Origin of the sequence: Egbenema bharatensis FJBBOT/2019 (assembly GCF_048077055.1) — a bacterium.
In the GTDB taxonomy this organism is placed as follows: domain Bacteria; phylum Cyanobacteriota; class Cyanobacteriia; order Elainellales; family Elainellaceae; genus Egbenema; species Egbenema bharatensis.
On the sequence record NZ_CP182236.1, the window covers coordinates 6012899 to 6070569 of the forward strand.

The 57671-nt window shown below is 50.1% G+C and carries 45 protein-coding genes and 3 pseudogenes (2 of these 48 running past the window's edge); 27 read left to right on the forward strand and 21 right to left on the reverse strand.

All coding sequences use genetic code 11. The features are described from left to right. The 5 genes from ACM1PF_RS28065 to ACM1PF_RS28085 all read left to right on the forward strand — a co-directional run. Positions 1-234, forward strand: the 3' portion of a protein-coding gene (locus tag ACM1PF_RS28065; protein WP_416669423.1) for a hybrid sensor histidine kinase/response regulator. It extends 2151 nt beyond the left edge of the window; the window shows 234 of its 2385 coding nt (coding positions 2152-2385); its start codon lies beyond the left edge, outside the window; its stop codon occupies positions 232-234. Positions 235-421: 187 nt separating this feature from the next. After that, complete coding sequence (locus ACM1PF_RS28070; protein WP_416669425.1) at positions 422-1483, forward strand: linear amide C-N hydrolase; 1062 nt, start codon at positions 422-424, stop codon at positions 1481-1483. Between the two features lie 364 nt (positions 1484-1847). Then, positions 1848-3113, forward strand: coding sequence for a type I restriction endonuclease subunit R, EcoR124 family (locus ACM1PF_RS28075; protein ID WP_416669427.1), 1266 nt, complete (start codon positions 1848-1850; stop codon positions 3111-3113). A gap of 80 nt (positions 3114-3193) precedes the next feature. Next, positions 3194-3466, forward strand: coding sequence for a hypothetical protein (locus ACM1PF_RS28080; RefSeq protein ID WP_416669428.1), 273 nt, complete (start codon positions 3194-3196; stop codon positions 3464-3466). After that, on the forward strand, positions 3456-3638 hold the full coding sequence (locus ACM1PF_RS28085; RefSeq protein ID WP_416669429.1) for a hypothetical protein: 183 nt from the start codon (positions 3456-3458) through the stop codon (positions 3636-3638). Before ACM1PF_RS28080 ends, ACM1PF_RS28085 begins: the two co-directional genes overlap by 11 nt. Positions 3639-3886: 248 nt before the next feature. On the opposite strand, the pseudogene ACM1PF_RS28090 reads toward ACM1PF_RS28085, so the two are convergent. From ACM1PF_RS28090 to ACM1PF_RS28160, 15 genes and pseudogenes are all read right to left on the reverse strand, one after another. Continuing rightward, a pseudogene (locus ACM1PF_RS28090) lies at positions 3887-6216 on the reverse strand (acyl-CoA dehydrogenase). 138 nt (positions 6217-6354) lie between these two features. Further along, positions 6355-7536 carry a thiolase family protein gene (locus ACM1PF_RS28095; protein ID WP_416669430.1) on the reverse strand — a complete coding sequence of 394 codons (1182 nt, stop codon included), beginning with the start codon at positions 7534-7536 and terminating at the stop codon, positions 6355-6357. Positions 7537-7573: 37 nt separating this feature from the next. Beyond that, positions 7574-9937, reverse strand: a complete 2364-nt coding sequence (locus ACM1PF_RS28100) for a 3-hydroxyacyl-CoA dehydrogenase/enoyl-CoA hydratase family protein (protein ID WP_416676829.1) — start codon at positions 9935-9937, stop codon at positions 7574-7576. Positions 9938-9950: 13 nt separating this feature from the next. Then, on the reverse strand, positions 9951-12053 hold the full coding sequence (locus ACM1PF_RS28105) for an AMP-dependent synthetase/ligase (RefSeq protein WP_416669431.1): 2103 nt from the start codon (positions 12051-12053) through the stop codon (positions 9951-9953). Positions 12054-13134: 1081 nt separating this feature from the next. Further along, positions 13135-14016, reverse strand: coding sequence for an alpha/beta hydrolase (locus ACM1PF_RS28110; protein ID WP_416669433.1), 882 nt, complete (start codon positions 14014-14016; stop codon positions 13135-13137). 227 nt (positions 14017-14243) lie between these two features. Then, entirely contained in the window at positions 14244-15608 is a 1365-nt protein-coding gene (locus ACM1PF_RS28115) for an FMN-binding glutamate synthase family protein (protein ID WP_416669435.1), read from the reverse strand. A gap of 147 nt (positions 15609-15755) precedes the next feature. Continuing rightward, positions 15756-16445 carry a GltB/FmdC/FwdC-like GXGXG domain-containing protein gene (locus tag ACM1PF_RS28120; protein ID WP_416669437.1) on the reverse strand — a complete coding sequence of 230 codons (690 nt, stop codon included), beginning with the start codon at positions 16443-16445 and terminating at the stop codon, positions 15756-15758. Next, complete coding sequence (locus ACM1PF_RS28125) at positions 16433-17329, reverse strand: class II glutamine amidotransferase (RefSeq protein WP_416669439.1); 897 nt, start codon at positions 17327-17329, stop codon at positions 16433-16435. The genes ACM1PF_RS28120 and ACM1PF_RS28125 overlap by 13 nt, the downstream gene beginning before the upstream one ends. A 29-nt stretch (positions 17330-17358) precedes the next feature. Continuing rightward, entirely contained in the window at positions 17359-18687 is a 1329-nt protein-coding gene (gene glnT / locus ACM1PF_RS28130; RefSeq protein WP_416669441.1) for a type III glutamate--ammonia ligase, read from the reverse strand. A 13-nt stretch (positions 18688-18700) separates the two neighbouring features. Next, complete coding sequence (locus ACM1PF_RS28135) at positions 18701-19378, reverse strand: methylglutamate dehydrogenase (protein ID WP_416669443.1); 678 nt, start codon at positions 19376-19378, stop codon at positions 18701-18703. Further along, positions 19375-22356, reverse strand: a complete 2982-nt coding sequence (locus ACM1PF_RS28140) for a 2Fe-2S iron-sulfur cluster-binding protein (protein WP_416669444.1) — start codon at positions 22354-22356, stop codon at positions 19375-19377. The genes ACM1PF_RS28135 and ACM1PF_RS28140 overlap by 4 nt, the downstream gene beginning before the upstream one ends. After that, positions 22353-22613, reverse strand: a complete 261-nt coding sequence (locus ACM1PF_RS28145; RefSeq protein WP_416669446.1) for a sarcosine oxidase subunit delta — start codon at positions 22611-22613, stop codon at positions 22353-22355. Before ACM1PF_RS28145 ends, ACM1PF_RS28140 begins: the two co-directional genes overlap by 4 nt. Continuing rightward, positions 22610-22921: an antibiotic biosynthesis monooxygenase family protein gene (locus ACM1PF_RS28150; protein ID WP_416669448.1), complete on the reverse strand. Its 312-nt coding sequence runs from the start codon at positions 22919-22921 to the stop codon at positions 22610-22612. The genes ACM1PF_RS28145 and ACM1PF_RS28150 overlap by 4 nt, the downstream gene beginning before the upstream one ends. Positions 22922-22948: 27 nt before the next feature. Further along, positions 22949-24187 (reverse strand): FAD-dependent oxidoreductase, encoded by a 1239-nt coding sequence (locus tag ACM1PF_RS28155; RefSeq protein WP_416669450.1) that lies wholly within the window; start codon positions 24185-24187, stop codon positions 22949-22951. Between the two features lie 146 nt (positions 24188-24333). Further along, a complete protein-coding gene (locus ACM1PF_RS28160) occupies positions 24334-27900 on the reverse strand; it encodes a WD40 domain-containing protein (protein ID WP_416669452.1) in 3567 nt (1188 codons plus the stop codon). 725 nt (positions 27901-28625) lie between these two features. Between ACM1PF_RS28160 and ACM1PF_RS28165 the strand changes: the two genes are divergently transcribed. From ACM1PF_RS28165 to ACM1PF_RS28265, 21 genes are all read left to right on the forward strand, one after another. Then, positions 28626-30014 (forward strand): calcium-binding protein, encoded by a 1389-nt coding sequence (locus tag ACM1PF_RS28165; RefSeq protein WP_416669454.1) that lies wholly within the window; start codon positions 28626-28628, stop codon positions 30012-30014. Positions 30015-30284: 270 nt separating this feature from the next. Further along, positions 30285-31433, forward strand: a complete 1149-nt coding sequence (locus ACM1PF_RS28170; protein ID WP_416669456.1) for an acyl-CoA dehydrogenase family protein — start codon at positions 30285-30287, stop codon at positions 31431-31433. A 307-nt stretch (positions 31434-31740) separates the two neighbouring features. Beyond that, positions 31741-32358, forward strand: a complete 618-nt coding sequence (locus ACM1PF_RS28175) for a helix-turn-helix domain-containing protein (protein ID WP_416669458.1) — start codon at positions 31741-31743, stop codon at positions 32356-32358. 280 nt (positions 32359-32638) lie between these two features. Continuing rightward, positions 32639-33625, forward strand: a complete 987-nt coding sequence (gene phnD, locus ACM1PF_RS28180; RefSeq protein ID WP_416669460.1) for a phosphate/phosphite/phosphonate ABC transporter substrate-binding protein — start codon at positions 32639-32641, stop codon at positions 33623-33625. Positions 33626-33802: 177 nt separating this feature from the next. Continuing rightward, positions 33803-34627 (forward strand): phosphonate ABC transporter ATP-binding protein, encoded by an 825-nt coding sequence (phnC, locus tag ACM1PF_RS28185; protein ID WP_416669462.1) that lies wholly within the window; start codon positions 33803-33805, stop codon positions 34625-34627. Beyond that, complete coding sequence (gene phnE, locus ACM1PF_RS28190; RefSeq protein WP_416669464.1) at positions 34624-35442, forward strand: phosphonate ABC transporter, permease protein PhnE; 819 nt, start codon at positions 34624-34626, stop codon at positions 35440-35442. The genes phnC and phnE (ACM1PF_RS28190) overlap by 4 nt, the downstream gene beginning before the upstream one ends. Beyond that, positions 35442-36254, forward strand: a complete 813-nt coding sequence (gene phnE, locus ACM1PF_RS28195; protein WP_416669466.1) for a phosphonate ABC transporter, permease protein PhnE — start codon at positions 35442-35444, stop codon at positions 36252-36254. The genes phnE (ACM1PF_RS28190) and phnE (ACM1PF_RS28195) overlap by 1 nt, the downstream gene beginning before the upstream one ends. 52 nt (positions 36255-36306) lie before the next feature. Beyond that, positions 36307-36783: a CRR6 family NdhI maturation factor gene (locus ACM1PF_RS28200; RefSeq protein WP_416669468.1), complete on the forward strand. Its 477-nt coding sequence runs from the start codon at positions 36307-36309 to the stop codon at positions 36781-36783. Between the two features lie 224 nt (positions 36784-37007). Further along, a complete protein-coding gene (locus ACM1PF_RS28205) occupies positions 37008-37142 on the forward strand; it encodes a photosystem I reaction center subunit IX (RefSeq protein WP_416676831.1) in 135 nt (44 codons plus the stop codon). A gap of 336 nt (positions 37143-37478) precedes the next feature. After that, positions 37479-39695, forward strand: a complete 2217-nt coding sequence (locus ACM1PF_RS28210; RefSeq protein WP_416669470.1) for a response regulator — start codon at positions 37479-37481, stop codon at positions 39693-39695. A 70-nt stretch (positions 39696-39765) separates the two neighbouring features. Then, positions 39766-42699 (forward strand): PAS domain S-box protein, encoded by a 2934-nt coding sequence (locus ACM1PF_RS28215; RefSeq protein WP_416669471.1) that lies wholly within the window; start codon positions 39766-39768, stop codon positions 42697-42699. Beyond that, positions 42681-43058 (forward strand): response regulator, encoded by a 378-nt coding sequence (locus ACM1PF_RS28220; protein WP_416669473.1) that lies wholly within the window; start codon positions 42681-42683, stop codon positions 43056-43058. The genes ACM1PF_RS28215 and ACM1PF_RS28220 overlap by 19 nt, the downstream gene beginning before the upstream one ends. Before the next feature lie 145 nt (positions 43059-43203). Continuing rightward, on the forward strand, positions 43204-43617 hold the full coding sequence (locus ACM1PF_RS28225) for a response regulator (protein ID WP_416669474.1): 414 nt from the start codon (positions 43204-43206) through the stop codon (positions 43615-43617). A 209-nt stretch (positions 43618-43826) separates the two neighbouring features. Further along, on the forward strand, positions 43827-45692 hold the full coding sequence (locus ACM1PF_RS28230) for an iron uptake porin (protein WP_416669476.1): 1866 nt from the start codon (positions 43827-43829) through the stop codon (positions 45690-45692). Between the two features lie 15 nt (positions 45693-45707). Next, positions 45708-46709: a hypothetical protein gene (locus ACM1PF_RS28235; RefSeq protein ID WP_416669478.1), complete on the forward strand. Its 1002-nt coding sequence runs from the start codon at positions 45708-45710 to the stop codon at positions 46707-46709. A 192-nt stretch (positions 46710-46901) separates the two neighbouring features. Then, positions 46902-47150 carry a hypothetical protein gene (locus tag ACM1PF_RS28240; protein ID WP_416669480.1) on the forward strand — a complete coding sequence of 83 codons (249 nt, stop codon included), beginning with the start codon at positions 46902-46904 and terminating at the stop codon, positions 47148-47150. Between the two features lie 32 nt (positions 47151-47182). Further along, positions 47183-47839 carry a hypothetical protein gene (locus ACM1PF_RS28245; protein ID WP_416669482.1) on the forward strand — a complete coding sequence of 219 codons (657 nt, stop codon included), beginning with the start codon at positions 47183-47185 and terminating at the stop codon, positions 47837-47839. Next, a complete protein-coding gene (locus ACM1PF_RS28250) occupies positions 47836-48747 on the forward strand; it encodes a hypothetical protein (protein WP_416669483.1) in 912 nt (303 codons plus the stop codon). Before ACM1PF_RS28245 ends, ACM1PF_RS28250 begins: the two co-directional genes overlap by 4 nt. A 21-nt stretch (positions 48748-48768) precedes the next feature. Next, entirely contained in the window at positions 48769-48897 is a 129-nt protein-coding gene (locus tag ACM1PF_RS28255) for a hypothetical protein (RefSeq protein ID WP_416669485.1), read from the forward strand. A gap of 577 nt (positions 48898-49474) precedes the next feature. Then, complete coding sequence (locus tag ACM1PF_RS28260; protein WP_416669487.1) at positions 49475-50977, forward strand: arylsulfatase; 1503 nt, start codon at positions 49475-49477, stop codon at positions 50975-50977. Between the two features lie 69 nt (positions 50978-51046). After that, on the forward strand, positions 51047-51628 hold the full coding sequence (locus ACM1PF_RS28265; RefSeq protein WP_416669489.1) for a hypothetical protein: 582 nt from the start codon (positions 51047-51049) through the stop codon (positions 51626-51628). 462 nt (positions 51629-52090) lie between these two features. On the opposite strand, the gene ACM1PF_RS28270 is transcribed toward ACM1PF_RS28265, so the two are convergent. The 6 genes and pseudogenes from ACM1PF_RS28270 to ACM1PF_RS28295 all read right to left on the reverse strand — a co-directional run bounded on the left by ACM1PF_RS28270 (position 52091) and on the right by ACM1PF_RS28295 (position 56669). After that, positions 52091-52219, reverse strand: coding sequence for a hypothetical protein (locus ACM1PF_RS28270; RefSeq protein WP_416669491.1), 129 nt, complete (start codon positions 52217-52219; stop codon positions 52091-52093). Positions 52220-52222: 3 nt separating this feature from the next. Further along, positions 52223-52360 (reverse strand): annotated as a pseudogene (locus ACM1PF_RS28275) (choloylglycine hydrolase); the annotation flags it as partial. 21 nt (positions 52361-52381) lie between these two features. Beyond that, positions 52382-53085 (reverse strand): IS1 family transposase gene (locus tag ACM1PF_RS28280; RefSeq protein WP_416665731.1). Its coding sequence is split into 2 segments (ribosomal slippage): positions 52382-52747 and positions 52750-53085, totalling 702 coding nucleotides; the frame shifts between segments, so codons are not numbered across the junction. A 32-nt stretch (positions 53086-53117) separates the two neighbouring features. Next, positions 53118-53852 (reverse strand): annotated as a pseudogene (locus tag ACM1PF_RS28285) (linear amide C-N hydrolase); the annotation flags it as partial. Between the two features lie 190 nt (positions 53853-54042). Then, positions 54043-54798 (reverse strand): hypothetical protein, encoded by a 756-nt coding sequence (locus ACM1PF_RS28290; protein ID WP_416669493.1) that lies wholly within the window; start codon positions 54796-54798, stop codon positions 54043-54045. A gap of 179 nt (positions 54799-54977) precedes the next feature. Continuing rightward, a complete protein-coding gene (locus tag ACM1PF_RS28295) occupies positions 54978-56669 on the reverse strand; it encodes an amidohydrolase (RefSeq protein WP_416669495.1) in 1692 nt (563 codons plus the stop codon). A gap of 575 nt (positions 56670-57244) precedes the next feature. On the opposite strand from ACM1PF_RS28295, the gene ACM1PF_RS28300 reads away from it, so the two are divergent. Beyond that, on the forward strand, positions 57245-57671 hold the 5' portion of the coding sequence (locus ACM1PF_RS28300; RefSeq protein WP_416669497.1) for a YqhA family protein. The gene runs 95 nt beyond the window's last position; the window shows 427 of its 522 coding nt (coding positions 1-427); it begins with the start codon at positions 57245-57247; its stop codon lies beyond the right edge, outside the window.

Here is a 57671-nt window from a genome sequence, read left to right on the forward strand (position 1 = left end):
GTCGATATGATGATGCCGTCAATGGATGGGCCAACGACGATTCAAGCCCTGCAAAAAATCAAGCCGCAGATCAAGACGATCGCCATCAGTGGATTTGTCTCCAACGACAAGTTGCGGGAGGCAAGCGGCATGGAACACTTTCTCGCTAAACCCTACACCATTCAAGAATTACTGCAAACCCTGCGGGTCGTGCTGGGAAAGCCCGTTGAGCAACCGATCGGATCTCATTTTTAAGTGAGGGCTGCATTTAAGGAATAACACCAGCCGAGGCATGAATGCATCCGCGGATCTGCGTTTTTGCTTGCCCTCACTGCTCCTGTTATATATACTGTGAGGCAAAACATATGCAGAAAATCAGGTGACGGGGTAAGAACAGACTTACCTCAAGCCTTCCGGCTCAGGCATTCCAGGGAATTATTCTATGCGTACCATACTAAAGAGAATTTTAGCGATTTCTGTTCTCGTTTCCTTGAAGCTTTCTGCTTTCACACAGATCGCGGAAGCTTGCACCAGAGTGGTCTACAAAGGGCCCAATGATACTGTTTTAACTGGGCGAACGATGGATTTTTCGCTGGATATCCCTGCCAATCTCTGGATTTTTCCTAGAGGCATGCAACGCAATGGCGAAGTGGGGCCAAACTCCATTGAGTGGACTTCCAGGTATGGCAGTGTCATTGCAAGTTCCTGGGATATTGCCACACCGGACGGGATGAATGAAAAGGGTCTGGTCGCAAACATGCTTTGGCTCGTGCAGTCAGAATATCCGGCTTTTGACAGCGATGGCGATCGTCCAGGGCTAACAATTTCTGCTTGGGCGCAGTACGTACTCGACAATTTTGCAACTGTTGCCGAAGCAGTTGAAGCCCTGGCGCGAGAAGAATTTGTGGTTGTAACCGATTTCATTCCTGGAACTGACAAATTAGCGACGGTACACCTTTCGCTCTCGGATGCCACGGGCGATAATGCCATATTTGAGTACGTTGGTGGACAGTTGGTTATCCATCATGACCCTTCGTATACCGTGATGACTAACGACCCCCTGTTTGAGGAACAACTCGCCATCAATGATTACTGGCGAAATATTCCGGGGAATGTGTTTCTGCCGGGCACCAATCGCGCTGCAGACCGTTTTGTGCGAGCGAGCTATTACATCAATGCGATTCCGCAAACCGATGATCCACAAATTGCGGCTGCCAGTGTGTTTAGCGTCATTAGAAATACCTCTGTGCCCTACGGTATATCTACGGAAGGTTTTCCAAACCTGTCTACGACACAGTGGAGAGTTGTTGCGGATCAAAAAAACCTGATTTACTATTTTGAGACTGCACTGACCCCCAACACCTTTTGGGTTGACCTGAACCGGGTTGACTTTAGCGAAAACAGTGGGGCCAGAGTGCTCAGGCTCAGCAATGGCGAAGTCTATGCAGGTGAGGTGTCTGACGAGTTTGTCAGCTCAGAGCCATTTAGATTTCAGGGTCTATGATCTGTAGCCCCTGGCAAGGATGTGATAAAAACAACGCCGTAGTACAGTGTAATACTGGGGCAAAACGGAAGACATACAGAATTTTGCTGCATCACTCTCTTCAGCAGGACTATTATGCAAAGAAGCTATTGTTCATTCACCCGAATCAGGTGGTTATACAGTAGGTAATTTGTATCACTGCTTATACAGGGTGGTTAGACGAAGTGGCTCGTACAATAAATTGTCATGCGACGATCTCATTCCAGCAGTCACTGTTCCTAAGTGAGTATTCACGAGTAAAAACAGCAGAAGTTAGTAATATAGAGGTATTTAACCAAGACCCTACAGTCAGAAGGCTAACTGTCTGTAACCGTTGAGCGTGACGATGACCGAACAAGTAATCGAACAAGCCTTGATCGAAAAGCTGGATGACCTCAAGTACAGCTATCGCCCGGATATTCGAGATCGCGCCGCGCTGGAGCAAAACTTCCGCGAAAAGTTCGAGGCACTCAACCGCGTCCACTTGACTGACAGCGAGTTTCCTCGACTGCTGGAATCGATCGTCACCCCAGATATTTTCGCTAATGCCCGCCATTTGCGGGAGCGCAATAGCTTTGAGCGCGACGACGGTACGCCCCTCTACTACACCCTGGTCAACATCAAGCACTGGTGCAAGAACAGCTTCGAGGTGGTCAACCAGCTACGCATGAATACCGATAGCAGCCACCACCGCTACGATGTGATTCTGCTGATCAACGGTGTGCCCGTGGTGCAGATCGAGCTAAAAACGCTGGCCATCAGTCCGCGTCGTGCCATGCAGCAGATCGTCGATTATAAAAATGACCCCGGTAATGGGTATGGCAAGACTCTGCTGTGTTTCATCCAGCTTTTTATCGTCAGTAATCGCAGCGACACCTGGTATTTTGCTAACAACAACATCCGCCACTTCAGTTTTAATGCTGATGAGCGTTTTCTGCCCCTCTACCAGTTCGCGGATGTTGATAACCAGAAGATCACTCACCTGGATAACTTCGCTGAGAAGTTCCTTGCCAAGTGCGCCCTAGGCGAGATGATTAGCCGCTACATGGTGCTGGTGGCTAGCGAGCAAAGGCTGATGATGATGCGTCCCTACCAGATCTATGCAGTTAAGGCGATCGTCGATTGCATTCACCGTAGCAGCGGCAATGGCTACATCTGGCATACAACTGGTAGCGGTAAGACTTTGACCTCCTTCAAAGCGTCTACCCTGCTAAAGGACAACCCCGACATCGACAAATGCCTGTTTGTGATGGATCGCAAGGATCTCGATCGCCAGACGCGGGAGGAATTCAATAAATTCCAGAAAGGTTGTGTTGAGGAAAACACCAACACTGAAACCCTATATATCAACACGCTGGAAGTGGGCAAAGGGCTGGACGAGCAGGCGATCCGTGCGGGCTATGAACGCTTTAAGGCGGAAAAACAGGACCGCGAACTGGTCGCCATTGCCACCAGGCACGGGTTGGAAACCACTGCCCTGCAAGCCTTCGTGGATGCGATTCTGCGCCGCATGGTGTTCGATGGCGATGCCCTTAGCAATCTGTTTGCGCCGCTGGAGTTGGGCTGGAAGGCTCGTACCAGGGCGGAACTGGCGCTGATGGAGGAGATTTGATTCCGCTGTTGAAGAAGCTGGCGCAGGGGCGGGAGATTTCGGGGTTAGAGGTCTATGAGCAATAAGCAGGAAACCAAACCATGAACAGCATCTTGCAACAACTTCAACACCATGCCGCTGCCTTGCCGCCCGCCTTGCAGGCGGAATTGCTGAACTATGCCATCTACCTGGAGCAAAAAGCGCAGGCTAACCCCGTCCCGGCTATGGACAGCAACCAGAAACGGGAACGCCTTGCGGCGGCATTGGCACAGGCGGCTGCCCTAAATCCCTATGGCGACGTTGCCGATCCCGTTGCTTGGCAGCGTGAACAACGCCAGGATCGACCTTTGCCGGGAAGAAACTATGCTGATTGATAGCAATTTGATTATTTATGCCACACAGCCGCCCTATGCTTTGATTGCTGCAACCTGTCTGGAACATCAACTGCCTTTGGCAACCGCCAATGAGAAGGATTTTGAGTGGGTCGATGGCTTGACGATTCACAATCCTATGCGGCAAGACGGAAAAGACGCATCAGGTCTATGAGCAATAAGCAAGACACTAAGGGGATGAAGCCAACGGCACAACGTAAACTCGTGCCTCAACTGCGCTTTCCTGAGTTTCGGGATGCGGGAGCGTGGGAGGTGAAAAGAATTGAACCATTGAGATGCTTCTTCTGATCTATGAGGTGGTACTTGAATTGCTTCTGGTGGGTGTCAAAAACGATCGCCAATTGTTAACTGGGAATGCTCGCCTGCTCAATCAGTGTTGAGGATGTAGGAGATTTTAGAAGACTATACCGAACCTACCAGTTTCGGATCATCGATCGGCTGCATTCGTTCCTGCTGATAGTCCTCAAAGGTGAAGGCATCAACCTGAATCGCATCAATCCGATCGCGTTCGGCTTGCTGAACCAGGAGTTTTTCAGCTGCGGTGATGATGCCTGTCTGGTAGGCAAATTCGATGAGTTGATCGGGTGAACCAGAGGGGAGTTGTCCCGCTTGTTTGGCGGTTTTGATTTTGCGGGCGATCGGTTCAGCTTGATGCACCAATTCCAGGGCGTGTTCGATCCGTCCTAGAGCCTGTTCCGGATCGGTGGGAATGAAGATGCCTGCGGTGAGACGATCGCGCTGTTGTCCTGGGGTTTGCAGGATTTGGGCAACCTGATGACCGAGGCGATCGGACGGGGGAGTGCCAATGGAATTGAGCCGCCACCAGGACAGGATCGGATACCGGAACAGGATGCCGAGCAGGGGCACATCCAGATTGCTGAAAATCCCTTCAAAAGCTTGCTGAATCTGGGCAAAGGCGTATTGCATTGACCAGTGTACCAGGGGGAGATCTTCCGTTTGGCGACCTTCGGCTTCAAAACGGCGTAGGGTCGCTGTTCCCAGGTAGAGCCAGGAGAGGACATCGGCAAACCGTCCAGTCAGCTTTTCTTTGCGCTTGAGGGAACCGCCGAAGGAAAGGAGGGCAATATCCGTCAGGAGGGCAAAGGTGGCGGAAGCCCAGGCTAGCTTGCGGTAATAGCGAGCCGTTTCTCCCCGCACAGGCGATCGCGCCAACCGTCCTCGCGTCAGGCTCAACAGCACTGTCCGAACGCTATTGCTGACCAGCGATCCCATATGTCCCCAGAAAGCGCGATCGAAGGCCGCCACATCCTTCTGGCTCAGGGACTGAATCTCCTGATACACATAGGGATGGCAGCGAATCGCACCCTGTCCAAAAATCATTAAGGTGCGGGTGAGAATGTTTGCCCCTTCAACGGTAATGGAAATGGGCGTTGCGGTGTAAATGTTAGCGAGTAAATTACGCGGCCCGCGACAAATGCCAGAACCGCCCAGAATATCCATCCCGTCGTTGATCATCTGGCGGGAAAGCTCGGTGGTGTTGTACTTGGCAATGGCAGAGACGACAGCCGGTTGCTCACCGCGATCGACGGCTCCACAGGTGTACAGTCGGGCTGCATCCATCAGGTAAGCAAACCCACCAATTCGCGCCAACGGTTCCTCCACTCCTTCAAACCGTCCGATCGACAATCCAAACTGTTGCCGCACCACACTATGGGCACCCACCACCCGCGCCACCAGTTTTGCCACCCCCGTACAGGTAGCAGGGAAGCTGACTCCCCGACCCGCTGCCAGGGTTTGCATCAGCATCTTCCAACCCTGTCCCGCCTGCTCCACCCCCCCAATAATCTGGTCGATCGGCAGAATCACATCATGCCCTTCTGTGGGCGAATTGTAGAAAGGAACGCCCATGGGGTCATGCCGTTTGTTAATCACCACTCCGGGCGTACTCGTCGGCACTAACACGCAGGTAATCCCCACATCCTCACCTTTACCCAGCAGGTTCGCCGGATCACGCAGGCGAAAGGCTAGTCCCAGTAAGGTGGCGATCGCTCCCAGGGTAATGTACCGCTTGCGCCAGTTCAGCCGTAGATAAAGCTGATCATCCGTTCCCCGAAACACTTCCCCGTGGGAGATTAAACTGGCGGCATCCGAGCCAGCCGTGGGTTCCGTCAGGGCAAAGCAGGGAATGTCTTCCCCTCGCGCCAGTCGAGGCAGATAGTGCTGTTTCTGTTCATCCGTCCCGTAGCGCAGCAGCAGTTTCGCGGCCCCAAAGAATTCGCTACCCCCACCGTTGCCACATGGGTAAACGATCGGGAAGCCAATTTCACCATCACCGCACTATACGCCAGGTTGGAAAATCCCAGTCCACCATACTCCTGGGGAATCATCATGCCAAAGAATCGCTCCTGCTTCAGGTAGTCCCACACTTCAGGCGGCAAGTCTTTCCGCTGATAAATCTCCCAGTCCGTCGCCATCTGACACACCTGCTCCACCGGCCCATCCAAAAACGCCTGAAGTTCTGGCGATACCTCTGGATAGGGTTCCTCCAGAATGCGATCGAAGTCTGGTTTACCCGTAAAAAACTCCCCCTCAACCCAAACATTTCCCGCCTCGATCGCCGCTCGTTCCGTCTCCGAAATCCGAGGCAATAATTTCATCGCCTGAATTGCCTGCACGATCCAGCGAGTGATCAGGTTTCGTCTGATAGGTGGAATCAAGAAGAGACAGACAAGAAAAATAATTGCGATTGAGATCAAGATAGCCAAATACATGATTCTCTCCTTTGGGAAGACAGTAGGGGCGCATTGCAATGCGCCCGTACAAAAAATTGCAATGCGCCCGTACAAAAAATGGGGAATAGAGAACCTCTTGTGGGGTGGGCATCTTGCCCGCCCAGTGTCACCTCCCATTCAAACCATCAAATTCTCATACACCCCCGCCGCTCCCATACCACCCCCCACACACATCGTCACCATGCCATAACGAATTCCCCGTCGCTGCATTTCGTGTAGCAGGGTTGCCGTCAATTTCGACCCCGTACAGCCCAGCGGATGCCCCAGCGCGATCGCTCCCCCATTCACATTCACAATGTCTTCATTCAGACCTAATTCCCGAATTACGGCTAACGACTGGGCAGCGAAGGCTTCGTTCAGTTCAATTAAGCCAATCTCCTCCAGGGTTAAGTTCACCTGTTTCAACACCTTGGGAATGGCAGCAACGGGGCCAATGCCCATAATTTCGGGGGGAACACCCATGACGGCAAAGCCCATTAACCGCGCCATGGGTTGAATGCCTAACTCATTCACCATTCGATCGCTCATCAGTACCGTGGCGGCTGCCCCATCTGAGGTTTGGGAAGAGTTGCCTGCGGTGACGGTGCCTTTCACATGGAAGACAGGTTTGAGGCGAGAGAGAGCTGCTAAACTTGTGTCAGTGCGAGGGCCTTCATCCGTGTCAAAAATAATCTCTTTTGCCTCCGGTCTACCGTTGACATAGTGGGTTTCCCGCACGGTAATGGGGACAATCTCTGGTTTAAAGTGTCCTGCCTGGATGGCGGCTACGGCTTTTTGGTGCGATCGCAGGGCAAAGGCATCTTGATCAGCACGGGAAATCTGAAACTGGGTAGCGACATTCTCCGCCGTTAAGCCCATCGTGATGTAAGTCTCAGGAGCATCCGCCAGCAATTCCGCATTGGGGGAAAACTGGTGTCCCCCCATCGGAATCAGGCTCATCGACTCCACTCCCCCCGCCACCACCACCTCCGCCTGGTTCAGGGCGATCGCCTGATGGGCCATGGCGATCGACTGTAGCCCGGACGAGCACAACCGATTCACCGTGCAGCCAGATACCGAATCCGGTAGACCCGCGCGCAATCCCACCACTCGCCCCAGGTTATAGCCCTGCTCGGCTTCTGGCATGGCGCAACCCAGGATCACGTCATCGACTTGATTAGAGACTAATCCGTCAATTTTGGTGAGTGCCCCGCGTACAGCCGCTGCTCCCAAATCCTCTGGGCGTGTATGGCGGAGGGTTCCCCGGGGAGCCTTGCCCACTGCCGTGCGAACACTGCTGACAATGTATACGTTTCTCATGGCTCTATTCCTTGCTCATTCCTTGCTCAGTTCCCGCTCAATTCCTTAATGGCTTCTTCGTTTTCAGCATGTGTAAAATCCGGTCTTTGGTCTTTGGTTCGTCGATTAGCGGTAAGAAGTTGTCGCGTTCTAACCCCAGCAAGTAATCATCATTGACTTCTGAGGGAATGGTCAGATCACCACCCGTCAGGACATAGGCAAGACGATGGGCCAGGGTGCGATCGTATTCACTGATGTAACCGCCCTGCTGCATGACGTAAGCCATATGTTCCAGGGTGGCTCTGGCGGATTGTCCGAGTACCGGAATCGGCTCATGGGGAGGAGGGGCATAGCCGGACTGATCGAGGCAAATTACCTCTTGCTTGGCAACATACAGCCGCCGGTCGCCATTGATCACCATTTTGGTGGTCGGAGCTAAGAAGCCGAGTTCTTTCCCTTCTAGGGCACTGTTTGCCACCTTGGCCATGCCGATCGTTTCAAACACCCGCTTCAGCCAGGGTAGAATATCCCCCGGCGCATCGGAGATCGCCTGATGACCCGTCCACCGCGCCAGCCGCATCAAACCGCCGCCCGCCGGAATCAGTCCCACGCCCAGTTCCACTAAGCCAATATAGGTTTCGGCATCGGCAACCACCTGGGGACAAGCCATTGCCAGCTCACAGCCACCGCCCAACACCCGCCCCTGAATCGCCGCGACGATCGGCTTGGGGAAATAGTGAATTCGCTGTACCAGGGTTTGAAACTGGGTGAGCAAATCGGCAATGCGAGAGTGGGAATGGTTAAACGGATTCAGGTTTTCCCATTGGGCAATTTTGCCGACCTCCGCCAGATTAATCCCCACACAGAAATTCTCGCCCTCATTGCCAATCACCATGCCCCGAATTTCATCATGGGCTTCCAGCCAATCCAGAGCCGCCACCAGTCCGTCAATTACCTTAACGCTGAGGGTGTTTGCCTTGGAGCGAAATTCGTACAGCACCACGCCATCGCCCAGATCCAGCAAAGCCGCTTCGCTGTTGTGCCAAAGGGTCGCCTTCGGATTAGACTTAATTTCTGCCAGGTGAATTTCGTCGGTTGCGGCAGGCAGCGAGATGTAGCCCTGTTGCGGCAAATACAGTTGTCGCTCGCGGTAGAACTGGGTGATGTGATGCCGTTGCATTTCCTCAATCCAGGCAGGCACCGTGAATCCGGCTTGCTGCATATCCTGAAGCACGGTTTCAAACCCCAGCACATCCCAAATTTCAAATGGGCCCAGCGTCCAGCCAAATCCCCAGCACATTGCCTGATCAATTTCCAGGGGGCGATCGGCGATTTCAGGAATCCGATTCGCACTATAAGCCAGCGTTGCCAGAATGGACTGCCGGACAAAGTCCCCTGCCCGTCCCCGGTGGTGATACAGCTTTTGCAGCCGTTCTGTTAAACTCGGATGATGCTCGATCCCGCTAATGTTGCCCAGGTTCAACGGTTTCGCAGATTCGTAATTGAAGGTTTTGGGATTGAGCGATCGAATCTCGCCCTCCACTTTTTTGTAAAAGCCCTGTCCCGTTTTCGCGCCTAACGATCCGGTTTCCACCAGCTTCCGCATCACCTCCGGCACCCGAAACATCTCCCGGCATTCATCCTGAGGAATGGCAGGATAGAGATTTTCCGCTACATACAGCAGCGTGTCTAACCCAACCAAATCCGCAGTCCGAAACGTAGCCGACTTGGGGCGACCCACCAGCGTTCCGGTGAGGGTATCAATTTCTTCGATCGTATATCCCTGCTCCAGCCAGGCTTTCAGTCCCAGCAGACTGACGAAAACACCAATCCGGTTGGCGATGAAGTTTGGCGTGTCTTTAGCAACGACAATGCCCTTACCTAAACGCATCCGACCGAACCACTGCATTCGTTCTAAAACTTGGGGATTAGTTTCGTCCGTTGGAATCAATTCCAGTAATTTTAAGTAGCGGGGTGGATTAAAAAAGTGCGTTCCCAGAAACCGTTTACGAAACGATTTTGAGCAATTCTGGACGATCGCCTCAATTGATAAACCGCTTGTGTTCGTTGAAATGACGGCATCCTTCCGAACGGTCTGCTCAATTCGATGCATTAACTCCTGTTTTACATTAAGATTTTCTACCACCGCTTCAATCACCCAATCCGCCGCAGCGAGGCGATCGAAGTGTTCTTCATAGTTTCCCAGGATGACGCGCTTTGCCGTCTTTTCGGTGAAGAAAATCGGAGGGGACTGCTTCAAAGCTTTTTTCAATGCCCCTTCCACAATGCCATTTTTATTACCCGTTTGAGCGGGCAAATCCAGCAGATGTACCGTTAATCCGGCATTGGCAAGGTGGGCAGCAATCTGAGTTCCCATCACCCCTGCACCCAGCACAGCAACAGTTTGAAACGGTTGAAACAACATCGGTCTTCCTCTAGTAATGGGTTAACGACTTGGCATAAACCGGACATTCCGCCGGAGGGATATACACACAGGACGGTGCGGCATCTTTCGCCAATTCTTCCGATTTTTCTTGCTCTACCTCTCCATATAGCATTGCAATCTCGATCGCAAAGGTGTCTATAACCTGTACCCGGTTAAGCGTTCCGTCTGGTTTCAGCAGCCCATTTTCGATCGTCAGTTCCGCATTCATCAGCCTGAATTTTCTCACCGTTGACCAGTAGGGCAAGTGGCAATTCGCAGCATCAATCAGGGATTGATAGAGGGATAAAACGCAGGGATGCTGAAGCCAGGATTCGATCGATTCCGGATCCAGGGGAATCGGGTTGAGTGAGCCAGGGTCAAGCTGCGAAAGTTCTGGCCGCAGGGCTGATAAATTAGGAAAGATCAACATGCCGCAGAATTTTTGATTGGCTCCCACGGTAATCGAGTGGGACACATATGGCGATCGCATCAATTCCTGTTCCAGGGGCAACGGTGAGACGTACTTACCCGTCGTCAGCTTAAACAGGGGTTTCTTCACACCAGTAATTTTGAGAAATCCATCAGGTGACAGTTCCCCCAAATCGCCTGTATGCAGCCAGCCTTCGGGGTTGAACGCTCGCTGAGTGGCTAACGGATCACGGTAATAACCCTGCATCACAAACGGAGCCTTCACCAAAATTTCGCTATCTTCGGCAATGGTAAGTTCCACTCCTGGAATCGGTACGCCGACCGTTCCCGCCCGGTTGTATTCGCCCCGGTTGTAGCAGAGAACTGCGCTGGTTTCCGTCAAGCCATAGCCCTGTAAAACGGGCAGTCCTGCTGCCGAAAACACATTGGTTAGCTCTGCTCGCAACGCTGCTCCACCACTAATAAACGCCTTCAACCGATCGCCAAACACCGATCGCCACCGCGCAAACACCAACCGATCGGCGAGCTTGAGCCGCAGGGCATACAGCCGGGACAAGGGTTGCCCCACCTCATAGCGTTGTGCGAGCTTCAACGCCCAGAAGAACATGGCGCGATCGAACTTACTCAACCGTCGTCCCTGTTCCAAAATCCGCTCATAGATTTTCTCCAGCACCCGCGGCACTGTAATCATGAAAGTTGGATTCACAGATTTCAGGTGTCGTATGACGTGACCTGGATCAGAAAAATAAATGCTGTGTCCATAGGCTAAATGTCCATAGAAAAAGGCGCGAGCAAAAATATGGGTCAGGGGTAGGAATAGCAGCACAACTTCCTCTGCCCCAGTCGCTAAATTGGGATAGCTGCTAAACGCACTCAGAATATCAGCAGAAATGTTTTCATGGGACAGCATCACTCCCTTGGGCTGCTTCGTTTCACTGGCAATGTAGATCATCGTGGCGAGAGCTTTAGGATCGATCGCCGATCGTAACTGTTGTAAGCGTTCTGCTGACCATCGCGCTTTTCCCTGCTGCCGCACCTCCTGCAACGACAACATCCGAACTCCATGTAAAACTGCCTCCTGTAAAAAAGCACCCTGTTTGGCAGAATGCATCACATGGGTTTCATCAAGCTGTAAACAAACCTGGCTATTTTCTGGTTGCTCCTCCTCGATTTTTTCAGTCACTTCACAGTCCTGTAATGCTCCCGTTCGCTCCTCAATTCCGTCTACCACCAGTACCCATTGCAGCATCACTGCCTCCCCCAAGTGAGGTAGCAATTGATTCAACAACTCTAAATTGGAAATAATTAATGCCTTCGCTGCAGTATGTTGCAGAATAAATAGGATATTTTCGATTGTCTGAGTCAGATCGATAGGCACATTCACCAGACCTGCCAGCAAACATCCCATGTCTGCAATGCAAAAAGGGAGGTCACTATGCATCACAAACGCCACCCGATCGCCGCGCTCTAACCCCAAAGACAGCAACCCTAAAGCACATTCCTCAACCGCAGTCCGAAAGGCGTGGTTAGAAAGCGACTGCCAGTTGCGGTTTTGCCACTGATTCAGGGCTTGTTCGTTAGGGTGGCACTCACAGGCTTCATCCAGTAAGGAAAGCAGCGATCGCCCCAAGACTAAGCTACCAGAGTCAGGAGGAGCGCGATAAATGTTAGAAATAGCAATCATCGTTTTAGGAAGCGCAAGTGACACTTCATACTAGGTTGAAGGAGCAGTGGACGGATCAAGCAACCCATCTAATGCAAGAAGTGAGCGAAAATTAAGCAATAAAAAAATGTTGCCTGGGGAAGAAATGTTGTTTGGAACGATCTTGCTTGCGTCAGTTGGGTAGTCGCGTTTAACTGTTTCTGTTGAAGAGTAGAGGAAATAACGTCAAAATCGATCGGCTTCAGAGCTTTTATTTCACCGCAACAGCTTTTGGTTTTAATTTGATAAAAATGGTTACTTTTCAGCCATTTTCCGGCAAACCAATCGTGTTTTAACCCATACCAATTAGAACTCTAAGCACACCTGAAGGTTCAGGAGCATCACTCCCAGGGAAACTAAACTTGCCGTACCTCTATCAACAATGGGTCGTTTTAATCTTTGGTCGTTTTAATCTAAGGAATTGATATTGCTTGATGTCATTTAGTATAGCTTGCTGCTTTTTGAATCTGTGGGAAATGATACTTGTTGTAAACATTTCTCGAAAAAAATTTAAACAGTCTGCTTTCAAACCATCCAGGAATTTGCTCAACTACTCCCAGATGCGCTAATTTTCAAGAAAGCGTCAAGCCAGATCGAAAATTATAAGATCAGCTCTCAGCCCCAAAATTATTGAACTCTATAGAGAGATAAACAAAAATATAAGTTTTTTCAAATTTATCAATGATCGACTTATTTTTATCAGGCACTTTGTACGGCAACCAATGAGGGAGCATCCCATTGATGCAAATTCAGTAGATCACAAACCCTGTTTGGATCTCCCCTAGCCCCCCTTGAAAAGGGGAGAACCGTTCGCGGAGCGTGTGCGTAGCACAAACCGAAGAGGGGTTGAAGTCCCCCTTTTTAAGGGGGATTTAGGGGGATCTAACGCAGGCGTTGCCGTGAATGCAATTCGTTTTCGATCTACTGAAATTGATCGATTTCCGTAGCGCAGGCATCTTGCCTACCAGTAAACTATCCATCATGCAAATGCAAAAGTGGGATACACCCAATCAATGACACCTGGAATCGTCCAGTGATTCTAATTCTGCCAACTTTGTTCAGTTCAGGCAGAAATCCCCCGGCTATCACTCCATTGACACCAATTCAAGTCTCCCTCAATGTGTCGCTCCAGCCAGAATAGTAAATCATTTACAACTTGCTGATAATCTGTATCGTTATGCAGGTCGTGGAACGCTTCTGGATAAAATCGAAATTCTTTGTCTGCAACTTGAATTTGCTCAAACAGAAAATTGCTGCTTTCAGGTAAAGCGATCGCATCTGCGCTACCATGCAGCAACAAAATTGGAGTCTGCAAATAGTGCAGGTTTGCTTCAATCCACTGGATGGTTTTGAAATACTCAGTGACTAACCGTGCCGTCCCTTTTGTGTGGCGCAGCGGGTCGTTCATATAAGCGGCTACCACCTCAGGATTGCGGGAAATGGCTTTGTGAGAAATGCCGGTATTCAGCGTAAAACGAGGATAGACCTGGGAAACCATTCGGCCGATCGCCAACCGCAGGGGTGGAACTCCGACGGGTTTTAGGGGAGGAGCCATTAAGATCATGCCGGAAAGACCATCCAGATCGTGCAGCGCATAATCAAGAACAACGATCGAGCCTAAGCTATGACCCATGACAAAACAGGGCAATACAGGATGCTGAGTCGCTATCAACTGCCGAAAACAATCAAAATCTTCTCTAAATTCTGTCCATTGGTTGATGTAGCCGCGCTGTCCAGACGAGCGCCCATGCCCTCGCAGATCCATACCATAGATCGCATAGCCCTGAGGGACGATCGCCTGTACGATATTTCGGTACAAATTACTGTGTCCTCCCAACCCATGCAGGATACCAAGGATTGCTTTGGGGGGGGCTACAGGATGCCAGCTCTGGTAGTAGAGGGATGTACCATCTTTGCCAGCAAACGTACCTTCAGTATGTAACATCAATGGGCGCACCTCCTAACCGGAAAAATCAATAAATCGGGTCATCCGTTCTCATTAGGGATCTGCAATAAAATGGTATCCCAATCTTGGGAGAAATCTGCTGTAAGGGCAAACTGCTGTGCCCTCCTACTGGGTACGCTATTTTTCTGCATACCCCTTAGCACTCCTAATTCCAGGATGGCTTATGCAATGTGCTACAAAATACATCTTCACTTTTATTAACCGATCTATCCATTACTAGACCAGCCTCTAGCTACTCCTGGAACCCAATCGGTTCCTGCTAAGGGAATCTGAGCCATTGCGGCGGCTTCAACGGTGAGTGCCACCAGATCTTCCCGTTCCAGATGATGAACATTTTGTTTGCCGCAGGCCCGGGCGATCGTGGTCAGTTCCATATTCAAAGTTTGTAAATAATTCTTCACCCGCCGCGCTCCTACTTCCGGTTCCAGCCGTTGTTCCAGTTCCTCATCCTGGGTGGTAACACCGACGGGGCATTTCCCGGTATGACAGTGATGGCAGTATCCCGGAGCCGTTCCCAGAGCAGCATAATCCTCGATCGCCGAATAGTGTGTGCCGTTCTGGACATAGGTTTCACTATTACAGCCCAACGCCATCAGCACCGCCTGCCCGATCGACACCGCATCAGCTCCCATGGCTAAAGCCTTCGCCACATCTGCCCCCGTGCGAATTCCGCCAGAGATGATCAATTGCACTTTACCCTTCATGTTCATGTCTTCCAGGGCATCTACAGCTTGCCGGACTGCTGCCAGGGTAGGAATGCCTACGTGCTCAATGAAGACTGCCTGGGTGGCTGCGGTTCCCCCCTGCATCCCATCCACCACCACTACATCCGCTCCGGCATGAACAGCGAGTTTGACATCATTAAAGGTGCGAGAGGCTCCAACTTTGACGTAAATTGGCTTTTGCCAGTCGGTGAGTTCGCGCAATTCCTGAATCTTAATCGTCAGGTCATCGGAACCTGTCCAATCAGGATGGCGACAGGCCGATCGCTGATCCACGCCTTCCGGTAGGGTTCGCATTTCTGCCACTCTAGCATTGATCTTTTGCCCCAGCAGCATGCCGCCACCCCCTGGTTTTGCCCCCTGACCAATCACAATTTCGATCGCATCGGCTTGACGCAAATCATCGGGATTAAACCCATAGCGAGAGGGTAAACACTGGTAAACCAAAGTTTTGGAGGAAAGGCGTTCTTCGGAAGTCATGCCGCCGTCCCCCGTCGTCGTTGATGTCCCCGCTTCTGTTGCGGCTCGTCCCAGGGACTCTTTCACATGGGCGGAGAGGGAACCAAAACTCATTCCGGCGATCGTGATCGGAATTTCTAATTCGATCGGTTTTTCAGCGTAGCGCGTGCCCAACACGGTTTTGGTCAGGCATTTTTCTCGGTAGCCCTCTAAGGGATAACGAGTCAGGGAAGCTCCCAAAAAAACTAAATCATCAAAATGGGGTAATCGGCGTTTTGCCCCCAACCCCCGAATCTCATATAACCCATGCGCTGCCGCGTTTTGGATATAGTGCAGGGTGCGGCGATCGTATCCCCAGGATTCTTCACGGTAGATCGGTTTGTCGTTCATATTTGCCTCTATATCTTTGATTCGATCGGCATTTCAAACATTAAATTCGGTGATTGTGGGGCAACCGCTCGTAGGGGCGAAGCATTTGTGGCAAGACGTATTGCTTGAAACAAGAGTTTTCTACGCAAATGCTTCGCCCCTACTGGATTAATATTCTTGATTCGCATCGGCATTCCAGTGGTAAAGCTGTTTGGCTGAAGCAACCCGTTGAAACTCTTTCGGATCGTAGGTAAATCCTGCTTTCGCCAATAGTTCTTCTACAGATGCATAATCTGCTGCCGTCATCGGTTCGATTTGGGCATCTGCTCCCAGCGATTTAATCTTTCCGCGAATGTAGATCACTGCTTCATATAATGAATCACCCAAGGCATCTCCGGCATTTCCACAAACCACGATCCGTCCTGCCTGCGCCATAAAGGCAGAAAAACTGCCCACACTCCCGCCCACCACAATATCGCCTCCCTTCAGGGAAATGCCGCAGCGCAACCCCGCATCCCCATCAATGACCAGCAGCCCCCCGTGCGCCGAAGCACCCGCCGAAACGGAGGCAAAGCCCTTGACGTGAACCCGCCCGGACATCATATTTTCCGCCACGCTGGGGCCTGCATTACCATGGATGGTGACAGTGGCTAACTTGTTCATTCCAGCCGCATAGTAGCCGACGTGCCCCTGAATTTCCACCTGAATCGGGGCATCGATGCCAACTGCGATATTGTGTGCCCCATCGGGATTCAGAATCTGAATGGTTTGCCCGCCGTTATGCAAAGGGTCTTGGTGCAGAAATTGATTCACGTCTCGTAAAGGCGTTTGGGCTAAATCAAAGGTTAAACCGTCCATACGTACATTTCCTCCGGTGCTGGCTCGTAGAGGTGAGCCTGTTTCACGTTGGGTAGGTGGGCGAGGGAACGAAATTCTGATGAAATTGCGACGTAATCTTCTGTTTCAGCGACGATCGCCGGTTTACAGGCAAAGGCATCCCGTACCAGAGCCAGTTTGTCTGCGGTGCCCATCAAGAAGGTGTAGAAGCCGTCCAATTCTGCAAATCCGGTTTGGATTGCCTGTTCCAAATCGTCTCCTTCCCGCATTCGCCACTCCAGAAAACGGCAGGCAGCTTCCGTGTCATTATCCGTTTCAAATTGAATTCCTAAGGGTTCCAGTTGCCGACGAATCATGTAGGGATTGGACAATGAACCATTATGCACCAAACAAAAATCCTCTCCCGCTGTAAAGGGATGGGCGTGGGCAGGCGTGACAGCAGATTCAGTCGCCATGCGGGTATGTCCAACGGCATGGGAACCTTTGAGCGATCGCAGGTGATACCGTTCTGCTACCTGAGCCGGACTGCCTGTGTCTTTGTACAGGTCGATCGTTTGTCCGGTGGAAAGCAGGTGCAGGTGGGGGTAGTGTGACCGAAACCAGGGTTTGACCTGGTCTGGAGACTGATCGGCAGAAAAGACCGCGTGATTGCCCTGGGATCGCACATCTGGCTGGCTACCAAACTCGGTGTGAAAAGCAGCGGCGATCGTGTCCCAGTCCACCGCTTTGCTGCCGGAATAAAGGCTGTATTTGCGGTAGCCGCCTGGAAGGGTTTCGGTGAAGACTGCCAGTCCCGCCGAGTCGGGGCCGCGTTCCCCCATTCCCACCAGCATTGGCACCACTAATTCCCCCAGGGAATCCCGCAACTCTGGATTTTTAATCAGTAAACCCACAATGCCACACATGGTTCATCCACTCCCGTTAGAAAATCCCGTTAGAAAAACTCCAGATAGCGTTGCACTTCCCAGTCGGAAACGTGGCGCATATATTCCACCCATTCCATCTGCTTCAGGGTAATGAATTCCTCCGCCATTACCCCCAGGGCGTTTTTAATCACCTGATCCTCTGCCAGAGCATCCAGTGCTTCCTTTAAGTTTTGCGGCAAGGTGCGAATGCCTTTATCTTTTAAATCTGCCTCAGAGAGATCGTAGAGGTTAATATTATAGGGATCACCCGGTTCCAGTTCATTTTCAATCCCGTCTAATCCGGCAGCAATCACAGCGGCAGTGGCTAAATAGGGATTGCAGGAACCGTCGGGAAGCCGGAGTTCCAACCGCTCGCCGGGCGCGCGAACCAGACTCGATCGATTATTATCCCCGTAGGTAATGTAGGCGGGTGCCCAGGTGGCTCCACTCAGCGATCGTCCCACCACCAGACGTTTGTAGGAGTTGACCGTGGGGGCGCAGATGGCGGCCAGCGCAGAAGCATGGGTCAAAAGCCCAGCCAGGAAGTGATAGGCGAGTTTCGATAATCCCAATTGTCGCGGATCAGTATTGTCGTAAAATAGATTTTTTGTGCCCTCCCACAGGGATAAATGCATATGCATTCCCGTTCCTGTACGATTGCTGAATGGTTTTGGCATGAAGGAGCAAATCAATCCCATACTTTTAGCAATTTCTGCGGCAGCCATTTTGAAAAAGATGTGGCGATCGGCAGTCTTCAAGCAATCCGCATAGGTGTAATTAATCTCAAATTGCCCATTCGCATCTTCGTGATCGATTTGATACACATCAAATCCAGCTATGAGCAAACTCTCGACCAACTTCTCGATAAAAACGCGACTACGAGATAAGCCTTTGTAATCGTAACAGGGTTTATCCAACACATCCGAATCATCGGCGGGAACAATCCGTCCAGTGGCATCTTTTTTTAGCAAAGACAATTCCGGTTCAATGCCCATATTCAGCACCCAACCCTTCTGCGTCAGCCGATCGATTTGCTGCATCAGAATGTAGCGCGAGTCGTAGGGATGAGGTTCACCGTCCACATGACCCACACACACCATCCGCGCAAAGCCCGGCATCCAGGGCACTAAGGTGAGGGTATTCGGATCACCGATCGCCATAAAATCATGGCTGTTGGGCTGCTGTCCCATGCCCCACAGGGCAAAACCAGCAAAGCCTGCACCCGGATCAAGGATGTCATCAAAGTGGGAAGCTGGAACCGCTTTGGTTTTGGCGACTCCGTGCATATCCACAAACTGGGCCAGAACGAACCTGACCTGATGGGCTTCGAGAAACTGTTTTGCCTCTGCGGGTGTCATTGCCTGTTCTCCACTATTCACTACCAGATTGAACCAACTCCAGAAACCGTTCCGCTCCGATCGCCCCACCTCCTAATTCCACTGCGATCGCCAGCAGGGTGCGCCAGAGATACCTGCCAAACGTACCATCACACCAGAGCCGATAACAGGGCAATCCGCTACATTCTCCCGGAATGATGGTGACAGTCACACCCACCATTGAAGTCAAAACTACGGGACGATCGCCCAGGGAAAGTGCCCGAAAGTTAACGCTGCACGTCTGCCGTAACAGATCGTCTACAGCATCACCACACAGCCCGATCGCCAAGTCCTGACGCAACACAGGATACACCCTTACGGGGGGCGTTTGACAAGCTTCTGAGAGATGGGTCGCAAATTGACTGTGGAGCGAATCTTCAACGAGAAATTCACTGATTCCTAACCGCGCCCCAATACCACCATCGGGAAGAGGTCGCCAACTGTTAGGACGATCGCTGACTGAAATCCCCTGGCTGGCTAACCAATCGGCGGCTCCTGCTCCCTTTACCCCAAAGCGGGTCAGAAACGAGAGATCGGTGATGCCTAAACGAGCCGCATTGTCCTGATCCTGCGGTGTTGTCACCAGGGCAGGCATGCTGTTGATGGCACGCCAACTGCCCGCAAGCACCTGTAACTCTGTATGAATGGGACTGAGCCGGAGAGCCGTCTTCATACTGTCACCTCCGATCGCACCACAGTTTCCTGTTGCCGCAGGTTGTCTGGATCGTAGAAAGGCGTGGGACAAACCGTTGCCGTAATTCGCGTACCGTCGGAGAGACGAATTGAGAAGGGAGTGCCGATCGTCGCCAGGTTGGGGTCAAGGTACGCTAACCCAATGTAGCGATCGAGGGTGGGGCTGAAGGCGATACTGGTGACTCGTCCGGCGATTTCGTTGTCCTGGATCACCAGATGACACTCCTGGGGAGCTGTTCCCTGGAAATTTGGCTCTAACATGAAGCCGACCAGCTTCTGTTTAATCAGTTTTTGCTGAAAAACCTGTAAGCTGCGTTGCCCGATGAAAAACGGTTTGTCCATTTTCACTGCCCAGTTCAAACCTGCGGCGATCGGCGTGGTCAATCCATCCGTATCCTGTCCCACGATCAAATGTCCTTTCTCCAACCGCAACAGCCGCTGTGCCTCCACGCCAAAGGGCTGAATCCCGTAGGGCTGTCCCGCTGCCATCAGCGCATCCCACAGAGCCGGAGCCGATTCTGCCGCCACATGAATTTCATAGCCCCACTCTCCCACAAAGCCCACCCGCATTAACAGAGCCGGAATGCCCGCGACGATCGCCTCTCGCACTGCCAGGTAAGGAAAGGCGGCACCGGACAAATCCAGATCGGTGAGTTGGGACAGCACTTCACGGGCACGGGAACCTGCCAGATTAACAGCCGATCGCGCTCCAGTGAGATTGACTAAACCGCAGTCGAGTTGCCACATCACGTTGAGGCGAGTCAGTTCCCGGTAAATGGCAGCCGCGCCGGAGGTGGTGGTTGTAAAGTAAAAATGATTTTCTCCTAACCGGGCGATCACCCCATCATCTATCACCACACCCGCTTCATCCAGCATCAGAGCATAGCGCGTCATGCCCACCTTTAGCTTCCTGTACCGTCCGGTGTAGACCCGTTCCAGGAATTCAACGGCTCCTGCCCCCCGCAGTTCTAACTTACCCAATGTGCCGACATCAATTAATCCAACTCGCTGACGAACCGCATTCACCTCTGAGGCAATACATTCTTCCCGATTCTTTCCGATTTGTCGATAATACTCCGGTCGTCGCCAGGCTCCCGCCAGCATGAACTTTGCATTCAATGAAGTATGGCGATCGTGTAAAGGTGTATACCGTTCGGGAATAAATCCACGTCCTGCCAGGTGAGACATCGGGACGGGATGAAAGAAGGGACGGGCTGTGGTGGTTCCCACTTCACCAGGGGTTTGATTGGTAATTCGCGCCAGAATCCGTAGGGCGTTCATGTTGGAATGCTTGCCCTGGCTGGGACTCATTCCCACGGTCGTATAGCGTTTCAGCAGTTCAATATTATCAAACCCTTCCTGAGCAGCATTGTAAAAATCCTTGAGCTGAAGATCCTCATCAAAATCAACGAAATTTTTACCCTTGGGATGGGGCACGATCGCCCAGGGAGGGGATGGTGAGGGGCGATCGTTCCACCCCGGTAGGGGCGAAGCATTCGGATCAAAAGGTTGATTTAAGCCAGAAACATAATCTGCCGAATGCTTCGCCCCTACGTAACCCACAAACAACGCCGATTCACGTCCGGCCCGTTGACCATCCTGGATTTTTTGCTCGAAATCAAACACCCCATTTACCCGCCCACAGGCAAATATCCCATCCGGCAACTGCTCCGGAACGAATTGCTGCAGGGCATCATCAAACCGCATTTTCGCTCCAGCCTGATACAGCAAATTTGCAGCCGGTGCCCAACCTACACTCATGACAATTCCATCACAACCGATCGCCTGTTTCGCTTCCAGTTGAGGAACTCCATGAGAATCGATCGGACAAATTACGGCACTGGAAACACCATCAGTTGCAGCATGGGATTTGGCTTCATAAATACAATGTCCTAAGTAAACTGGAATACCATGCGATCGTATCGAGTCTATGATTTTACCGTCAGGCAAATCAGAACGCAAATCGACGATCGCCTTTACCGTAATCCCATTCGCCGTTAAATCCAGTGCTGCCCGGTATCCATCTAAATTTGCTGTGAATACAACCGCCTCTCGCATCGGCTTCACCGCATAACGGTAAATTAATCGCTGCGCCGCAGAAGCCAGCATCACCCCCGGTAAATCATTATTGCGAAATACCGCAGGCTGTTCATAGACCCCACTGGCAACAATCACCGCTTTCGATCGCATTTTGGAGATGTAATCTCGATGCACCAATGGCACCCACTGATCAGCATAGTATCCGGCTGCCTGGGTTCCCGTGTACAGGCGAATGGAGGGATGATTTGTGACTGCTGCAATTAAGCGAGTTGTTGGCTCAACGTCACCTCGATCGCCTCCCCGTTGATAGCTCTCTGAACCGCCTGCCTGGGCATTTTCATCGACAATTACCACATCTGCCCCAGCTTCCGCCGCTGCCAGGGCTGCCGCCAGTCCCGACACCCCCGCCCCAACCACCAGCACATCACAAAAATCGTAGCGTTTGGCGGTACGGAGATGAGGCGTGGTGACATCGACCGCTCCGAGTCCGGTCATCTGCCGAATCAGGCGTTCCCAGAAGGGAAAGAGCCGTTTATGATGAAACGCTTTGTAGTAGAAACCAACTGGCAGAAAGGGCGAAAAGACATCCAGCACCTTCGCCCGATCGCCTATCACTCCCCCGAAGGTATTGACCGCCGAGAGGGACAGTTCCGGCTCGATCGGGGTGACATCTGCCCGCACGTTGAGTCGCTGCCCTGACTGCATCAAGGCATGGACATCATGATTTGCCAGAGAGAAAATTCCCCGTGGACGGTGGTACTTAAAACTGCGTCCCAATACCCGCTGTCCAGATGCCCACAGTGCTGAGGCGATCGTGTCTCCGGCATAGCCCCGGTAGCGCGTGCCCTCAAAGGTAAAGGAAATCATCTGGCTGCGATCGATCCATTCGCCAGAAATGGGAGGTAAGCGATCGGTCATGCGACCTCCTCCCCGTACAGATAAGTTCGGATAATTTCATCGGTCAATGTATTCCGTTCCGCCAGAAACCAGGTGTTGCTGGGCGTATGACACCACCATTCGGTTTTGATGTCGGGAATGCCGCTGCGGTAAAAAACGTATTCTGCCCAGGTGCGATCGTCTGTCGTAGTGGGATCAGGCATGGGACGCACTTCACCCCCGTAGAGAAACTCTGATACTGGTCTGGCTCCGTTAATCGGACAGGTCATCAATTTCATGGCTCATTCTTGGAATATTGCAGGGCAGTATTAAAGTGTTCTACCGTTGGAAACGGTTCATAGAAGTGATGGAGAAGCTGCTTCCACTCCTGGTAAACAGAGGATTGTCGGAAGCCAACGGTGTGATCCTCCAGCGATCGCCACTGAACCAAAAGCAAATATTTTCCGGGTTCCTCAATGCAGGAATGCAACGCATGGGAAATGTAACCGTCTATGGAGGCAATCAGCGGTGAGGCTTGCCGAAAGGCCTGTTCAAACGCCTGCTCTTGTCCCTGCTTTATGTGCAATATTGCGGCTTCAAGAATCATCTTCTGTTATCCTTCTGCATACTCAAATTAATGCCCAACCGAAGCCGCTCCTTTTTCACCTACTAATTCATAATTAGTAAATCGATCGAGAGAAAAATCTTGAATCAGTTCATGATTCTGGTCATTCGCTACTGTATACGCCATCGTCTTTCCACAAACCGGGGTTGCTTTGAATCCCCAGGTGCCCCACCCCGCATCTAAATAAAATCCGGCGATCGGTGTTTTACCCATGATCGGCGCAAAGTCGGGAGTCATATCTGCCATTCCTGCCCACTGCCGCACAATGTTGACATGGGATAAAAAGGGGAAGAGATCCAGCATTCGCGCTGCCAATCCTTCTGCAAAATCAAAAGTCGATCGCGTCGAATGTAATTCGTAGGGATCAAGGGATGCTCCCATCACCAGTTCTCCCCGTGCCGTCTGGCTGACATAAACATGTAAACTCCCAGAAACGATAATTGGATCAAGCCAGGGCTTCATCGGTTCGCTGACGAGGGCCTGAAGGGGATGAATGTAGAGGGGCGATCGCAATCCCACCATTTGTAACAAACGGGGTGTAAATCCAGCCACGGCACAGAGTACTTTTGAGGTGGAAATTTCGCCTCGATTCGTCCACACTCCAGTAATGCGATCGTCCTTTACCGTGATATTTAATACTTCTGTTTGCTGGTGAATCTCTACCCCTCGCTGATCTGCCCCTCGTCCATAACCCCATGCCACCGCATCATGGCGGGCAATACTTCCAGGCGCATGGTAGAGCGCACCCAGGACTGGAGCATGCCCCCCACAGTCCAGATCTAAATGGGGACAGGCTTGCTGAATTTTCTCTGGACTCACCAACTCACTCTTAATCCCAAAATGCTTATTCACCTCCGATCGCCAGCGCATGGTTCGTACTGCCGCATCGGTATGGGCTAACGTAAAATGTCCTCTGGTGGAATAAAACAGATTCAGATCAAAATCCTGGGACAAATCCTGCCACAGCCGCACCGATTCATCATAAAACTTCACCCCTTCTGGCGTGAGATAGTTAGAGCGAATAATCGTCGTATTTCGTCCCGTATTTCCTCCGCCGATATAACCCTTCTCCAGCACCGCCACCTTCGTCATGCCATAATCTCGCGCCAGATAATACGCTGCCGCCAACCCGTGCCCACCCCCTCCAATGATCACCGCATCGTAGGAGGACTGGAGGCGATCGGGTTGCCGAAACATCCGGGGTTCAGGGTAATTCGATCGGGCAAACTTGAGTAATCGAAGCGGCATACATTCCCCGACAGGAGATCATTTGAAATGTGCGAATTGCTAATTATAGTGCCCCAAAGTTTCATGGTTGTCAACAAAATTTCCTCTCACTACACAAAGGTATGTCATGATTAGGAAACTTCGATCGCCCTCACAACAAAGGAATTCTAATCAGGTTCTATTGCCCCCAATGCCTGCAATGTTGCCTTTTGCGCGTCAGTTAAACCTGTGACTCCCGCAATGTTCATCCCCTCGTAGGGACGATCGGCTCTCAGGGTTTTCAAGCATTCTCCAGTGCTGGCATCCCAAAGCTTAATAGTTGCATCCGCACTGCTGCTTGCCAGAATGCGATCGGAGTGATCTGCCTCTCCCACTGGACACCACGCCACTGAACCCACCTGGCTTATATGACCTTTCAGAATGTTCAAACATTCTCCTGTATCTGCCTGCCACAGCCGAATGGTTCGGTCTTCAGACCCGCTAGCGAGGATTTGCCCATCCGGACACCACGCCACCGTTCTCACCATATCGCCGTGTCCCTGCAAGATGTTCAGACATTCTCCTGTACTGGCATTCCATAGCCGAACGGTTTGGTCATCGCAACCGCTAGCAAGGGTTTTGCCATCCGGACTCCAGGCGACAGACTTCACCCAGGCAGTATGTCCCGTCAAGACGTGCAAACAATCCCCTGTTCTGGCATCCCACAGGCGAATGGTTTGATCATCAGACCCACTGGCAACGGTTTTACCATCTGGATGCCAAGCCACAGCCCAGATATGGCTGCTGTGTCCCTGCAAAATTTTTAGACAGTCTCCCGTGCTGGCATCCCACAGCCGCACCGTTTTGTCATTTGATGCACTGGCAAGGATTTGTCCGTCGGGACTCCAGGCAACCGCCCAAACCCAGGCATGATGCCCTGCCAGCGTTTTCAGGCATTGCTCTGTGTCCGGATCGCAGAGCCGCACCATTGCATCAAAAGAAGCAATAGCAAGAGTTTTGCCATTAGGACTCCAGGCTAACCCCCAAAAGCGATGGCATCCTGTCAGGCTTTTCACACACTGCCCCTGCTGAACATCCCACAACCGCACCCGTCGATCGCCACTACTACTGGCAAGGATTCGTCCATCCGGCTTCCAGCCAATTGTAAAGACAGAATTGCTATACCCCTGCAAGGTTTTCACCCCCTGCCCCTGCTGGACATCCCACAACCGCACCGTTTGATCACAACCACTGGCAAGGGTCTGTCCGTCTGGACTCCACGCCATTGCCCAAATTGCGTTTGTGTGTCCCTGCAAAATTTTGAGGCACTGTCCTGTATAGGTGTCCCAAATTCTGATGGTTTGGTCTGCATTCCCGCTGGCGAGCAGTGTGCCATTCAGATGCCAATCCACCACCAGCACTGAACGATGCTCTTGTAGCGTTTTGAGACATTGACCGATCGCCACATCCCAGATTTTGATGGTTTGGTCTTCACTGCCGCTTGCTAGCTTTTTTCCGTCGGGACTCCAGGCAACCGACCAAACGATATTGCGATGTCCTGATAGGGTTTTCAGGCATTTTCCGGTGTGGAGATCCCAGAGCCGAATGGTGTGATCTTGAGATCCGCTGGCAAGGAGGTTTCCATCCGGACTCCAGGCAACCGCAACCGCCCAATTGCTATGCCCCTGCAAGGTTTTCAGGCACTCTTTGCTGCGCACATCCCACAGCCAGATCTGGTTGCTATCTCCACAACTGGCGAGAATATGCCCATCGGGATGCCAAGCCACCGACTTGGATGGATTACTGCGATCGCCCTGCAAGACTGCCAGACAATTACCCGTCTTCGCATCCCAAAGCCTCACCCCCCATTGGTCTTCACTGCCGCTCGCCAGCATGTGACCATCGGGACTCCAGGCAACCGCCCAAACTCGGCTGGTGTGTCCCCGCAAGGACAGTTTCGGCTGACCATCGGCAATTTGCCACAGATGCACAAGATTGTCGTCTCCTCCGGTGGCTAAAAGCTGACCATCTGGGCTGAAGGCGATCGAGTGAATAAAGCCAAACGTTTGGGTGAAGCGGGCTTTGGAGAGGTCAGCATGGGCAAAATTAACCTGACGGAGGTTAATATCCTGGAGATCGGCTTGCCAGAGGCTGAGGTATGAGAAGTCGGAGCCGCGCAGGTCAACCTGGAGGTGGCGCAGTAGATTGATGATGTTACCGCCTGCATAACCCGCCTGATGGGGGAACTCAGTCTGCAACCGATAGACAATTTGCTTCAGTTGATATTCAATCTCTTTTTGAGAGCCTAAGCGATGCTGCAAGCGGTTGATCAACGGCATCAAAATCACGCGGATCTGGCTGTCTCGAACGTAGTCTTTGTCCTGCGCTTTAATCAGAGCATGGGTTTGCAGGAGGAACTCAGGGGGTAAGGGAACGGGGGATGAACGATCGGCAATTTCGTCACAAATGCGATCGATTAGCGTTTCGGTGACATATTCCATCACGACGGGTTGCAAGGTAAATTGACCTGCATTGGCTTCCATCAACGATCGCCCCTGCAACCGTTGGAGTGCGTTCATCAATTGGATCGGAGAGACGCTGCCATACAAATCTGCCTGGAGTTGGGCAAAGGAAACCCATTCTCGGTCGATCGCCAGCCAGAGCATAATCTGTTTTTCCAGGAGCGACAGACGATTGTAGTGTTGTTCAATTAGGTCGAAAACGTCACCAAACAGCGTCACATTTTGTTCTAAAAATAGGGCAATGTCGCCACCAAATAAGTCACGAATCGTCGTTGCAACAATTTTTAATGCTAGAGGATTGTAGTGATACCGTTCGCACAACGTCTGTTTTTGCGCTTCTGACCCGGTTAATCCAACTGCTTTCAGCAGTGTGCAAGATGCTTCTGGAGAACCCTTCAGAAACAAATCCCGTACGGCGGGATTCCCTTCTAGTTGAGCCGCCTGAGCACATTGTTCTCGTGTCGTGACGATTAAACAGCCTTGATGGCGGGTTTCTGCCACCACACGCAGCAATTCTGCATAGGCTTCATAACCGGGGCGATACTGTCCAGACCGCTCCCCGGTTTCCAACAGCGTTTCTGCATTGTCGAGAACCACCAGACAGCGATGATTTCGTAAACACTGAAGGAATGTGCTGAGGTCTGCCTGGGTTTGCTGCTGTCCTGAAAGGAAGGGAACCAGTTCTGCCAGCAGCGTTTCCAGAGGTGGGGCATTGCGGAGCGATCGCCAAATCACATAGGTAAATTGGTCTTGAATCTGCTCTGCCAGCTTGACGGAGAGAGCCGTTTTGCCAACACCACCGATTCCGATTATCCCAATCAGGCGGCAATTGTCTTGCAGAATCCAGTCGGCAAGGGTAGCAAGTTCTGCACTGCGTCCATAAAACGTTGAAACATCGGGTGCCTCTCCCCAATCCTGGACGATCGAATTCACCGGCAATGGTTGCTCGAATGGGATTCCCTCTGGCTGAAGATAATCTTGCTCAGTCAAGGTCAGGTTAAAAGCGCAAAAGAATTCCTCCAGGGTTTGGCGATCGACGGCAATTTTGCAACTTTGCAGCCGCGTAATGGAACGAACGCTTAACCCGGTTAACTCACTCAATTGTTCTAAGGTGTAGGCATACCCCCGATTGGCAGTAATAGCAGCCTGCTCCTGAGCTTCCTGAAGCCGCTGCAAACCTAGAGGCGACAGCACCACGCCCCGACGCTTGCGTTTTGGAACAGGTTTAGTCATTGTTAACGATCGTGAAGTGAATTTATGCTGCGGATGCCTGACTCCATTACACATCACCCATGCAACCGGAACATCCGTAGCGATCGAGCCAGTTAATCTCAATTTATCAATGTTGTGGGCAATAGAGGCGTGAGATAAGCCAAACTTATCGGCTTCTATTTCATCTCGAAAGACACAAATTAGGTAAAGACTACAACTGCCAATACACCTTTTCCAGATTGCAGCATAAGTGACCGATCGCCGGATTCGTTCTTTCCTAAAAAGGTTGAAAGCATTGTGGCATCAAGCTTTTGATCTTAAAACTCAATCTTTTTTAAAGGCAAAACTTAAGTGACCTGCTTAAGTGACTAAATGTCCTGGACGTTTTCGCTTTGTCAAGTCAAAGTGAGTGTATTAGATGCAGTGACAGGTTCAAATCACATTCAGTTGCGGGATAAAATTAGGAGCTTTATTCTTGACTGCTTAGATATCGTGGTATTTTTTGTCGCTATTTTTATCCTTATTTGTATCCTTACTGCATTCAGTTTTATCGACGTTAATCAGGTGCGATCGGATTAGGGATCGCAATAAAATGTCATCCCAATCGTTGCGTAAGGGCACACAGCAGTGTGCCCCTACCCGGGATGGTACTTTTCCGCATACCCCTTAATCGATCGCAGCACCTTACATCTAAGCATCACTCTGCAAAAAACAAAACAAACTTCAAGACATAAGGATGAACGAAAATGGCGAACTATTACGGTTCCAAGGGAAATGATACACTCACAGGAAGCCCTGATGCTGATCATATGTTTGGCAGGGAGGGGAATGATGTCCTATATGGCGGGAATGGTAACGACAATCTCTACGGTGAGGCGGGTCACGATTTCCTCGCTGGTGAGGCAGGAAATGATTACATAGCAGGATACTTCGGTAATGATACGCTTCTGGGCGGTGACGGTAATGATACCCTCAGCGGCGAAGCAGATAACGATGCTTTAGATGGTGGCTTTGGTACAGATTATCTCTATGGAGGAGGAGGGCATGACAGACTTGCAGGTGGGTTCGACGACTCCGACGACTACCTCTACGGTAACGATGGCAACGACACTCTCTATGGCGGTGGCGGCAATGATTTTCTAGATGGCGACGTTGGCGACGATCGGATGTATGGCGAGAATGGCAACGATAAGCTGTATGCTTGGTTGGGCAATGATTACCTGGATGGCGGTGATGGTCATGACCTGCTTCATGGTCAAGGGGGTTCTGATACCCTCTATGGCAGCTTAGGGAACGATACCCTGATTGCAGGTGGTGATGAAGCTTATGACTACTTAAGTGGCGGTGAAGGCAACGATCGGCTTGAAGCTGGCCCTGGAAACGACATTGCCTATGGCGACGCTGGAAATGACACGATCTACGGCGGCTCTGGCAATGATAGGCTCTATGGCAACGGAGAGGATGACTACCTGTTTGCTTCTGATGGCAATGATACTCTAGTTGGCGGTGCTGGCAACGACTATCTTGACGGTCACTTGGGCTATGACATTGCCACTTACTCTGGGTTCTACACCGAATATAATGCCAGTTTTACCAGTAATGGAGCAGTCCAAATCACGGGTAAGGAAGGCACTGATCTCCTGTATGGAATTGAACGGATCTACTTCGGTGATGGAGGATTCTACAACGTTTACACCGGAGATGCGAACAATAACAATCTCGCTGCCGATGCCAATGTCTGGTCGTTACTCTATGGCGGTGATGGCAACGATACGCTGACGGGAGGCAACTACAATGACACGCTGACCGGGGGCAATGGTGATGATCTTTTGATTGGTGGGAATGGCCAAGATCTTTTGATTGGCGGGAATGGCAGAGACACCCTTTATGGTGGTTTAAGCGCGGACAAATTCAGGTTCAACCTCAAAACGGAAGGCATTGACATCATCAAAGACTTTAACCGCACTGAAGGTGACAAGATTGAAATTGTCAAATCAAGTTTTGGTGCAACTTCTCTAAACCAATTCAGCTACAACAGCACGACGGGTGCCCTGTTATTTGGTACAACTCAGTTAGCGACGATCGAGAATAAGCCTGCCGGGTTCTCGGTTCATAGCGATGTGGTTCTGGTATGAGGACGTATTGAGTTTATCTAAGTTCATCAGGTGAATTGTTCTTAGGAGGGGGAAATAGCGTACCCTGTTGGAGCGCAATACCCGGTCGGGGCGCAGGTTGGGGCGCAGGTTGGGGCGCACTGCTGTGCGCCCTTACAGCAGATTTCTTCATTCTGCTTCTTTGTCCGGGCAGGCAAGATGCCCACCCCACAAAAAATTCAGGGATTAAACTGATAATACCTGATTCGGAAATCATTATGAAGTCATTAAAGATTGAAAGGAGACAATTCAATGACAACGCTACAGACTGAAACTATCCATGAAACAGGAATTGATTATTTATCTCTGGCAGAATCTTTGGGAAAACAATTTGCTGAAAGAGAAGTTGAAGCGGATGAGAGTGATTTATTTGTTGCGGATAACATTGCTCGGTTAAAAGCAGCTGGGTTCGTGACAGCCGGTGTTCCAGCAGAACTGGGGGGTAGTGGAGTTAGCTATGCCGATCTCTGCGCCATACTACGCCTCCTGGGATACCATTCCAGCTCAACAGCACTGGCATTTTCAATGCATACTCATCAGGTGATGATCCCCGCCTGGCGTTGGTACCATCAGAAAGCTCCGGTGGATGGATTACTCAGACGAATAGCCGCAGAACAACTGATCCTACTCAGCAGTGGCGGTTCAGATTGGTTGCAGAGTGCTGGTACAGCGACCAAAGTAGACGGGGGATTTCTGATTAATGCTCGCAAAGTATTTGCCAGTGGTGCCCCGATCGCAGACTTGTTGATGACCAGTGCAGTTTATGATGATCCGGACAAGGGAACTACTGTCTTACATTTTGCAGTTCCCATGTCGGCTCAAGGGGTGGCGATCGAGTCAACCTGGCAAGCAATGGGAATGCGGGGAACTGGCTCCCATGACGTGATGTTGTCGGATGTGTTTGTTCCAGATGCAGCAGTTGCGTTACGACGAGAACAGGGAAAATGGCATTTTATCTTTCACCTGATCTCGATGGTGGCAATTCCGTTGATTTATTCCGTGTATGTGGGAGTTGCAGAAGCTGCCCGCGATCGAGTGGTTCAGCTGGCACTCAAACGTGAGGCAGATGAACTGCTCTGCTACAAGATAGGAGGTTTAGACAACGAATTAATGGCCGCAAAGATTGCCCTTCAGCACATGATTTCAACTGCCACAGTTAGCCAACCCAGTTTTGAGGTAACGGCTCAAATCATGTCAGGTCGAACTCTTGTTGCTAAGGCGGTACTGAATGTAGCAGATCTGGCAATGGATATTGCTGGGGGCACTGCGTTCTACCGCAAATTGGGTCTGGAAAAATTGTTCCGTGATGTGCAGGGTGTTCGCTATCATCCTCTGCGAGAGGACGCGCAACGCACGTTGTTAGGACAGTTAGCTTTGGGCTGGGACTTATCTCTGTTGTAGAAGTCTCGATCGCTAATCATAATGCCCCAAAGTTTCATATTTGTCAACAAAATTTCTTACTACTACACAAAGGTGTGTCATGATAATGAAACCTCGATCGCCAACGCCCCTTCTATGAAGTAAACCTCTCCCCATCGCAACTGACCTTCCCTGAACACTGATCTTCCCTTAAACTCTTGTGGGATGGGCATCTTGCCCGTCCAGTTCCCTGCTCTTGTGGGATGGGCATCCTGCCCGTCCAGTTCCCCGCTCTTGTGGGATGGGCATCCTGCCCGTCCATCCATCCCCATTCCCAGGAAAAGACTGCATGGCAGAATTCACCCCACCCCTTACCGCAGCAGACACCGACAACAGCCTCGATCGCTACCTCGGCAACACAGTGCGAGAACTGCGGCAAAAGCATGGACTGACGATCGCGGAAGTTGCCGATCAGGCAGGGATTTCTCGTGGGATGCTGTCAAAAATTGAAAATGCGCAGACTTCCACCAGTCTGGATACCCTGGCGAAATTGGCGAATGCTTTGGGAGTGTCCCTCTCTACCCTGTTCCGCAACTACAATATGCCTGCGGGAGGGGCGCAACTGGTTAAAAGTGGGGAAGGCATGGAAGTGGTGAGGCGCGGCACAAAACGAGGACATACCTACCATTTGCTGGCATACGACCAGGGACCCACGAAACTGTTTGAGCCGTTCTTAATTACAATGGATGACGCTTCAGAGATCTTTCCTACCTTTGAACATCCGGGGATTGAGTTCATTTATATGTTAGAAGGAAAGCTGGAATACCGGCATGGACAGTACACCTACCTGCTGGAACCCGGAGATTCCCTTACCTTTCGCGGCGATATTCCCCACGGGCCGGAGAAATTAATTGATCTACCGATTCGATTTCTTACGATTATTCACTACACTACCACTGAACTGTAGTGAGGATTCTTCTGCTATGATACTAAATACTATGAAATCAACCTATTTTGGCTGTATTTCCTCATTCACAATGTCTTACTGCGCTTCATAAGACTTCATAGGAACTAGCACGATCGCTACATCAGCTAGTACATGGGTTTAGAGACGGATTACATCACCTTTTGTCATAGTTTTGTCACATTGATTTGCAATCCTTAATAACGGAACGTACGTTGAAACGCCATTCAGGTCAAACGGCCGCGATTTTTGGCGAGGACTTTAATATATTAAGGGCACTGCTATGGTTTTCAAACGACGGAATATCCTACAAAACTTGGCGTTAGCTGGCATAGCTGCTGTTGTTGCAGCTTGTGCGGGGGGCGGACAACAAACGGCATCGAACGGAACAGCCGACTGCCCTCGTCCTGCCACGATGGATCAAATGTTTTGCGATCGAGATGGCGATCTAGTCGCTGATCCGCCAGAAGATCCTTCTGAATTTGTTAATCCCGATACTCTGGTGTTTGCCTATACACCCGTTGAAGATCCAGCTGTTTATGAAGGGGTTTGGGCAGAATTTGTTGAGCACTTGTCTGAAGTGACGGGAAGGAATATCGAATTCTTTGCGGTTGATTCTAACGCGGCTCAGTACGAAGCACTCCGAGCAGGACGGCTTCATGTTGCTGGGGTAAACACAGGCGGAGTTCCCTTCGCAGTGAACTTAGCTGGCTTTGTTCCCTTTGCCATGATGGCAGGTGAAGATGGCAGCTTTGGCTACGAGATGGAAATCATTACCCATACAGACAGCGATATTCAGGAGATTTCTGATCTGGAAGGACGGCAACTGGCATTCACCTCTCCTACTTCAAATTCCGGCTTCCTGGCTCCTTCTGCCCTCCTGGAAGGGGAATTTGGATTGAAGGCAGATGAGGACTTTCAGGCCGCCTTCTCTGGGGCGCACGACAATTCCATTTTGGGCGTGCAAAACCAAGATTATGAAGCTGCATCGATCGCCAACTCTGTTCTCACTCGGATGTGTGAACGGGGCGCGGCAGACTGTGATCAGATCCGCACAGTTTATCAATCTGAGACTTTTCCGACAACTGCCTACGGTCATGTTCACAATCTTGATCCTGAGCTGGCAGAGCGCGTACGTGAAGCATTCTTCACCTTTGATTGGACAGGGACTGGTTTAGAAGAAGAGTTTGGGCAGCAGGGTGAATCTCAGTTCATTGAGATTACCTACCAGGAGCGATGGGAAATCATCCGCAACATTCAGGAAATTTAGGGTACGGAATACACCTTGAATTAATCCCTGAAACCCCTGAGATGTTGGCATTGTAAAGAAGCGTAATAAAGTGCAGGACTGGGGTGCGGGTGGCAATTTTGCAATCTTCCCTCAGTCCTTTTTCTTTACAAGCATTCACAGAAGATCGATCGCACACCTTTATTACAGATCAACACCATGCTGCGAATTGAATCATTGGTGAAGAAGTACCCCACTGGAGACATCGCCTTACAAGGTGTGAATTTGGAAGTTCCCGATGGCCAGGTGATGGCATTGATTGGGCCGTCTGGAGCCGGAAAGAGTACGTTGATTCGGTGCATTAACCGATTGGTAGAGCCGACCAGTGGTCACATTTGGTTGAACAAACAGGATCTAGCGCAACTCAAAGCCGCTCAGTTGCGGCGGGCCAGACGGAAGATTGGCATGATTTTTCAGGAGTATGCCCTGGTGGAACGGTTGACCGTGATGGAAAACGTTTTGTCAGGACAACTGGGCTATGTTAACTTCTGGCAGAGCTGGTTTCGACGGTTTCCCCAACATACGATCGATGAGGCGTTTCGATTGCTAGAGCGAGTGGGGTTAGGAAGTTTTCCAGATAAACGAGCCGATGCTTTATCCGGTGGACAACGACAGCGGGTTGGCATTGCTCGCGCTCTATTACAAAACCCTGATCTCTTGCTGGTAGACGAACCGACTGCCAGCCTCGACCCGAAAACCTCACGCCAGATTATGCGATTAATCTGCGAACTCGCTCAGGAACGTCAACTTTCCGTAATTGTGAATATTCACGATGTACTCCTGGCGCAGATGTTTGCTCAACGAATTGTTGGATTGCAATCGGGTGAAATTGTTTATGATGGTTCTCCTGATTCACTCACTTCAGATGTCTTGACGAACATCTATGGCGAAGAAGATTGGGCAGTCACATCAGAAGACGATCAGGAGCCAGAACCAACGAAGTCCCCTGCTTACGAAGCTATGGTGCAGGAGGTACAACGATGACCAAAGCCGCAACAGTTGGGCGATCGGCTGGACGATCCTGGTCGCCACCGCCCTTAATTAAAAACCCCTGGATTCGCCGCGGATTGTTACTGGGTAGCATCATCTATCTCATCCTGGCAATTTCCTCAGTCAATATCGACCCAGCTCGAATTGCACGGGGACTGGAACGAGGTAGCTTGCTGTTTCAAGCGTTTCTCCGCCCTGACTTTTTCACGCGAGGCAATGATATTGTCACAGGGGTCATGGAAAGTTTGTGGATGACGGTGGTGGCAACGGCGATCGGTGTGTTGGTGTCAATTCCTGTTGGATTAGGGGCTGCTCGGAATATGGTTTCGGTTCCTGTCTATTTGTTCTGCCGTTTATTGGTCGCCCTGTCCCGCACCTTTCAGGAAGTGATTATCGCTATTTTGTTCGTGGTGATGGTTGGTTTTGGGCCCCTGGCAGGTGTGTTAACCCTGGCATTTGGCAGTCTGGGATTTTTTTCAAAGCTATTAGCAGAAGATATTGAAGAAGTTGATGCCAGTCAGGTCGATGCCATTCGTTCTACCGGAGCTTCCTGGCTACAAACGATCGCTTTTGGTGTCTTTCCCCAGGTGCTGCCTCGGATAGTGGGACTGTCACTCTATCGGTTTGATATTAATTTACGCGAAGCCTCTGTCATTGGCATTGTGGGAGCGGGTGGAATTGGTTCCACGTTAAACACCTCCCTACAACGCTACGACTACGAACTCTCCTCTGCCATTATCCTGGTCATCATTGCTTTGGTTATGGTCACCGAACTAACTTCAAGCTGGATTCGTCGGAGGTTACAGTAATGCCCGTCGTGCTCAAGAATGGAACGAAAACCTGGCAGTGGCGCGATCGCAAATCAGAATGGCTGAACTGGTTGGGTTGGATGGCTGGAACCCTGGTCGTACTGTACTGCTGGCAAAGGATCGCCGATCGCACCAACTGGGCCTTTGTCCAGGATGCTCCCCGTCAGGCAGCCAACATGATTGCTCGTGGTATTCCACCTCGATGGGAATACATGGAGCAGTTGTGGGGGCCACTTTGGGATACCCTGACCATTGCCACCCTGGGTTCCCTGATTGCTTTTTTCATTGCCGTTCCTGTTGCCTTTCTCGCTGCCCGTAATACGACTCCTCACCCCATCGTCCGGCAAATTGCCCTGCTGGTCATTGTCGCCTCCCGTTCAGTTAACTCCCTGATTTGGGCCTTACTGCTGGTCGTGATCCTGGGGCCAGGCGTGCTGGCGGGAATTCTGTCCATTGCCCTGCGATCGATTGGGTTCACAGCCAAGCTCTTTTATGAAGGGATTGAAGAAATTGATCCAGAACCCGTGGAAGCGGTCACTGCCACCGGAGCCAGTGGTTCCCAGGTGTTGAGCTATGGCATCATGCCCCAGGTGGTGCCGACTATTGCAGGAGTCACCATTTACCGCTGGGATATTAACCTGCGAGAATCCACGATCGTCGGCTTGGTAGGCGCGGGGGGAATTGGTATTCAGTTGGATGCTTCGATCAACACCCTGCGCTGGGGACAGGTAAGCCTGATCTTGATTGTGATTTTTATCACTGTATTCATTAGCGAGTGGATATCCGCCAAGATGCGAGAGTTAATGATTTAAGAACGGGAGGGCTGCTATATAATCGGGAGTTGACGAGCAGCACAAGGCTGGCATGGCAACCACAATCACCCTCGATTCAGATACCCTCTATAGCCTCGATCTTTCACCGATCGAATCCGTTTTGCAGAAATGGCAGGAGGAAGGTTCGATCGCATCCCACGAGCAGGAACTTCAGTTTGAGATTCACTTCGATCGAGATCCGCTCGATCCGAGGGAGCTATCTGAAATTCCCGAAATCCGGCTGTGGTTTGTTCGCCTGGATGCCCGCTATCCCTGGATGCCGATTTTGTTGAACTGGGAATCGGGGGAACTCGCCCGTTATACCGCTATGCTGGTTCCCCATCAGTTCAGCCCAGAAGGGATTCAGTACAACCCGGAGGCTCTGGAGATTTTTGTAATGGGAAAGGTGTTCGTGTTAACGGATTGGATGCAGGAGCAGGGAATCGCTGGACGCACCAAGATTAAGTTTATGCTGAAGATGCTGGGCTACGACCTGGAAGATGGGTTGTTTGAACTGCTGGAGGGATGAGAGGCAATAAACCGACTGGCAAGAATTTTGCCTTTGCACTCCAGGCAACCGACCTGATTTATCTGATCTGATCTATCTGATCTGAATCTAATTGATGATCCGATTAACAATCTAATTGACGTTCCGATTGATGATCCCTGCTCCGTGATAGGCGGTAGACAATGCAGGCTTCAAAATATGAACTTTATGAACAAGGGCGGTTTTAAGCAGAACGTGGATTTGCAATAACCATTAAGTTTTTAACCAGTGCCCCTGTTATGGCAACCTTTTCCCTAGTTGCCCTTTCTGTTTTATTAATTGAACTGAATCATTTCTTTCCGGGTCTACAATATGGAACATACTTTCATGCTGTTCCTTAGCTAATTTGGCAAGGGCAACGAATACGGCTGAATCAGGCTCCCATTCCCGAATACTGAAGTGTACCCCATTGTCTAGACAGCTTTCGTAAAACTTTAAGATAGAATCTTGCTCTTCTGGCAGTTTTACCTCCGTTCTATGGCATTCTGCAAGACACCAGCCATTGATCAATCCCAATCACCCTATAAGTTTCTTATTTGTTCTTATTTTCCGGTTATTTTTTGGGTGTATTCTCTGAAATAACCCATCACAACTGCATGGGAGCTGAGTATTGTAGGTTAGCCTTACCGTTCAAGTGCCCGTGAAACTGCTCAATGTCTTGGTGAAGGGTAACCTTCATGAAAATTCTATTAGTCGAGGATGATGCACCCACCGCTCAATTTCTCTCAGCAGCGCTCACTGCCGATCAATATGCTGTAGATGTGGCAACGGATGGTCAAACGGGATTAGAGCTAGCTCAACAGTGGGAATATGATTTGATGGTGCTGGACGTGATGATCCCTCGGCTGGATGGAATTAGCGTCTGCCGACAATTGCGTTCTCAATCGAATCAGACTCCAATTCTACTGTTGACAGCAAAAGGGGCAAACGAAGACATTGTGACAGGCTTAGATGCAGGAGCCGATGATTATCTTACGAAGCCGTTTGATCTGTCTCAATTGTTGGCCCGGATTCGGGCACTGCTACGACGAGGGGGAGGCAATTCCTCCACTATGGTTTTGACATGGGGTGAATTAACTCTCAATATGGTTTCGGCACAGGTGACCTATCGGCAGCAATCGCTGGATTTGCGACCTAGAGAGTATAAATTGCTGGAACTGTTTCTACGTCACCCCCTGCGTGTTTTCAGCCGCAATGCCATTATTGACCAAATTTGGACGAGCGATGATTTCCCCAGTGAGGGGGCGGTGACAAATCTGATCAAAGACCTCCGGCAGCGGTTAAAGAAGGCAGGGGTGGAAGCGGAGTTGATTGAAACTGTCTATGGATTGGGATATCGACTCAGGGCAGCACCAGAGAAAGGATCGATCGCTCCCGACATCTCAGAACCTACCCTTGCAGAGGAGTCACACCCGATCGTACCCATCAATACATTTCATCAGGCGCGGGGCATGGCAGCGATTGCTCAAGCGATTGAGTGGTTTCAGGCATCTTTAGAGCAACGGATCAAGGTGCTGGAAGCAGCCGAGCAGGCACTCCAACAGGGAACATTAACGCCACAGCAGCGAGAGCAGGCAAAAGAAGAGGCACATAAATTGATCGGAGGGGCAGGGATATTTGGCTACCCCAGGGGTGTGCCATTTGCTCAACGCCTGGAAGAATTATTGACGGCTGAGGTAGGGTTAGATGCTGTTGCAATTCAGGAGGACTTCTCACAACAACTTGCAGCACTCAAGCAAGTATTACGTCAGCCTCCTTCCCCCATACCTGAAGCAGCACTGACAGAAAATCCTAAAACTGTAGCTTCACCGAATGAGTTTATCCCCGCTCTGACTATAACTTCAGTACCCGCTCCATCCATAATGGCGAGTTCCGATATCCGAAGCCATACTGCGGACGCGACTGTTGTTTTGATTGGAGACGATACTGTGATTTCCAATTCATTAACAGAGACGTTACAACCCTGGGGCATTCAAGTCGTGCATCTGACCCAACCCGATCGATTTTGGCAGGTGCTCACCACGATTACGCCAGATTTACTGCTTTTAGATACAGAGATATCAACTCTCAATACTTTTGACTTGAACAGCCCTGACTTGAACAGCCCTGACTTGAACAGCCCTGACTTGAACAGCCTTGAGTTTTGCCGAACTGTGCGTCAGAATGCCAACTATGGAGATTTGCCGATCGTGGTGATCACGGCTCAGACTGATCCGACCTTGATTCAGCAGATGTTTGCTGCGGGAGCCGATGACTTTATTAGTAAACCTGTGATTGGTTCAGAACTAGTCAGCCGTGTGGTGAATCGAATTGAACGATCGCGCACGCAACGACCGCACTGGCAAAAAAACACCCTGGAAGCAAATGATCTGACCCAAACAGATCCCATTACTTACCTTGCTAATCGCTGGTATTTTGATCGCTATCTACGGCAAATTTGGCAAATCTCGCTGCGGGAGCAGTCTCCCTTTGTGGTCATTTTGGGAGATATTGATTACTTCAATTTATACAACGATCGCTATGGCTATACCGTTGGTAATCGGTGCTTACAGCAAATTGCGGCGGTGCTTCAGCAATGCATTCATACGTCTGACCGTTTGACATCTAACAGTCTGGTTGCGAGATATGCAGGCGGAACATTCGCCATGCTGCTGCCTCAGCAAAATTTAGATGAAGGGGTGCGAGTGGTGCAAGCCATTCAACGGGAAGTCGCAAATTTGAACCTGCTGCACGATCGCTCTCCCATTAGTGCCCAAGTCACCTTGAGCTTGGGGATTACAGGCACCATCCCGGCTGCAACAAGAGAGATCGAGGCACTGTTAAATACGGCAGATCAGGCACTCGCTGCGGCAAAATGGCGAGGCAGGAATACCTATTGCCTCTATCCTCTATGAACTATGGTGTATGTACCAGTCTTCTCCGCCCCCTAAATCCCCCAATTCTGGAGAACTTCCGATCTAGCTTATGAAGGAGCCGCCACCATTTCCTCAACGATTCCCCTACTGGCAGCAATTCCTTGGCAGGGTGCCGTTGCGAATGTTGTTGACGGTTCCGTTTATTTTGCAACTGCTGGTAGCCGTAGGGTTGGTCGGGTATTTGTCTTTCCAGAATGGGCAGCGAGCAGTGAGCCAACTGGCGGATCAGTTAATGAATCAGGTGGCTGTGCGGATTAACGATCGCCTGGATGCATACCTGCAAACGCCGCAACAGGTGGTCGAATCAAATCGGTTGGCGTTAGAAACCGGGGAGTTGAATCTGGAGAACTTTGATGAGTTGGAAACGCATTTTTTCCAGCAAGTTCAAGTGTTTCAATCTCTGACCACCCTTGCCTTTGGCAATGTTCAGGGGGAAACCATCGGGGCAGGGCGGGATCGATCGGGGGTGGTGACGGCTCCAGGTTCACTCGTCAGTTGGGAAGCACGCGGCACTGTCCCCAATACTCGTTACATGTATGCGGTGGATTCGCAAGGAAAGCGGCTGAAGGCTGTCAATATCACACCCAATTTTGATGTACGTCAGCGAGGCTGGTACAAGGCAGCCATGAACGCTGGGAAGCAAACCTGGTCGCCTGTGTTTCCCATCCTAAATCTACCGATCGCATCGGTTTCTGCGGTGACTCCGATCTACCAGAACAACGAGTTAAAAGGCGTATTAACTTCGGAGGTATTGCTTTCCGATATTAATTTATTTCTCCATTCCCTCAACTTCTCCCGCGCTGGACAGGCATTTATTATTGAGCGATCGGGGGATCTGGTTGCCACTTCAACTCAGGAACAGCCCTTTGTGCAAAATGTGCAGGGAGAGCAACTGATTCGCTTACGGGCAGTAGACAGCACAGATCCGGTGACTCGCGCCACCATGCAAACCCTGATGGAGCGGCAGAGTTTGGATCAGCTTCAGGCAGAACAACTCTCCTTTCCCCTCAATCAACAGCGACAGTTTATCCAGGTGGTTCCTTACCACAATGGCTATGGGTTGGACTGGCTGATCGTGACTGCCATTCCAGAATCGGACTTCATGGCAGAGATTCAGCGCAACCAGCGGCAAACCTGGCTCTTGTGCGGCTTAACCCTCCTGCTAGCCACCGCAACCGGAATCGTGACTGCTCGATGGATTGCGGCTCCCCTACGACGCTTGCAGCAAGCTGCCCAGGCCGTCACCCAAGGAGATTTGAATTTTCCTGTACAGTCTGGGGGGATTGGGGAAGTGGCGCAACTGACCACCTCTTTTCAGCAGATGGCACAGCAGCTCAATACGTCTTTTCGATCGCTACAAGCCAGTGAGCAAAAGTTTTTAACCTTACTCAACCATGTGCCGATCGGCATCAGTGTGTTTGATGCAACAGGCAGCCAAATTTTAATTAATCAGGTCGGTGAAACGATTTTAGGACAGGAATTTGTACCGGGTATAACGCTCGATCGAATTTCTGAAGTGTATCGGGTGTATGTAGCTGGGACGGATCAGCTTTATCCGGTAGACCAATTACCCGCCATGCGAGCGTTGCGTGGCGAATCTGTCTTTGTTGAAGACATAGAAATTGCCAGCAATCATCACCGGATTCCGTTAGCCGTGCAGACGATTCCTATTTTTGACGAGACTGGAACGGTGATCTATGCCATCAATATGTTTCAGGACATTACAGAACGCTTAGAGACTGAACAACTCCGAAAAAATTACCAGCATGAATTAGAACGACAGGTTGTAGAACAAACGCAAGCATGGCGCGATAGTGAAGAGCGATTTCGCAGTGCCTTTGATGATGCCCCCGTTGGTATGGCATTGGTTGGCCTTAACGGTCAATTTTTGAAAGTGAACCGCGCGCTCTGCGAGATTGTAGGATACCCAGAAGCAGAGTTACTGTCTCATACTTTCCAGGACGTTACATACCCGGATGATTTGGATATGAGTTTGGAAGCGATGCAAAATGTACTTGCTAATGACACTCGTAGTTATCAGCTAGAAAAACGATATCAGCATCAACAGGGATATCCCATTCAATGTCTGCTGCATGTTTCTCTAGTGAAAGATGTGAATCAGCAACCACTCTACTTTATTACTCAAATTCAAGATATGAGCAATCGCTATGCAATTGATCGGATGAAGAATGAGTTTATTTCTGTGGTCAGTCATGAACTGCGTACTCCTCTCACTGCCATCCGTGGATCATTAGGATTACTCAATTCTGGCTTTTACAATGACAAACTCGACACCGCTAAAGATCTGCTGCAAATTGCCCTCAACAACAGTGAACGCCTCGTGCGGCTGATTAACGATATTCTTGATTTGGAACGGCTGGAATCCGGCAAAGTCAAGCTGGTCAAAGAAACCTGTGATGTCACCTCCTTGATGCAACAGGCGATCGAATCTGTCCAGATGCTAGCTGACCAGTCCAATATTCAGATTGTCATGTATCCTCTCGCTATTCAAGTACAAGCCGCTCCTGACGCGATCGTGCAAACCCTGACGAATCTGCTGAGTAATGCCATTAAGTTTTCTCCAAAAGGAAGTACAGTGTGGCTCAGTGCGGCAGTAGGAGATCGAGAGATGAGGGAGATGAGGGAGATGAGGGAGATAGGGGCGCAAGAGAGACAGGTAGATTTGCCTTCCCCATCCACTCCACCACCCCACTACCCACTACCCACCATTCTCTTCTCCGTTCAAGATCAGGGGCAAGGCATTCCAGCGGATAAACTAACAGCTATTTTCGATCGGTTTCAACAGGTTAACGTGTCCGATTCACGAGAAAAAGGCGGCACCGGCTTGGGGCTGGCGATTTGTAAAAGCATTGTTGAGAAACATGAGGGGCAGATCTGGGTTGAAAGTGTCCTCGGACAGGGAAGCATCTTTTACTTCACGTTACCTTTAACAAATCCAACACAATGGCTAAGCGAATATTGATTGTGGATGATGAGTTTGAAATTCTTTTTTTACTGCAAAGAATATTTGAAGACTTTGCGGGATGGCAAACGGTGACAGCACGTTCCAGTGCAGAAGGGTTAGTAAAAACCAAAATAGAATCGTTGGACGCGATCGTGCTGGATGTGTCCATGCCGGAAATGGATGGGTTTCAATTTGTTGAGCAGCTCCAATCCGAGCCAGCAACTGCAAACATTCCTGTAGTACTGCTCACGGCTAAGGTAACACCGAGTGATCGACAGCGGTTTGCCCAAATGAACATTGCTGGAGTCATCGCCAAGCCCTTTGATCCAATAACCGTCTGGCAGCAGGTGGCTGAAATTTTGCAATGGAGTTCATAGAACTTTGATAGAACTTTGATAGATCTTTGATAGATCTTTGATAGATCTTTGTATTCCTAAGGATAGATTTCATAGATCCTTGTATCAATTTCTTAGGTTTTTGCTTTAGAAATTAAGTAGGAAGATTCATGTCCTGCTTGCATACATGATGGCAGTTCCAGAGCGATCGAAAAAGGCTACTCCAACCATTTTGTTGATTGATCCCGATGCGGAAGTGCGGGAGGTTCTACGCCTCTGTTTACATGATTTTGGCGGTTGGAATGTCATACCAGCGATGTCCACACAAGAGGGATTACAGAAATTAGCAACGGAACATTTAGATGCCATCCTTTTAGATCTTTCGATTCCCGAAGAAACAGACGGCTTACAGTTAATTCAAACTCTACGTGCCCACCCTTTGGGGCGATCGATTCCAATTATATTAATCACCGCCAGTGCCAGATGGTTTAATTCCCACCAGATTCGTGCGATGGGAGCAATGGGAGCGATTGCCAAACCCTTCAATCCTCTCACGTTGCCCCAACAACTTGCCCAACTGCTCCACTGGACGATCAAGTAGAGTTAAAACAGTGCTCTTCTAGCGTTTTCAGGTTGTCTTACAATCTCTTACAATCTCTTATAAGCTTGTATAAGTTTCATATCTGATCACTCTATCCTTCCCGTTATCCTGCTTAGGAAGCAATACGATAAGTATGAAGATGGGTGAGGAAAGTGTTAAACAAATTTGAATTTCATTGTATTGTATGGAGTAACAAGTGGAGTAAATGGTTGCTGCTACTGCCGATCGTCTTTAGCGTATTGATGGAAGCTCCAGTCCATGCAACAGAAGAACATATTTCTGAACTATTTGAACTGTCTGAGTTCCAACATCAAAACTTTAATATAACGTTTGATGATCCGATCGATAGATCAAATACACTAACTGATCTAGAACCTGAAGAATTCGTTTCTTCCTCCCTATCTGTTGCCGAATTAAGTACTCCAGAGGCGACAACCACAACACTTCCTGAGGAAGCATCTACTGTTCCTGATGTTGCCAATCATGATGATGTCATCGGGCAAGTAACCTCTGTCTCCCAGCTCTCCGATGTGCAGCCGAGTGATTGGGCCTATCAGGCGTTGCAGGGACTGGTGGAGCGATATGGCTGTATTGCCGGATATCCTGATGGCACCTTTCAGGGACAAAGTGCCCTGACTCGCTACGAATTTGCTGCCGGATTGAATGCTTGCCTCGATCGCATCAGTGAATTGATCGCTGCCACTACGGCTGATTTAGCCACCCAGGAAGATTTGGCTACTTTACAACGCCTGCAAGAGGAATTTGCGGCTGAATTGGCAACCCTACGGGGTCGGGTAGATAGCCTGGAAGCACGAGCCGCTGAATTAGAGGAGAGCCAATTCTCTACCACCACCATTCTGCACGGAAATGCCATCTTTGCGGCATCGGGCGTGTTGGGTGAATCGGCTGATAACAACCAGATTGTCGGTCGCTATCGCCTCAATCTGTCTACCATTACTAGCTTTACTGGGCGTGATTTTCTGCTGCTCTCTATGTTTGCAGGCAACGCGCCTCTGGGCGAAGCGGATCAAGAAAACCTGACCGTGCGATCGGCTAGTTTTGATCTTCCAGGCGTTGAGGTAGACGGCACGTTCAACGGTATTCCCGTTACCGTAGGACAATCCACCTCCGAAGGAACGCTGTCTTCCGAGTTTGGTGCTAACACTAATAATGAACTGAAGCTGTTTACCGCCGGATACAGTTTCCCCGTGGGCGATCGGCTCAATGTAGCGGTTCTGACCTCTCTAGCTCCCTTCCAGATATACGCTCCTACCCTCAATCCTTATCTGGATGATATGGATGGGGGCACGGGGGCTATTAGTGTGTTTGGGGAATATAACCCGATCTATACCCTGTCAGGGGGTGGCACGGGGGTGGTGCTCAACTACCAAATTTTTGACAGCCTCAAATTAACGGGGGGCTACCTGGCAGATGGATTATTCGTAGGAGATGGCACTGAGGGAAGAGGACTCTTTAACGGGGGGTATGCCGCGCTGGGACAACTGACCTGGAATGTTACGGATGATTTCTCGATCGCTGCCGTGTACACCAATGAGTATGCCCCATCAGGACGGTTTGGCTTTAATTACAATGGTTTGGGTGTCACTGGAACAGCCGTGGCTAACTCGCTGGCGGGTCAGGATGTGTTGGGGGCAACCCAATTGGGATTAGAAGCCTCCCCCGTGATTACCAATGGTTATGGGGTAAATGTCAATTGGCAACCCAGTTCCAGATTTTCGATTAGCGGTTGGTTCAGTACGTTTTATCCCCGCTTGATTGGCGAAGGCGATGGCAATATTCTTACCTATGCGCTGACCTTTGCTTTTCCTGATCTCGGTCAAGAGGGCAATTTGTTGGGATTGGTGGTGGGGGCAGAACCCTATCTAACTGAAATGGGTGGCAATCCGCAAGACTTTGATGTGGATGTACCGCTACATATTGAAGCTTTTTATCGACATCGGATTGGCGATCGTATTTTCCTAACTCCTGGCATTATCTGGCTCACTGCTCCCAATCAAGATCGAGACAACGGCAGTGATTTTATCGCCACACTCCGCACTACATTTACGTTTTAGGAGTAGTGTTCTTCTATGAAATTTACACTGATTCTGATCACCAGTTTCTATTACTTGATCGGCATGATGCTTCCGCTCAAAGCGATCGAGCCTGTGAGTGAGCCTGCCACCGATCGATCGGTTTGGGTCAGCCAGTCCACCAGAGCCTCCTATGAATCTAGCGATGGACAATTTGCCATTCAGTTTCCCGGTCAACCGGAAGCCCGGATGCGCACCGTTCCCATTGCGGGGCAATCCTACGACTGGACAATCTTCCGGCTCCAAAATGAAGCTGGATTTTATGGCGTTGCCTATACCGATCTCACTGCCGCGACGATCGAATTAGGGGCAACCGCCGTCATTGACAGCATCGAGAACACCCTCACCGATGAATTCAACTGGTCAGCCCTTAATGGTCGCGGCAAGTCCACTGAGGTCGATGGCTATCCAGCACGGGAAATCATTGGCACACAAAACAACCAACTCTCGGTCATTCGGCTTGTATTGGCGGATCAACGCCTCTATGCGGTGATGAGTAGTTCGGAAAATTTGACGGAAATGGGTCAATTTATCGACTCGTTTGCGGTACAACCGTGGCAACCTTATGTGTCTGAGTCCGGCGGTTTTAGTGTCAATTTTCCTCTGCTGCCGACGGATGAAACCGAATCGATCGAATTAGGTGGAACGGAATGGGCATGGCAGGTAATTGCAGGACGCAATTTTACTGCTCCCGATGATTCGTATTCGGTGGGTTATACGGATGTCTCGTCGGAAGATTTACAGGCAGGGGAAGAGGAGTTGCTGAATCGGGTTGGAACGAATTTGCTCGAACGGTGGCAACCGCAAAATGTGGTGGAAAGCGGCAGAGAAATCTCACTGAATGGGAATCCAGGGCGATCGTTTGTGGGCACTACACCGGAAGGGCAGATTATCGCCGTGCGGTTTTATTTAGTTGGACAACGGATGTATGGGGTGGGTGCTCTGTCAGACAATGTTGTCAATATCAGTCGTTTTTTGGATTCGTTTGCAGTTCGGTAATGGGGAATGGGGAATGGGGAATGGGGAATGGGGAATGGGGAATGGGGAATAAATAGTTCGTCGCCAATTACCAATTAGCAATCACCAATTAGCAATCACCAATCACCAATTAGCAATCACCAATCACCAATCACCGATTAGCAATTACCGATTAGCAATCACCAATTTTTTCATCGATTTAAGGAGAATTCTATGACACGCATTTTATTACTTGGAATTGTGACGATCGCTATTTTTGTGATTGCGCCACGAGTGGGTGCTACGCGATCGGTGAAGGTTGATCCGGATCAAACCTCTCCGCTTGTCGCCAGAACCATCTTTGATGCCGAGCTGGAAAATGTTGAAGCTGAAGATGTTGCCGATCGGCGGCGAGAGAATGTCGAAAGCGGTAGGGTGGAAGAACGACGCGATGATGCAAGACGCTGGGCAGAAGAAAATTAGGAATGATGAACTGTAACTGAAGGAACCTGAGCATGGCTCGCTTTCGTTTCGCTAATCGAAAAAAGGGATATCAGTCCGATCGAATGCAGTATTTTATAGAGCGAGGATTACCTGCGACCATTTTAGTGATTGTGGCGTTGCTGCAACTGTATCTGACTCAGACAGCTAATCTCTCTCCCTGGAAGGGGGGCGGATTTGGGATGTTTGGGGCGATCGATTCACCCGATATGCGAGTTATCCAGGCAGAAGGACTAGACCAGGAGGGCAACCTGATTCAGCTTGATGTGTATAGTGCGCTGGACGATCGCACCATTTGGCGCACTCGCACCCTGCCCCGCCAGAGCGATCTGGAGCAGATGGCTCCTCAGCTTGTATCTCAATCCATTGTCCCTACAACCATTGAGCGGCAAGCCATTTATCAGAAGCTCCAGAGTGAAAATCCTGACTTTCCGATCGTTCCAAATTGGCTGCCAAACAACGTTGAGAATCCTCTTCCCGATCGGACTGAACATCCGCTTGCCCAACCGTTGTATCGCCTGAAAACGATTTACGACCCGGAAGTGCCAGAGTCCGTTAAAACATTGAAAGCAGTCCGGATTCAGTGGTGGCGGATTCGCTTCGATCAAGCGCACCATCGTCTATGGTCTGAACCGTTGAGTTCCGTGGTAGAAGCAGGAGTTTGGCAATGACCGTATCTTCCCCCTCTTCCCCCTCTCCCTCTGAGCAAACAACTCCACCCCTTCGCCTATCCTTCCTCAACGACCTGCTGGCACAACCCCGGCACCTGTTAGTCCTGCGCTTCACAGCACTATTTTTGCTACTATACGGCTCCAGTACCGTCTTTCTCGATATTCCCTTGCGCGTTCTGTGTGGCTTAATGCTACTCTCTCCCACGCTGTTAACCAGTCAGCTCATGTGGGTGCTGATTTGCGGCATCGTCTGGTGGGTGAATGCGGCGGATTGGCTATGGATTGATAACCACAAAATTTTGATTTCCTACTGGTGTCTGGTCTGTGCGCTGGCAGTCTCCGCCAAAGATACGGATGGAGTGCTGGCATGGAATGGACGAGTGTTAATTGGGCTGACGTTTCTGTTTGCTACTTTCTGGAAGATGTGGGCAGGAGAATACTGGGATGGGGCATTTCTTCACTACACTTTTTTGTCAGACGATCGCGTAGAAGCGGTCGCCACTGCTATTGGTGGATTATCGCCCAATACATTGCCACAGAATCGGTTATTAGAATCGTTGCTGAAGCAGTTTCCGCAGGCGATCGGCCGTGTGACATTAAGCACTAGTCCTCGATTGCAGGCATTCACGCTAGCGGCTTCTTACTGGACACTCTTCATTGAGGGAAGTGTAGCGATCGCATTTCTAGTTAATCCCTTACAAGTGTTCTCCCGTTTCCGAGATTGGTTCTTGATTGTATTCATTGCAACAACCTATTTCCTTCTTCCAGTTTTAGGATTCGCCTATATTTTAATCATTATGGGTTTTACCCAGTGTCATCCTAAGCACACGACCATCAGAGTGGCTTACATTGCGTTATTTGCCTTTCTTCAACTGTCGCGTCTTCCCTGGGGAACACTATTTGTTTGAAATGAGTTTATTACTTCGTTCTTGTTGTTTCTCAATCAAGACATGAAACTCACTCGATCGCGCTTTCAAACCTGGATTTGCGCCAGTGGCGGTATTGGTAAGCGTCCCGTAATTGCCATAGGAAATGCGCGATCGGAGATTTGCTTATAGCGAAGCAGATAATGCGTCTCTCAGAACTTGTTTGAAAAGCATTTGATCCCCCCTAGCCCCCCTTAAAAAAGGGGGATCAAGCCCGTTTCAATACCTGACATCAACTGTCCAAACAGGTTCTCAATGCAGCAACGGTAAATAACTGGCACATAATCAGCATCAAGAACGATTGGAAAACTGTGTTTGCCTTTTAGAAATAATTATTAAATTTAATTTAGAATTACCTTTATCGGTTTCTTATTTGTTTTTATAACTCTCTTATTTTTCAATTCTATTGTTTTATCCAGTATCACCAGTATCATCATTCACCATGCAACGCTAGCGGGTACTGGAACGGTAAGACAATCCCATTCTGAAAGAGATTGAGTGGATTAGGAGATTTACAGGAAAAAGAGTATCCAGAGGTAGGGGCAGGTTTAGCCAAAATTTGATGCTTCTGTCTGAAAATTATCTCCAAAACCTACTCTTACAGGTATTTTGTTTTCTAAAAATCTCCTAACAACGAGCCAATTGAGTTCATTGTGTCTAACCACAAGTGCAATTTGCCATCTAAATGGAATTTTAGGAGATTCAAATTATGCCAAATGGTAAACCCAACATCCTGATTTTGTGGGGGGATGATATTGGTCAAAGTAACCTCAGTTGCTACACGGGTGGGCTGATGGGTTACAAAACTCCCAACATCGATCGCATTGCCAATGAAGGGATTCGGTTTAATCACTACTATGCAGAGCAAAGCTGTACCGCAGGTCGGGCAGCGTTTATCACCGGACAAAGTGTATTCCGGACAGGCTTAAGTAAAGTCGGTCTACCCGGAGCAGAACTGGGATTTCGGGCAGAAGATCCGACTACGCCTGAACTGCTGAAACCGCTGGGCTACCGCACGGGACAGTTTGGCAAAAACCACTTTGGCGATCGCGATGAACACCTGCCCACGATGCATGGATTCGATGAATTCTTTGGCAATCTCTATCACCTGAACGCCGAAGAAGAACCAGAACTGCGCGATTATCCAGACCCCGACGAATTTCCTAACTTCCGTCAAAGGTTTGGTCCTAGAGGCGTGCTGCACTGCTGGGCGGATGGTAAAGGGGGGCAGAAAATTGAGAACACAGGCCCATTAACCAAGAAGCGGATGGAAACCTGTGACGAAGAATTCATGACCGAAGCGAAGCGGTTTATTCGCGATGCTAAGAATGCCAACGAACCGTTCTTTGTCTGGTTCAACACCACCCACATGCACTTCCGTACCCATGCCAGACCGCAGGATGTTGGGAGAGCTGGTCGATGGCAATCGGAATACCACGATGTCATGATCTACCACGATGAATGTATTGGTGAGATGCTAAATCTGGTCGATGAACTGGGTATTGCTGAAGACACGATCGTCATGTATGGTACCGACAATGGCCCCCACATGAATAGCTGGCCCGATGCAGGCATGACCCCCTTCCGCAATGAAAAGAACTCCAACTGGGAAGGAGCCTATCGCGTTCCGGCAATGGTGCGCTGGACCGGTAAGATCGCCCCCGGACAGGTTTGCAACGGCATTGTCAGCCACTTAGATTGGTTGCCGACTCTACTTGCAGCCGCAGGTGAACCCGATATCAAGAACAAGTTGCTGAATGGTCATCAGGTCGGGAATAAGAATTTCAAGATCCATTTAGATGGCTACAACATGCTGGACTACTGGACGGGAAAAACCGACAAGAGTCCTCGCAAGGAATTCTTTTACTTCTCGGATGATGGCGACGTCACAGGATTGCGCTACGACAACTGGAAGTTCGTCTTCATGGAGCAGCGCGCTACTGGAACCTGCCAAATCTGGGCAGAACCCTTTACGCCACTGCGCGTACCCAAGATCTTTAACCTGCTGACAGACCCCTACGAGCGAGCCGACATCACCTCCAACACCTATTGGGATTGGATTCTTGACCACATTTTTCTGTTGGTTCCGGCTCAATCCTATGTGGGTGAGTTCTTAGCCAGCTTTAAAGACTATCCTCCCCGTCAAAAAGCCGCTAGCTTCAGCCTGGAGCAGGTGATGGAGAAGCTGGAGGACACCATATCCAGCCACTAATTCTCTCCTAGTCCTGAACGACCTGTAGGGTGGGCAGTGCCCACCTGATGCCTATCTTCTGCGACGACAATGCGAAATCTGCAAAACCATTTCGACTCTGCCGATAAGCTGTTGATGTTCTTGGGCACAATCGCCGGAGGCACGATCACACTGTTCGCTATTGAACACTTATCACCAGAGCAGGCAGCATTAGTCAGCGCTATTTTAATGGCTATCCTATCCTTTGCGGCAAGCGAACTTTCTGCTCCAAGATGGTGGTGGCTCTGTAATGGCGCAATTGCAGGCATGATTATTGGCTTGGGATCGGTGTTGTCGGAAACATTGGCGGACAATGGTCAACCGCTCGATTTTCCAGTGCGTTGTATCATCATCGGCTTGCAAATGCTGGCAGGGTTTGTCGCTGGCTTCTTCTGGGGACGCAAAACCCCAAAAGCTAATATTCCCCCCCTAAGAACTTTTCTGTCTCGCCTGAGTGCTGTGACTGCCGGACTCTATGCGATCGTCGTCACAATTGACTTTATCTGGGAAGGCTTGGAGGAAGCCCGCACCCTCTCCAGTCGCCTCAGTGCCACCACCACAATTTTGATTACTGCGTTGATCATGCCTGGTATTGTTGGCTACCTGATCGCTGAATCACGCAAACAGGCTTGAACCTTGGCAAATTAAGCAAGTCGATATTGACCTACACCCCAGTGATCTGAGCGAGGAGGATTTGAAGATTCTTAGAGATACGGCAGCCGCCTATGCCAGCTTCAAGGAGTAAGCCTTTAGACGGTCATTGAAGATGAAAGCGATCGCGCTCTTGAAAGGGGAGCGATCGCTCAAAATCCCGTAAACGCAATTAATTCTGTTTATTCCGAATCCCTTGTCGAAATGCCTTTGCGGCTGCTAACGGATTCGGGTTCTGGACACATTCACTCAATCGTTTCAAATCTAATTCAGGCAGTAATTCACTCTGATCGATCGCTTCGTATCCAGCAGTTGGAACAAACTGATTAGGAGTGTTTTCGCGCAGATGGTAATGGGTAAAGCGATCGGTTTGCCAGAACCAGACTTCCTGTACCCCTTAGCGGCGAAATCGTTCCCCTGCTGTCGCTGCTGCCTTCGCAGCGTTTACTCTTCGGTGGGATTCTTGAAAACCATCGGTTCAGTGGGTTGAAACTGCGCTGACGTTTCGCCTGCATAGATTGCGCCATCGGTGAGCGTCAGTTTTTTGACCGGGCTACCTTCGCTGAAATCCATCTTGGCAAGATCGACCCAAAAAACGTTAGGGCTATGGGTTGATTCAAAGAAATAACGCTTGTTGGTTTGATCCGAAACCGCTCGCCAAAGGGTATCAGCAATATTGGGTTGCCCAGGAATCCTAATCCCAAATGGAACAGATACATTCCGGGCGTTGCTGAATCAAGAGATGAACCTCGGAGGAACTGGAACATCGTCAAACCTGAGGTAGTGAAGTAACAACCGAATAGAGTGAGCCAGCATTTCTACGGCTTTGGAGTAGCACAGCGTTTTGCGATGCAGTCGAGCCAGATAGTGCCGCAAGCGAGTGTTCTCACTTTCAACTCGAGTCATATACGTTTTGCTGACAATCTGATCGCCATCGGGAATGAAGCCGGGATACACCGACCACCCATCAGTGACGTAGAAATAGCAGTTCCAGTCCGCCACAGTCTGCCAGAGCGGGACAAAGGTTTCAGCACTATGGTCACCCAGAACCCAGCCTAAAATTCCCTTTTTGAAGTGGTCAACGGCTGTCCATAGCCAAATCTTGTTTTTTTTGAGCCGACAAAGGTTTCCAATTCGTCGAGTTCTCCAACTTCGGGGGGCGTTTCCGGTGCATAGGCGTCCGGCAGGCGCGTTGCGACCTGCTGCACCCAGGTAATGACCGTGGTATGGTGTACTCCTTTGACCCGTTCGATCGCTCGAAACCCAGAGCCGTTGAGATACATCTTGATGCATTCGCGTCTGAACTCGTCTGAGTACCCTCGATGCGGGTCGTAGGTATCAATGAACTGACGACCACAAGCGACACAAATGTGATTTTGCTTACCTTTCCTCTTACCGTTTTTACGGATATGAGTAGCCCCACACTCTGGACATTGCATTGCAGATTACCCTAAATCATCTTTCAATTATGCAACGCCACATTCCGCATCACTGAAAATACAGCACCAACGCCTTCAGTTGCATCCGCAGTTCTCGTGATCTCATTGATGTAGTAAGAAGCCCGGACAAATCGATCGGCTGCTCGGTTGGTACCTGGTAGCATGGTATCCCCACCGATTTGCTGCAAGTAATTGTTCAGCGCAAGTTGTTGATCAAAAACAGGTGAATTGGTCATGACCTGATACTCTCGACTGTGATGAATCACCAGTTCACCCTCAATATACTCAAAGATGGCTGAATCCCCTGTTGCATCCGAAATCGACAGGTGGGCGGTTCCCGCTTGACCATCCGGCGATGTGATGGGCATTACGTAAAAGGGTGCTTGCTCCATTGCTGTGACCGCCTCAGCTACGGTTGCAAAGTTATCCAGCATATACTGTGTCCACAGAGACAGAGATAGCGGCTGGCGACATCGTTGGCGGTTGGGGTTGGGTACTCCGTTTCTGCCAAATACAGCAGATTGGCAACAAGTCCTTTCTCGTTCATGCCATCTGCAATCGCAATATCCCAAATTGCAGTTCCTACACTGCCATATTTTGAAGTCCAGCGAATCGAATTTGATCCGGCTGCACCATCGCGTTCGATACCACGTGGAAACGCCCAAAGATTGCTGCTCATATCGCTAAACCAGTCCATCGTGCGCCCGGTGATCACCAGATTTTCTGCCCAGATAGACAGGACGACTACAGGCCAGAGCACTGGGCATCAGCCCCGCAAACAAAGTTGTCAACGCGGTCAGAGAACTGAACAGGGTACGGAAGTATGAACGGAAATTCAAAGTAGATTGCAGCATAGATAGAATTCTGAGTAATCAAATTGACAATAGAGTGAATAGATATCCTTCTGTGGCTAAACTCAACAATGTCCAAGTAGACTATCGTCTTCAAGCAATTCCATTAACCGCCGAAAATGACAGCATCTGGAATTTCATAGCGCTCCTGTCCAATCCGAATAATATTGAGATCGCCTTGCTTTTCGGCACTGAATTCACCGGGGTCTGCCTCACTCCTGTCATATCCGATCGCGTTACCATTCTCAAAGAAAATCACGCGAGTTCGTCCATCTGGCATTGTCACCGTCACGGTTCCATTTCCATTTCCTTCACGGGTTACACCAAAGGGACAAGATCCGGTTGGTTGTCCTACATCGATCGAGCAAGGAATATCACCCGTTGCATTGTAATTAGTCCCTGAAACTAATGCATCATTCTGGTTGGTGCTAACACTAGAAGAATTGTCACCAATGGTCATCTCCAGGCGATAGTTTGCCACCTCGTTCCGACGGGCAGCACTTCGCATCATGTAAACCCGAATTGTGTAGTTGCCGCTTTCGCGTAGAACTCCCTCATACTGGTTCTCGTTGATCGATCCATTAAAAATAGCGACCTCGGTTTCACCGGGTTCCAGAATATTGAAGTAATTGGCAGCATTGTCGGTTGCCATGCTGACATTCATGGACTGCCCTGCCTGGGCGTTAAGCACATAGTCTACAGTTTCGTAGCCCGTAATGGTGTCCTCGATGACGGCACTACTGGCATTCTGCTCAAACTGAACCTGCTCAGAACGAATATCGCTTTGGGCAAACACTACGGGTGATGAAAAGAGAATCAATGCGGTGACAAAAAGGGAAATAGGAAATTTTGGATAGTTCATGATAAATCCTCTAGTTTTGAGCGAACTTTATAAGGAATAGGCAGGAGATGCTTGCTACATCAGTCTCTCGATCGAGTGAAGCTGCAAGCAGTATTTCGATCGCCTCCATTACTGCTCCTCAACAATCAATGCCGCTGGAATAATAGAATTGCCAGCCTGTCCTCTACCGTTTGTAACCTCTACCGTTTGTAAACTGTTGTGCCCTCTTTAATGGTTTCCAGCACTTCAATGTCGCGAATGCTCATTGGATCGACCGTCAGCGGATTGTCCGATAGAATCGCAAAATCGGCTAGTTTGCCGACTTCGATCGAGCCTTTCTGGTCTTCTTCAAAATGCTGATAGGCAGCCCAAATCGTCAGGGCTTTCAGGGCTTCCAGAGGGGTCAGACATTGATCTTCTCCCAGCACAAAGTCCGTGCGGGTGCGGCGATTAACGGCTGACCAGATCGTGCGGGTGGCGTGGGGCAAAACCACAGGGGAGTCGGTGTGAATCGTCACTTTCATGTCTCGGTTCAATGCCGATCGCGTGGGCGAAATGCGGGCTGCTCGTTCTGCTCCCAGGGTGACTTCTCGATGCCAGTCGCCCCAATAAAAGACATGCGCTGGGAATAGAGCCGGGAACATGCCCAATTCTTGCATCGCATCCAACTGATCTTCTCTCACCGTCTGACCGTGAATCAATGTCGTGCGGCGATCGTCCTTGCCATACTTCTCCGTTGCCTTTTGCGTCACCATGATGAACTGATCGATACTGGCATCTCCATTGGCATGTCCAATGATCTGCATATTGTGCTGGTAGGCACTGTCCACCAGATTCATGGCCTGTTCCTCGGTATAAACCCCATAGCCTTTATAGTCAGCAGGTTGCCCTTCGGGGGGTTGGTAGTAAGGCTGGGATAACCAGGCAGTGCGTCCCTGGGGTGAGCCATCAAAGGTCAGCTTGGCTCCAGCTAATCGCAGTCGATCGGTATAGATACGGCTGACTTCCCAGGTGTGAACATCGGGATGAACCAGGTAATCGACATAAACCGCCACATCAATGGCAAGCGTCCCTGCGGTTGCTGCCGCCTTCAACACTTCATACACGCTCTGGGTGGCACGCCCCTCCTGAGCCGTAGTAAACCCATAGCGAGCATAAATTTCGGTTCCCTTTCTGGCAAAATTGAGCGGCGCGTCTGGGCTAACCTTGGCGGTCTTTGCCACGGTAGAAAGCGCCAGGTACATCGCGTTTTCTTCCAAAACCCCATCGGGTTCGTTGCTGCCAGCCTGACGACGAATCACCCCTCCAGGCGGGTTGGGGGTGTCAGCAGTGATGTTGATGATCTCCAGGGCTTTGCTGTTGACAGCGCCCAAATGTCCAGACTGATGGATTACACAGATCGGTAGCTCAGTAGAAACTTCATCCAGATCAAAGCGAGTCGGGTGGCGGTTCTCTTGCAGTTGCGAGTCATCATAGCCGTTACCAATAATCCATCCCACATCGGCAGCTACAGCGCTTTGGCTCCACTCTCGCAGCTTTTCTTGCAGTTTGGCAATGCTATCAACAGTGCCATCGGGGGGAGGCAATAGATCAGCAACCGATGCCGCCAAACCTTGCTGAAATACATGCCCATGCGGATCAATGAATCCGGGAACCATCGTCTTGCCCTGGAGATCAAACATCTGGGTGGTGCTTCCCTTCAGCCCCTCAATGGTGCGACGATCGCCGACCGCCAGAATTCTGCCGTCCTTGACCGCAACGGCTTCTACGGCAGGTTGATTATCGTTAACTGTAACCACAGTCGCATTGATGTAAATGGCATCGGCAAAGACGTTGTTTGGTGCAAGTTGAAGTTGCGCAAGTTGGGATTGTAGATACAATGGCGTCGGCATCGCTTCAGCCTTATTTCCGAGCGCAACAGTCGTTACAAAGGAACCTGCTCCCAGCAGAAACATGCGGCGGGGCATTGTGAATGCTTCTGCTAAAAGCGTTAAAGCGGGATTACAACAGGGACAGGTGTCCGAATGTTGCAGCTGAGGATTGTTTGAATAAGACATTACAACATAGAATTCTTTACTTTAATGATAGGTAATCGTATCACAGTAGTTTGGCGGTAATACTTTTTGAAACTAAAAAAGTAAGACGGTGTAACCTTATGAATAACCATCCGACAGTCTAAAGGAAAGGGCAGGTTTAGCAAAATGTAACGTTGCCGAAGAGATGTGACAAAGCCTGTCCTTACAGGTGTCTTATCGTCTAAACTTGTCTTCTAAAAAACTTTAGAAAATATTTAGATTCTTGTGTAGAAGACGTTCTATCAAATCACAGATCGATCGCCTCTCCTGATTTTGGTACTCACTTCATATTAGTTTCTTATTTGTTTGTATAAGTTGCTTATTTCTTGGCTTTATTTTTCCTGATAGGGAACTCAAAGCATCCATAATGTTATTTACGATGTTTGACAGACATGATGCAACGTCTTTTATTAAGCAGCCGCTACCTGATTAATATTGCTGTGATCACGGCACTGTTTGGCTCGCTTGCCATTATTATTGATGGAGTTTTAACTGCTATTAATGTGATCGGGCAGATGTTTCTCAGGCAAGAATTTACGGTCGAGGCATCTAAGGAAGTGTCGATCGGATTTATTGAAGTGATCGACCTGCTATTCCTGGGCATTGTGTTTTATATTTTTGCGTTAGGACTCTATCACCTGTTCATTGATAGCACAATGCGCCTGCCTCATTGGCTCAAAATCGAGGATTTTGAGGAACTGAAGGTTATCCTGGTGAGCGTCGTGATTGTCATCCTGACGATTAATTTTGCGGGTGCGGTGGTGGAGTGGAATGGTGAAGCAGACATTCTGCGGCTTGGATTTGGCGTTGCGGGAGTGA

Coding starts and splice junctions, on each gene's coding strand:
- ACM1PF_RS28150 (WP_416669448.1), bottom strand. CDS start 22,921: ATGATTCTTGAAGCCGCAATATTGCACATAAAGCAGGGACAAGAGCAG.
- ACM1PF_RS28120 (WP_416669437.1), bottom strand. CDS start 16,445: ATGGACGGTTTAACCTTTGATTTAGCCCAAACGCCTTTACGAGACGTG.
- ACM1PF_RS28235 (WP_416669478.1), top strand. CDS start 45,708: ATGAAATTTACACTGATTCTGATCACCAGTTTCTATTACTTGATCGGC.
- ACM1PF_RS28175 (WP_416669458.1), top strand. CDS start 31,741: ATGGCAGAATTCACCCCACCCCTTACCGCAGCAGACACCGACAACAGC.
- ACM1PF_RS28145 (WP_416669446.1), bottom strand. CDS start 22,613: ATGAAATTGATGACCTGTCCGATTAACGGAGCCAGACCAGTATCAGAG.
- ACM1PF_RS28135 (WP_416669443.1), bottom strand. CDS start 19,378: ATGAAGACGGCTCTCCGGCTCAGTCCCATTCATACAGAGTTACAGGTG.
- ACM1PF_RS28075 (WP_416669427.1), top strand. CDS start 1,848: ATGACCGAACAAGTAATCGAACAAGCCTTGATCGAAAAGCTGGATGAC.
- ACM1PF_RS28125 (WP_416669439.1), bottom strand. CDS start 17,329: ATGTGTGGCATTGTGGGTTTACTGATTAAAAATCCAGAGTTGCGGGAT.
- phnC (WP_416669462.1), top strand. CDS start 33,803: ATGCTGCGAATTGAATCATTGGTGAAGAAGTACCCCACTGGAGACATC.
- ACM1PF_RS28140 (WP_416669444.1), bottom strand. CDS start 22,356: ATGACCGATCGCTTACCTCCCATTTCTGGCGAATGGATCGATCGCAGC.
- ACM1PF_RS28160 (WP_416669452.1), bottom strand. CDS start 27,900: ATGACTAAACCTGTTCCAAAACGCAAGCGTCGGGGCGTGGTGCTGTCG.
- ACM1PF_RS28295 (WP_416669495.1), bottom strand. CDS start 56,669: ATGCCGACGCCATTGTATCTACAATCCCAACTTGCGCAACTTCAACTT.
- ACM1PF_RS28220 (WP_416669473.1), top strand. CDS start 42,681: ATGGCTAAGCGAATATTGATTGTGGATGATGAGTTTGAAATTCTTTTT.
- ACM1PF_RS28170 (WP_416669456.1), top strand. CDS start 30,285: ATGACAACGCTACAGACTGAAACTATCCATGAAACAGGAATTGATTAT.
- ACM1PF_RS28210 (WP_416669470.1), top strand. CDS start 37,479: ATGAAAATTCTATTAGTCGAGGATGATGCACCCACCGCTCAATTTCTC.
- phnE (WP_416669464.1), top strand. CDS start 34,624: ATGACCAAAGCCGCAACAGTTGGGCGATCGGCTGGACGATCCTGGTCG.
- ACM1PF_RS28110 (WP_416669433.1), bottom strand. CDS start 14,016: ATGTTACATACTGAAGGTACGTTTGCTGGCAAAGATGGTACATCCCTC.
- ACM1PF_RS28200 (WP_416669468.1), top strand. CDS start 36,307: ATGGCAACCACAATCACCCTCGATTCAGATACCCTCTATAGCCTCGAT.
- ACM1PF_RS28165 (WP_416669454.1), top strand. CDS start 28,626: ATGGCGAACTATTACGGTTCCAAGGGAAATGATACACTCACAGGAAGC.
- ACM1PF_RS28270 (WP_416669491.1), bottom strand. CDS start 52,219: ATGGATTTCAGCGAAGGTAGCCCGGTCAAAAAACTGACGCTCACCGAT.
- ACM1PF_RS28260 (WP_416669487.1), top strand. CDS start 49,475: ATGCCAAATGGTAAACCCAACATCCTGATTTTGTGGGGGGATGATATT.
- ACM1PF_RS28215 (WP_416669471.1), top strand. CDS start 39,766: ATGAAGGAGCCGCCACCATTTCCTCAACGATTCCCCTACTGGCAGCAA.
- ACM1PF_RS28265 (WP_416669489.1), top strand. CDS start 51,047: ATGCGAAATCTGCAAAACCATTTCGACTCTGCCGATAAGCTGTTGATG.
- phnE (WP_416669466.1), top strand. CDS start 35,442: ATGCCCGTCGTGCTCAAGAATGGAACGAAAACCTGGCAGTGGCGCGAT.
- ACM1PF_RS28155 (WP_416669450.1), bottom strand. CDS start 24,187: ATGCCGCTTCGATTACTCAAGTTTGCCCGATCGAATTACCCTGAACCC.
- ACM1PF_RS28080 (WP_416669428.1), top strand. CDS start 3,194: ATGAACAGCATCTTGCAACAACTTCAACACCATGCCGCTGCCTTGCCG.
- ACM1PF_RS28085 (WP_416669429.1), top strand. CDS start 3,456: ATGCTGATTGATAGCAATTTGATTATTTATGCCACACAGCCGCCCTAT.
- ACM1PF_RS28245 (WP_416669482.1), top strand. CDS start 47,183: ATGGCTCGCTTTCGTTTCGCTAATCGAAAAAAGGGATATCAGTCCGAT.
- ACM1PF_RS28250 (WP_416669483.1), top strand. CDS start 47,836: ATGACCGTATCTTCCCCCTCTTCCCCCTCTCCCTCTGAGCAAACAACT.
- glnT (WP_416669441.1), bottom strand. CDS start 18,687: ATGACACCCGCAGAGGCAAAACAGTTTCTCGAAGCCCATCAGGTCAGG.
- ACM1PF_RS28115 (WP_416669435.1), bottom strand. CDS start 15,608: ATGAACGACAAACCGATCTACCGTGAAGAATCCTGGGGATACGATCGC.
- ACM1PF_RS28105 (WP_416669431.1), bottom strand. CDS start 12,053: ATGATTGCTATTTCTAACATTTATCGCGCTCCTCCTGACTCTGGTAGC.
- ACM1PF_RS28070 (WP_416669425.1), top strand. CDS start 422: ATGCGTACCATACTAAAGAGAATTTTAGCGATTTCTGTTCTCGTTTCC.
- phnD (WP_416669460.1), top strand. CDS start 32,639: ATGGTTTTCAAACGACGGAATATCCTACAAAACTTGGCGTTAGCTGGC.
- ACM1PF_RS28225 (WP_416669474.1), top strand. CDS start 43,204: ATGATGGCAGTTCCAGAGCGATCGAAAAAGGCTACTCCAACCATTTTG.
- ACM1PF_RS28240 (WP_416669480.1), top strand. CDS start 46,902: ATGACACGCATTTTATTACTTGGAATTGTGACGATCGCTATTTTTGTG.
- ACM1PF_RS28095 (WP_416669430.1), bottom strand. CDS start 7,536: ATGAGAAACGTATACATTGTCAGCAGTGTTCGCACGGCAGTGGGCAAG.
- ACM1PF_RS28290 (WP_416669493.1), bottom strand. CDS start 54,798: ATGAACTATCCAAAATTTCCTATTTCCCTTTTTGTCACCGCATTGATT.